Annotated in this window: 46 protein-coding genes, 1 tRNA gene and 2 pseudogenes (1 of these 49 running past the window's edge); 9 read left to right on the forward strand and 40 right to left on the reverse strand. The window is 39.0% G+C overall.

Annotation, left to right across the window (positions count from 1 at the left end):
* The 6 genes from LY28_RS09845 to LY28_RS09870 form a co-directional block, all read right to left on the reverse strand.
* Positions 1-744 carry the 5' portion of a glycosyltransferase family 4 protein gene (locus LY28_RS09845; protein ID WP_110462015.1) on the reverse strand. It extends 447 nt beyond the left edge of the window, so the window shows 744 of its 1191 coding nt (coding positions 1-744); its start codon is at positions 742-744; its stop codon lies beyond the left edge, outside the window.
* A 237-nt stretch (positions 745-981) separates the two neighbouring features.
* Positions 982-1055, reverse strand: a tRNA-Gln gene (locus LY28_RS09850).
* Positions 1056-1137: 82 nt separating this feature from the next.
* Positions 1138-4959, reverse strand: coding sequence for a helicase-exonuclease AddAB subunit AddA (addA, locus tag LY28_RS09855; protein WP_110462016.1), 3822 nt, complete (start codon positions 4957-4959; stop codon positions 1138-1140).
* Positions 4960-5018: 59 nt separating this feature from the next.
* Positions 5019-8462: a helicase-exonuclease AddAB subunit AddB gene (addB, locus tag LY28_RS09860; protein WP_110462017.1), complete on the reverse strand. Its 3444-nt coding sequence runs from the start codon at positions 8460-8462 to the stop codon at positions 5019-5021.
* A gap of 32 nt (positions 8463-8494) precedes the next feature.
* Positions 8495-9445, reverse strand: coding sequence for a CPBP family intramembrane glutamic endopeptidase (locus LY28_RS09865; RefSeq protein WP_110462018.1), 951 nt, complete (start codon positions 9443-9445; stop codon positions 8495-8497).
* A gap of 132 nt (positions 9446-9577) precedes the next feature.
* Positions 9578-11275, reverse strand: coding sequence for a flavin monoamine oxidase family protein (locus tag LY28_RS09870; protein ID WP_110462019.1), 1698 nt, complete (start codon positions 11273-11275; stop codon positions 9578-9580).
* Between the two features lie 191 nt (positions 11276-11466).
* Between LY28_RS09870 and LY28_RS09875 the strand changes: the two genes are divergently transcribed.
* Both LY28_RS09875 and LY28_RS09880 read left to right on the forward strand, forming a co-directional pair.
* On the forward strand, positions 11467-11748 hold the full coding sequence (locus LY28_RS09875) for a hypothetical protein (RefSeq protein ID WP_110462020.1): 282 nt from the start codon (positions 11467-11469) through the stop codon (positions 11746-11748).
* Between the two features lie 169 nt (positions 11749-11917).
* The gene (locus LY28_RS09880) at positions 11918-12337 is read left to right on the forward strand and encodes a CBS domain-containing protein (RefSeq protein WP_110462021.1); all 420 of its coding nucleotides are present in this window, start codon (positions 11918-11920) and stop codon (positions 12335-12337) included.
* 67 nt (positions 12338-12404) lie between these two features.
* On the opposite strand, the gene LY28_RS19740 is transcribed toward LY28_RS09880, so the two are convergent.
* Positions 12405-12557 (reverse strand): hypothetical protein, encoded by a 153-nt coding sequence (locus LY28_RS19740; protein ID WP_340162540.1) that lies wholly within the window; start codon positions 12555-12557, stop codon positions 12405-12407.
* 447 nt (positions 12558-13004) lie between these two features.
* Between LY28_RS19740 and LY28_RS09890 the strand changes: the two genes are divergently transcribed.
* The 3 genes from LY28_RS09890 to LY28_RS09900 all read left to right on the forward strand — a co-directional run bounded on the left by LY28_RS09890 (position 13005) and on the right by LY28_RS09900 (position 17705).
* Positions 13005-13514: a ferritin-like domain-containing protein gene (locus tag LY28_RS09890; RefSeq protein WP_110462022.1), complete on the forward strand. Its 510-nt coding sequence runs from the start codon at positions 13005-13007 to the stop codon at positions 13512-13514.
* 446 nt (positions 13515-13960) lie between these two features.
* Positions 13961-15670 (forward strand): putative bifunctional diguanylate cyclase/phosphodiesterase, encoded by a 1710-nt coding sequence (locus tag LY28_RS09895; RefSeq protein ID WP_165835544.1) that lies wholly within the window; start codon positions 13961-13963, stop codon positions 15668-15670.
* A gap of 274 nt (positions 15671-15944) precedes the next feature.
* Complete coding sequence (locus tag LY28_RS09900; protein WP_110462024.1) at positions 15945-17705, forward strand: putative bifunctional diguanylate cyclase/phosphodiesterase; 1761 nt, start codon at positions 15945-15947, stop codon at positions 17703-17705.
* Between the two features lie 49 nt (positions 17706-17754).
* Here the strand turns inward: LY28_RS09900 and LY28_RS09905 are convergent, their stop codons facing one another.
* Positions 17755-18261 carry a flavin reductase gene (locus LY28_RS09905; RefSeq protein WP_110462025.1) on the reverse strand — a complete coding sequence of 169 codons (507 nt, stop codon included), beginning with the start codon at positions 18259-18261 and terminating at the stop codon, positions 17755-17757.
* A 285-nt stretch (positions 18262-18546) separates the two neighbouring features.
* Here LY28_RS09905 and LY28_RS09910 point away from each other — a divergent pair, with 285 nt between their 5' ends.
* The gene (locus LY28_RS09910; RefSeq protein ID WP_165835545.1) at positions 18547-20265 is read left to right on the forward strand and encodes a putative bifunctional diguanylate cyclase/phosphodiesterase; all 1719 of its coding nucleotides are present in this window, start codon (positions 18547-18549) and stop codon (positions 20263-20265) included.
* A gap of 49 nt (positions 20266-20314) precedes the next feature.
* Here the strand turns inward: LY28_RS09910 and vanT are convergent, their stop codons facing one another.
* The 29 genes and pseudogenes from vanT to LY28_RS10055 form a co-directional block, all read right to left on the reverse strand.
* A complete protein-coding gene (gene vanT / locus LY28_RS09915) occupies positions 20315-22453 on the reverse strand; it encodes a serine racemase VanT catalytic subunit (protein WP_110462027.1) in 2139 nt (712 codons plus the stop codon).
* Positions 22450-23214, reverse strand: coding sequence for a M15 family metallopeptidase (locus LY28_RS09920; RefSeq protein ID WP_340162541.1), 765 nt, complete (start codon positions 23212-23214; stop codon positions 22450-22452). Before LY28_RS09920 ends, vanT begins: the two co-directional genes overlap by 4 nt.
* Complete coding sequence (gene vanG / locus LY28_RS09925) at positions 23211-24254, reverse strand: D-alanine--D-serine ligase VanG (protein ID WP_110462065.1); 1044 nt, start codon at positions 24252-24254, stop codon at positions 23211-23213. Before vanG ends, LY28_RS09920 begins: the two co-directional genes overlap by 4 nt.
* A 211-nt stretch (positions 24255-24465) precedes the next feature.
* Positions 24466-25560 (reverse strand): sensor histidine kinase, encoded by a 1095-nt coding sequence (locus LY28_RS09930; protein WP_479692081.1) that lies wholly within the window; start codon positions 25558-25560, stop codon positions 24466-24468.
* Positions 25553-26251, reverse strand: a complete 699-nt coding sequence (vanR, locus tag LY28_RS09935) for a VanR-ABDEGLN family response regulator transcription factor (protein ID WP_110462028.1) — start codon at positions 26249-26251, stop codon at positions 25553-25555. The genes LY28_RS09930 and vanR overlap by 8 nt, the downstream gene beginning before the upstream one ends.
* Positions 26252-26478: 227 nt before the next feature.
* Positions 26479-29142 carry a pyruvate, phosphate dikinase gene (gene ppdK / locus LY28_RS09940; RefSeq protein ID WP_110462029.1) on the reverse strand — a complete coding sequence of 888 codons (2664 nt, stop codon included), beginning with the start codon at positions 29140-29142 and terminating at the stop codon, positions 26479-26481.
* A 460-nt stretch (positions 29143-29602) separates the two neighbouring features.
* Positions 29603-29806 (reverse strand): annotated as a pseudogene (rpoZ, locus tag LY28_RS09945) (DNA-directed RNA polymerase subunit omega); the annotation flags it as partial.
* Between the two features lie 70 nt (positions 29807-29876).
* The gene (gmk, locus tag LY28_RS09950; RefSeq protein WP_110462031.1) at positions 29877-30485 is read right to left on the reverse strand and encodes a guanylate kinase; all 609 of its coding nucleotides are present in this window, start codon (positions 30483-30485) and stop codon (positions 29877-29879) included.
* A gap of 8 nt (positions 30486-30493) precedes the next feature.
* Positions 30494-30772 carry an extracellular matrix/biofilm regulator RemA gene (remA, locus tag LY28_RS09955; RefSeq protein ID WP_110462032.1) on the reverse strand — a complete coding sequence of 93 codons (279 nt, stop codon included), beginning with the start codon at positions 30770-30772 and terminating at the stop codon, positions 30494-30496.
* A 120-nt stretch (positions 30773-30892) separates the two neighbouring features.
* Positions 30893-31774: a YicC/YloC family endoribonuclease gene (locus tag LY28_RS09960; protein WP_110462033.1), complete on the reverse strand. Its 882-nt coding sequence runs from the start codon at positions 31772-31774 to the stop codon at positions 30893-30895.
* A 260-nt stretch (positions 31775-32034) separates the two neighbouring features.
* Positions 32035-32409 (reverse strand): response regulator, encoded by a 375-nt coding sequence (locus LY28_RS09965; RefSeq protein ID WP_110462034.1) that lies wholly within the window; start codon positions 32407-32409, stop codon positions 32035-32037.
* Positions 32381-33148, reverse strand: a complete 768-nt coding sequence (locus LY28_RS09970) for a 16S rRNA (uracil(1498)-N(3))-methyltransferase (protein WP_110462035.1) — start codon at positions 33146-33148, stop codon at positions 32381-32383. Before LY28_RS09970 ends, LY28_RS09965 begins: the two co-directional genes overlap by 29 nt.
* A complete protein-coding gene (prmA, locus tag LY28_RS09975; RefSeq protein ID WP_479692082.1) occupies positions 33130-34095 on the reverse strand; it encodes a 50S ribosomal protein L11 methyltransferase in 966 nt (321 codons plus the stop codon). The genes LY28_RS09970 and prmA overlap by 19 nt, the downstream gene beginning before the upstream one ends.
* A 145-nt stretch (positions 34096-34240) precedes the next feature.
* A complete protein-coding gene (gene dnaJ / locus LY28_RS09980) occupies positions 34241-35383 on the reverse strand; it encodes a molecular chaperone DnaJ (RefSeq protein WP_110462036.1) in 1143 nt (380 codons plus the stop codon).
* 297 nt (positions 35384-35680) lie between these two features.
* Entirely contained in the window at positions 35681-37531 is a 1851-nt protein-coding gene (dnaK, locus tag LY28_RS09985) for a molecular chaperone DnaK (protein ID WP_110462037.1), read from the reverse strand.
* 64 nt (positions 37532-37595) lie between these two features.
* Positions 37596-38210, reverse strand: coding sequence for a nucleotide exchange factor GrpE (gene grpE, locus LY28_RS09990; protein WP_110462038.1), 615 nt, complete (start codon positions 38208-38210; stop codon positions 37596-37598).
* A 30-nt stretch (positions 38211-38240) separates the two neighbouring features.
* Complete coding sequence (gene hrcA, locus LY28_RS09995; RefSeq protein ID WP_110462039.1) at positions 38241-39287, reverse strand: heat-inducible transcriptional repressor HrcA; 1047 nt, start codon at positions 39285-39287, stop codon at positions 38241-38243.
* 267 nt (positions 39288-39554) lie between these two features.
* Positions 39555-40415, reverse strand: coding sequence for a hypothetical protein (locus LY28_RS10000; RefSeq protein ID WP_110462040.1), 861 nt, complete (start codon positions 40413-40415; stop codon positions 39555-39557).
* A 25-nt stretch (positions 40416-40440) separates the two neighbouring features.
* Entirely contained in the window at positions 40441-41268 is an 828-nt protein-coding gene (locus LY28_RS10005) for an aminotransferase class IV (protein WP_110462041.1), read from the reverse strand.
* A gap of 94 nt (positions 41269-41362) precedes the next feature.
* A complete protein-coding gene (yfbR, locus tag LY28_RS10010; protein WP_110462042.1) occupies positions 41363-41953 on the reverse strand; it encodes a 5'-deoxynucleotidase in 591 nt (196 codons plus the stop codon).
* Between the two features lie 36 nt (positions 41954-41989).
* On the reverse strand, positions 41990-43132 hold the full coding sequence (locus LY28_RS10015) for an HD domain-containing protein (RefSeq protein WP_110462043.1): 1143 nt from the start codon (positions 43130-43132) through the stop codon (positions 41990-41992).
* 227 nt (positions 43133-43359) lie between these two features.
* A complete protein-coding gene (locus LY28_RS10020) occupies positions 43360-43872 on the reverse strand; it encodes a hypothetical protein (protein WP_110462044.1) in 513 nt (170 codons plus the stop codon).
* Positions 43873-44420: 548 nt separating this feature from the next.
* Entirely contained in the window at positions 44421-45185 is a 765-nt protein-coding gene (locus LY28_RS10025) for an energy-coupling factor transporter transmembrane component T family protein (protein WP_110462045.1), read from the reverse strand.
* On the reverse strand, positions 45182-45982 hold the full coding sequence (locus tag LY28_RS10030) for an energy-coupling factor ABC transporter ATP-binding protein (RefSeq protein WP_110462046.1): 801 nt from the start codon (positions 45980-45982) through the stop codon (positions 45182-45184). Before LY28_RS10030 ends, LY28_RS10025 begins: the two co-directional genes overlap by 4 nt.
* A 102-nt stretch (positions 45983-46084) precedes the next feature.
* Positions 46085-46924, reverse strand: coding sequence for an energy-coupling factor ABC transporter ATP-binding protein (locus LY28_RS10035; protein ID WP_110462047.1), 840 nt, complete (start codon positions 46922-46924; stop codon positions 46085-46087).
* Between the two features lie 58 nt (positions 46925-46982).
* On the reverse strand, positions 46983-47543 hold the full coding sequence (locus LY28_RS10040) for a tryptophan transporter (protein ID WP_110462048.1): 561 nt from the start codon (positions 47541-47543) through the stop codon (positions 46983-46985).
* Positions 47544-47857: 314 nt separating this feature from the next.
* Positions 47858-48457 carry an HD domain-containing protein gene (locus LY28_RS10045; RefSeq protein WP_110462049.1) on the reverse strand — a complete coding sequence of 200 codons (600 nt, stop codon included), beginning with the start codon at positions 48455-48457 and terminating at the stop codon, positions 47858-47860.
* A 78-nt stretch (positions 48458-48535) separates the two neighbouring features.
* Positions 48536-49786, reverse strand: a complete 1251-nt coding sequence (locus LY28_RS10050; RefSeq protein WP_110462050.1) for a coproporphyrinogen-III oxidase family protein — start codon at positions 49784-49786, stop codon at positions 48536-48538.
* A gap of 26 nt (positions 49787-49812) precedes the next feature.
* A complete protein-coding gene (locus LY28_RS10055; RefSeq protein WP_110462051.1) occupies positions 49813-50691 on the reverse strand; it encodes a helix-turn-helix domain-containing protein in 879 nt (292 codons plus the stop codon).
* A gap of 127 nt (positions 50692-50818) precedes the next feature.
* Between LY28_RS10055 and LY28_RS10060 the strand changes: the two genes are divergently transcribed.
* Genes LY28_RS10060 through LY28_RS10070 form a run of 3 tightly spaced genes read left to right on the forward strand, consistent with a single transcriptional unit; the run spans position 50819 to position 53762 of the window.
* Positions 50819-51988, forward strand: coding sequence for an iron-containing alcohol dehydrogenase (locus tag LY28_RS10060; RefSeq protein WP_110462052.1), 1170 nt, complete (start codon positions 50819-50821; stop codon positions 51986-51988).
* Between the two features lie 12 nt (positions 51989-52000).
* The gene (locus LY28_RS10065) at positions 52001-53041 is read left to right on the forward strand and encodes an SDR family oxidoreductase (protein WP_110462053.1); all 1041 of its coding nucleotides are present in this window, start codon (positions 52001-52003) and stop codon (positions 53039-53041) included.
* Complete coding sequence (locus tag LY28_RS10070) at positions 53004-53762, forward strand: SDR family NAD(P)-dependent oxidoreductase (RefSeq protein WP_242981209.1); 759 nt, start codon at positions 53004-53006, stop codon at positions 53760-53762. Before LY28_RS10065 ends, LY28_RS10070 begins: the two co-directional genes overlap by 38 nt.
* A 238-nt stretch (positions 53763-54000) precedes the next feature.
* Here LY28_RS10070 and LY28_RS19530 read toward each other — a convergent pair.
* The 3 genes and pseudogenes from LY28_RS19530 to LY28_RS19535 all read right to left on the reverse strand — a co-directional run.
* A pseudogene (locus LY28_RS19530) lies at positions 54001-54204 on the reverse strand (dockerin type I domain-containing protein); the annotation flags it as partial.
* An 819-nt stretch (positions 54205-55023) separates the two neighbouring features.
* Positions 55024-56148 (reverse strand): AraC family transcriptional regulator, encoded by a 1125-nt coding sequence (locus LY28_RS10080; RefSeq protein ID WP_110462054.1) that lies wholly within the window; start codon positions 56146-56148, stop codon positions 55024-55026.
* Between the two features lie 141 nt (positions 56149-56289).
* Positions 56290-57348, reverse strand: a complete 1059-nt coding sequence (locus LY28_RS19535; protein ID WP_110462055.1) for an alpha/beta hydrolase-fold protein — start codon at positions 57346-57348, stop codon at positions 56290-56292.
* Positions 57349-57573: the final 225 nt, after the last annotated feature.

A 57573-nucleotide genomic window follows, 5' to 3' on the forward strand; every position in this document is an offset into this window, starting at 1 on the left:
TCCTTTGCCCGCAATTACAAACTTTACATCCTTAAAATCATTTAATATTTTAGGAATTGCATTTAATAAAACATGAACTCCCTTTTCATTAACAAGTCTTCCCACATAAAATACTATTTTTTCATTCGGGGAAGCATAATTTTTTCTGAATTCATTATCTTTATATATATTATCAAATTTGCTTAAATCAACCCCATTACTGATAACACTGATTTTATCAGGCTGAATGCCAAATACAGAAGCCAGCTCATCCCGCATATAATTGCTGTTGACGATTATATAGTCCGACTCGTTCATCAGCCATTTTTCTATATTATTTATCGTTCTCGATAAATCAGTATGTATTCCGTTGTTTCTTCCATACTCGGTAGCATGAATAGTTGTAATTACAGGAATATTATTTGTATGCTTAATAACTCTGGCAGCATAGGCCACAAGCCAATCATGAGCATGTATAATATCGAACTCATGCTCCCGGACAAGCTTTACGGCATATTCAACCATAGCAAAATTAAGCTGCATTACCCATTCCACAAAAGTGCTGGAGGGGTTATTATATACATGCACACGATGTACTGTTACATTTTTGTCAAGCTCATACTCCTTTGTATACGGCTCCCAGCAAGTTAAAACATGCACCTCGTTTTCAGACTCGCCAAGGTTTTGTGCCAAATCATAAACCACTCGGGAAATACCTCCTATTATCCTTGGCGGATACTCCCAAGACAGCATTAATATTTTCATAAATATTTCCTCTTTTAACGAAATATCTAAGTATTATCCACAATTATAAGTTATCTACACTATTCTATCATATTAAAGCATATATTACAAAATACATTTTTACATCATTATTACTTTTCAGAGATAATACGTAGAATATTACTTATCTTTTTATTAATTTTATATATTAATTTCAATTATAATTCATTATAATGCCCATAAAAAAAAGTATTTCAATATAAATAATTGAAATACTTTTGGCTGCGGGTCAAGGATTTGAACCCTGACGAACTGAGCCAGAGTCAGTCGTGCTGCCATTACACAAACCCGCAACGTCTTCAACAAGAAGTATTTTAGCATGATAACTTGAATGTGTCAACACTTTTATTGTATATTTTTATTTTTTATCACTGCTTACATTTCAAGCAGCTCTCCTGTATAAAATAAATAAACATATCTTTCACTAACCTGTAAACCTGTCAGCATTTCAAGGGCTCTTGAATAGTATGAAAGCTGTATGCCGTATTTTTTCTTTATTTCTTCAAGACTGCTTCCTTTAGAAATATAGTCTGTTTTATAGTCAATAAGAATTATTTTGTCCTCTTCCTCAAAATAGCAGTCAACAACCCCCTGAAGCAAAATATTTTCCTCGGTGATATTGACCTCAGCAGCAGGATAAAGCTCTTCAAAAGGCAGCTCAATGTTAAAGGGAACCTCTCTGTAAAACCTTCCCGATGCAAGCATTCTCCGGCAGATAGGCGATAGAACAAATTCACTTATCTTTCCGACCTCAACAGCCTCTGCCTGCTTCTGAGTAATCAATTCTAATTTCACCATGCCGGCAAGCTGGTTTTCAATATTTTTATTATTAAAATCAATATGCTGCATTACAAAATGCATTACCGTACCCTTTTCAGCAGAGCTAAGGCCCTTCTTCTCCTGCAGAAACAAAGGCTTTTTTATGCTTGACTGCTTATTTATGGGAGTATCCTCTCCTTCATTATTTATATTAAAAAACCTCTTTATCTCTGTAACAGATATTTTTGACGGTATACTTGCAAAGCTGCCGTATTGGTATTTCCAGTTCAATCTTCTTTTTATTTCGTTTATGCTTATCAAATCTGCCCTATTGTCGCTTTTAAGCCATTCTGCCGTGTCTATATGGTTTTCCTCCTGCCGAACTACAATGGGTGCAGCTGCCTCCCTGCCATTGTGAGCAGATAAATCCCACGGTATCTCCTCGCCGGAGCTATGCAGCCTTACCCCAGATAAAACCTCCGGAACAGCCGCTTCCTTAAAGAAAAACCCCTCTCCCTTCAGGCTGTCATAAGAGCAGTGCCTCATTATGGAAGGGCATAGCCAGTCCAGATAATTCTGTGCTTTTAAAATATCATAAGCCGGAAATTTTTCCTGCTTGGCCCGCGACAAATCCAGCCACTTTTTTGCGGACTTTTCAAGGCTATTGACCGCTCCGGTAATAATAAGCTTTTCTCTGGCTCTGGTCATTCCTACATAAAGAATCCTCATTTCTTCAGAGAGTGTTTCTGTTTTCAGCCTTTGTCCTATAGCCAGCTTAGGAGCCGAAGGATATTTTATCCTCCTCTTATAGTCAACAAAGTCAGGGCCGAAGCCCAACTCCTGATGAAGTAAGATTCCTTTATACATATCCTGAAAATTGAATTTTTTACCGCAGCCGCATAAAAATACCACTGGAAACTCCAGCCCCTTGCTTTTATGTATACTCATGAGCCTTACCACATTATCATTCTCACCAAGTATTTTGGCACTTCCCATATCACCCTTATTTGTTTTCAGCTTATCAATAAAGCTTATAAAATTGAACAATCCTTTGTAGCTGGTGCTCTCAAATTGAAGCGCCCTTTCAAAAAGCACGCGAAGGTTGGCCTGCTTCCTTTCACCGTCGTGCATTGCTCCTGCAATACTAAAATATCCGGTATCATTGTATAGCTGCCAAATCAGTTTATGAGTGGACATATACATAGACATATCCCTCCACTCCTTCAATTTTCCCAAAAAGTTTCTGGCCTTCAGGCTGCTTTCCTTTTCGCCGGATGCCAGTACATTTAAAGCTTCAAATAATGATGACTTGCGGTCGGCAAGACGCAGCTCCGCTAAATCACCTGTGCTGAATCCGGCTATGGGTGATCTTAGCACCGACAGCAGAGGTATATCCTGATAAGGATTATCAATTATTTGTAAAAGAGATAAAATCACCTGTATCTCCGGGGTTTTAAAAAAACCGTTTCCGGTATCTGCAAATGTAGGTATGCCCGATTTCATAAGCTCTTCTGTGAATACATCTGTCCAATTTTTGGTGGTCCTGAGCAGAATAACAATGTCTTTAAATTGCAAATCCCGGTACTTATTTGTTTTTTTATCCAGAACACTGAATTTTCTCCCTTTCCCATCAGGCCGAAGGAGCTCGGCTATCCTGTCTGCGACTACTCTTGCCTCCTTCTGGAGATTATCCAATATTTCGGCCTCATCGTTATTTTCAGACATATCCGTTTCCTCTTCATACCCGCCATTTTCCAAGGCTTCGCCGGCACTGTCATTTGAAGAGGCTGTTTCTATTAAATGCAGCTCAACCTTGCCTCCCGTTTTCCTGCCTTCCTCATTGTTCGCAGGAAAAACAGCAGCCGGATTCAGTTTTTCGGAATCCGTATAATCAAGCTCGCTTACACCTTCTGACATTATCTGCTTAAAAATAAGATTTACCCCGTCAATAACCTCCTTTCTGCTTCTAAAGTTCTTGAACAGCAGTATCTTTCTATAAAGCCCTTTTTCCTGACCCGAATAGCTGTTATATTTATCAAGGAAAAGCTCCGGCCTTGCCTGCCTGAATCTATAGATACTCTGCTTAACATCACCGACCATAAATACATTGGGAGTTCCGGCATCTTCCTTTGAAATCATGTTAATAATAATCTCCTGTACCGAATTGCTGTCCTGATATTCATCAACCAGAATTTCAGAATATTTTTCCTTATAGGCTTTTGCAGCCTCAGTAGGACAAAGATTGCCTTCTTCGTCAGTCCCGGAAAGAATTTTCAGGCAGAAGTGCTCCAAATCATTAAAATCAACAGAGGCTCTCTGATTTTTTTTGACTGCATATTTATTTTCGAAAGCTGAAACAAGTCTGGTCAGGCACTTAAGAACGGGATACATTTTGCTTAAATCAGAAATTATCTCCTGTGATCTAAATAAAAAAACCTCCTCCTTCAGATTTCTTATATATGCCTTTAACTCATCTCTTATTTTCCTTACTTCTTCCTGAACCTGCTTGTCCGCCTCCTTTGCGCATCGCGGCAGCGTACCGAACTCAATATTAACCAGACAGTCATGTATTCTGTCCCATGCTGAACTTATAGCCCCTTCATTTCCATGAATATCTTTTCTTACTGCGGCATCAAAAATATTAAGCAGACTGCAAAGGGCATCTGCATCCTCTTCAAATACAGGCAGGTACTTTTCCAGTCCCAAAGCAAATTTCAGCCTGCTGCATGCCTGCTCCATAATATCCCGCAAACCCTCAAGCCTCATTTTTACAGCTTCAAGCAATATTTTTCCCCATACGGTATCTGCAAAATCCATTTCTAAATCAAGCTTATAGCTTTCAATCTGCTTGTCTAACCATTTCTGCGGCCACGGACAGCTCTGGACAAAACCGTATATATTAAGAACCAGCTCTTGTATTCTTCGGTCATCCCTGTTGCTTCCATAGGATTCAAGCAATTCAAAAAAATCCTCATTATTTTCTTCATTTTCGTATATTTCCTCAAACAGCTCGTCCAGAGCCTCCGACTTCAGCAGAGCTGCCTCTGTCTCATCAAGAATTCTGAACTTGGGGTCAATATCAATACTCTGAAAATTGTTTCTGATAACCTCAAGACAAAAGGAGTGGATTGTGGTTATAGAGGCCTTGCTCAAAAGCGCAAGCTGTCTCTGCATGCTTTTTACCGCCTTATTTCCCTCAATGGCCTTTGATATTGCCGCCCCGATTCGCTCTCTCATTTCTGTTGCAGCTGCATTGGTAAATGTCACTACAAGCAGCGAGTCAATATCAACCGGTGTTTTTTCATCTATTATTTTTTGGATTATTCTCTCAACCAATACGGCTGTTTTTCCAGCACCTGCCGCTGCTGCAACCAGCAGATTGCAGTTGTTTTCGGTTATAGCGGCATACTGCTCTTTTGTCCATTTCATTTCAGGCATTTATTACTCCCCTTCTTTTCTCCTTATAGCCTTTTAAGTATAAGTACTTCCGTACAGAATTATTTTTCCTCTGATTGAGTCATCAGCTTCCAGACAGCTTCATCCTCCTTGTCATGCAGCACGATAAAGCTATTTTCCTTCTGTGCAAGGTCAAATTGACACACAGATGAATAGCTGCAAAATTGGCATGAGGTTATTTTTTTCTTTTTATATGGCTTAATCGGAACCTGTCCTTTCATCAATTCGGAGCAGATGTCCTTAAGCAGCTTTTTCACGTATGTCCTCAGCACTATAAACTGATCAAGGGATGCTGCCGACGATCTTCCCAAGACATTGTCCTTGTTTATTCTTGCAGGAATAATCCTTGAGCTTCCTTCAATTGTATTGTCCATATACTTTATCAGCTGTACGTCTGCCAGCAGCAGTCCTTTCATTTTAAGCTTTTTTATTATGGCTGCTTCAATTTCCTCTGGAGTGGATATTCCGCTGCAGCTTATTATAGGGTCATCAATTTTAAAATAAAGCATTCCTGCCGGATAAAACTTGCTGTTCTCCTGCTTTTCAGCATTCTCCCACAAAGCGTCCAGATAAGTTATCAGCTGCATCTGAAGCCCGTAATACACATCGGAAAGCTTGAAGTCCTTATTTCCCGATTTATAGTCAACTATTCTCAAATATGTTCCGTCCTCTGTTTTCAAGGCATCTACCCTGTCAATTCTGCCTGTCAGAGTAACCTTGTGTCCAGATTCAAGCTCAATAACAACCGGCGGATAGCTTCCTCCTTCACCGAAATCAAGCTCATAGCCCACAGGTTCAAAGCTGCACATTCGTATATGCTCTGAAATAAGCCATACAGACCTTGTTACAACTCTTTTAAGCCTCAGGGCCAAGGCCTTGAATCTTTTTGAGCCTCCCAGAATCGTATTTTTCATCCCCTTAAGAAGCTCATCCACTATTATGGATATCTGTTCCGCACACCAGTCCTTATCAAAAGCTCTCCACGAGATATTCTGCTCCTCAAGCATTTTTGAAAATTTTTCAATCACCGTATGCATAAAGGTTCCTACATCCGGAGGACTCATCTGATATATTTTTCTCTCTTTGGCACCCAAGCCGTACTGTATATAATAGGCAAAGGGACAGGAGATATATTTTTCAAGCCTTGATACACTTGAGTAAGCATTGCTTCCATACAATTCCCTGATTTTTTCAGTATCTACAGGCAAGGCTATGTTTCTGTATTTCAAGGCGTTGAGCATCATGGCACATCTTTCCTTCCAGTCCGGCTGACCGGAAAACCATGAAAATACATCAATCCACATCCCGCTGATGTCCATCCCGTCATTTTTCTGTCTCAAGGCCGAAACCAATTGGTTGAATACAGGAGCGGGTGCTGAGACAGCTTCGATTTGCCGGCGCATTGTCACCGGCTTCTGGAGATTACTTTTTTCGGAAATTTGGGGGAACAGCTTTTTCATTTTTGAAATGATTGAGGAAGGCCTCATGGTTTTCCCTTCATGATCTGCAATAGGCCAGCTCAGGCGCAGAAACCTCCCGGGTGTTGTCAAAACCCTGTAAATAAGCTGCTGCTCATCAAACACACGGGATTTTGTATCATTAGCCAGTTCAATACCCTTTTTACTTAGGGCCGCTCTGTCTCCATCAGTCAAAATTCCTTCGCTCATTCCGGAGGAAGGAAATATTCCGTCATTTGTTCCAAGTACGTATAGTGCCTTGATTTCATGACTCTTTGAATGTTCGGCGCTTCCTACGAGAACCTGATCAAGAGATGCCGGTATGGAAGAAATCTTATATTCCTCCAGCCCTATCTTTAAAGTATTTGTAAATCTTTCAAGTCCGAAGGCTTCCTCCCCCATCACTTCAACTGCCTGATCAAAAACATCCATTAATATATTCCAGACCTGTTCATATTCATTAGCCAGCCTTAGCAAGCCATCACGCGTGAACTGCCGTATCTGCTCTTCAATTCTGCCTTGAACACCTATTTCAACCAAATAATCATACAGGCAGGCGCAAATGTCCGAAGCCTTGTTTCTGCCCTTTATTCTTCTTCTGAAACGTAAAAGCGGCTCACATATTTCTTTGCGCGTTTCATTTATCTCTGTTAGCAGCCGGTCATTTTCAGCACTCTGCCTTTCCTCGGATACAAGCTCCGGGCTTATTGTCCAGTCTGTATTCTGAGTCCAGCGCTTGCCTCTTATACCGCAGGCCAGAACATAATTTTCAATTCTGTCTATTTTTGTCTCATCAATTCCGGTCAGCCCTGATTTTAAATAGCGAAAAACCGTTTCATAGGACCAATTTTCTATAAAGATATCAAGCATGGCTAAAACCAATCTTACCAGAGGATTACCGGTTATTTCTTCTTTTGAGTCAATAAAGCATGGTATTCCGTATTCTTCAAAGATTACCTCTATCAGACTTTCGTAGCCCTCAAGCTTTCTGGTTACCACCGTTATATCCTTATACCTGAGACCGTTGTCACGGCACTGCCTGATAATATCCCCGGCGCATTCCTCAATCTCCGAATATATATTTACCGCTTCAAAGAGCTCAATATCTTGTGTGGGCTTGCGATAACAGCTGTATGGATATGTATAGAAATTTGCCTCAAGAAAGCCTAGCTCTTCACTTTCTATAAATCTGGGAGGCTTTGTGCCATTAAGTCCGATTGGCGGAGCAACTGAAACTGAATTGTTCCGGGCTATATTCATAAACTTCCTGTAGGACCTTTTGGCAGATGAAAATACATCTGCCTGATCGGTAAAGCCCTCATCCTCCAAAACATCAGTGCCTATTGTAATGGTAAGCCTGTCCGCTTTTTGCATAAGTCTTGAAATTACGGCATATTCCTGCGGAGTAAAGCCTGAAAACCCGTCAATCCAGATATCTGCATTGTCATACATATCCGTTGCATCCAGCTTATTTGCCAGAATAGTCAGTTCATCATCGGCATCTCTGTATCTTTTTGAAAGCATATTTTCAAACTGGGAATAAATTAATTTGATTTCACCCAGCTTCCGGCTTAAATAGCTATCCCCATTGAGCTCTTTCAAAGCAGTATCAAGATTATCGGGATGAACATCGTATCTTTTCAGCTCTGTAATCAGTGCTGAAACAGTGCTTACAAAGCCCTTGCAATTTGCCGGCTTATGGAAAACAGCAAATTCATCCTTATTTTTATTCAATATCTGATATATAATCATGCTTTTGCCGGCAGGATGAATATGAGGATATGTTATTCCCCCCACTTCGTTAAGAACTCTGTATGCCATTCTTCGAAAGCTGAGGACCTCTGTTTTAAGGATTCCTCCCGTTTTCAGAACATTTATCAGATCTCGCTCTGCCTGCAGGGTATATTGCTCCGGGACAAGCAGCACTAACTTTTTGGAATTATCTTCAATAAGCTTTGATTTTATCTGATTCAAGCAATGAAAGGATTTTCCGGAGCCGGCTCTTCCATATATAAATTGAAGGCTCATAATTTACTCCTTTATATTTGGCATTTGTTACATCAGCTTACTGTCTTATCAAGCAGCTTCCTTTTTTCGGATATAAATGCCGCGGTAATTACATAAAACAGAGCACCGGTAATTATTGCCGATAAAAGCGAACTGCCCGGCTCAAATCTCGATGTATAGAATATGGTATTTGTAGGCAGCGCACCGTCAGGATACCCTACAATCAAAAAGCATATCAGATTATTGACTGTGTGGGCTCCCATAGCTGCTTCAAGCGAATTTGTTTTTATTGTTATTAAAGCCAGCATTGCCCCTACCGCAAAATAGTTCAGTAGCATGCATATTGTACTGGGTACCCCCAATTTGTTTGATGCGTATACCTCAGGGTTTGCCAGATGCGGCAATGTGAATAAAAATCCGGATATCAATGAAAGAACAACCCCATTTTTTATTTTAAGTCCAAAGCTTTGAATTACATAGCCTCTGAACACCAGCTCCTCAGTACAGGCTTGAAGCGGAGTCATTATTAGGATTACAGGCAGAGCAATCCAGAATCTTGAAGAATCAAAGGTCATTGAATATGTTTCCGGATAAATAAGGTAATCCAAAGCTGTTCCTGCTAAAAGAAGGGCTCCATACACAAAAAAGCCTGTAAAAAACCTGCTCCTCTTTACCTTGGGCATCGTTGTTATAAGCGTGATAAAAGGTCTGTAATGAATATACCTTACTGCAATAAACACACCCAAAAGCATTAAATATATGGATAAATTAGTAAGTATATATGTTGGCAAGGGTGACAGATATTTTTCCAAAAAAGCCATTGAATCCGTCATAGAAACGGCATCAAACAAAGCCTCCCTATTAGTAAGAAAAACATAAACCAACGGAACAGAAATTATTATTGAACCGATAAACAAATAAAAATATAATATTACAGATACAGAAGCCACAAATCTGGAAGGTTTGATATTCCCCAGCTCAGCCATTTGTTCATATTTTGTCATCTTCAGGAAAACCTCCAAAAAAATATCTTTTAAAAATAACAGCTCCTTTTATTATAGCATTCTCTGAAAAAATTTAAAATCCCTTTGGAGGTCAAAAACATTAGTATAATTAATCTTGCTTACAGCAGCAAACTAGAAAGCTGTGTGTCTCCTGTTCAAGAAAGCCAGAGCATTTGCAGCCTCCATACCGCTTTTCAAGGCACCCTGCTGCCAGCGGTGCAGTGCCGACACATGCTCTCCCGCAAAGAAAACCCGGTTATTGTATTCAGGAAGTGTCATTTCCCATGAAAACAGCTTTTTCTGCCCGGGTGTAAAGTAGCAGAAAGCTCCTCTGAACAAAGGATCATTATCCCATACCTGAGACTTGGAAGCCGTTACAACGGAATCAAGAGTTCCTTTTCTCAGGCCATGCACCTCTTCAACATTTTGCTTTATTTTTTCAATTCTGTCGTTCTCGGTCATATTCCCCAACCGTACCGCATCCATATTAAAATTATATGATGCCAGAAGCACTCCGGGTTCTGCTTCAGAAGGCTGTTTGTTATTATCGGAGGGATACCAAATAGTAGTTATCGGCAAATCCGTATAAGAGCCTCCTCCGAATATACCCTGTTCCTCCCAGAATTTTCTGCTGCAATTTAAAATTGTCTTCTGGGCATTGCCATAAGTCACTTCTTTAATCGCCTGCATTTTTCGGCTGCTGAACATAGGCATTATATCCATTGTCCTCAATACCGAAAACGGAACTGTGCATACAACATAGTCAAAATTTTCATACTGAGTGCTATTTTTCTGATTGTCTTCAAATGCCAATGTGACACTTTCCCCATCTGCCTCATTATAAATGCCCTTCACGTAATTTCCGGCTTTCCACCTGATATCGCCAAGCAGCTCCTCAGGAATACCGGGATAGTATTCTGCCGGCTGCTTACTTATGAAGGATTTATAAAATGCCTGCGGCAGATTTACCATTCCGCCTTTTATCTGATACAAGAACCAGAAATTTACCGGAAAATATTCCTGAACCATATCCACAAAGCTATGATATAAAAATTCTCCTCCGATGGGAAAGAGATTTGCCAAAAGATTTATTGCACCCTGACTCAGCTTCATCCATTCAAACATCTGCCTTGTGCTCAGACTGTCCCAGAATAATAATTGCCTGCTGTAGGACGGTTTGACCTGAAGGATTTCTTTTCTGACCTTCGAAGGAGCCTTCAGTACAGGTGCTTCAATTCCGTAATAGCCCAGCTCCTGCCATGGAGTCCCGGACTCCCAGGGCGAGAGGTTATAACCGGGGTATATATACTTCATAACATTTTCCCCATAAGGATCATTGCGTACTCCCGTTTGGTGCAAATATATAAAGGCCTTGGGGTCTGTCTGGATAAAAGGCTCTGTGGCAAGCTTAAAAAGCTTGATATAATGCCATACCGTCTCATGATTTACCGGAATACGCATAGCTCCAAGCTCACCGTACAGCTTCCTTTCCCTATCAAAATAATATGTATATACCCTGCCTCCTATCCTGTCTCCTGAAGCCTCAAAGATTGTTATATCAAAGCCCAGCTTTCTCAGCTCAAACGCAGCAGACAAACCCGCCAGACCTCCTCCTATAACTCCTACACGCTTGCCCTTGAAGCTGCCGGGGGAAGAAACAGAGGTTATTTCCTCCGGAGGCGACATTGCTTTAAAAATATTTTCATAGTCCTCCGTATGACAGGTTCTGTAAAGTGCGTAATAAGCCATTATATTTCTTTCTTCATCTGTGGGATTATCCGGCTGCGAAGGTCTCGGCGCATTGGAATAAAGAAGCTTAGGACAGATCATTATTTCTCCACCTCATAAATCTCGGTCATTCTAATCATATATTATGAGCTGCGAGTTAAAAATGTTATTTTTTCCGTTTATCACCTTTGGCTTGTTGATTTTTTAATTAACGCATATTTTCGGGAATAATTTTTTAACATCAGGCTATTATAAAGATGAATATAATAAACGGTTTATTGGAGGAATTCCATATGAGTGAATCAGGCTTAGTCTGTCCCTTATGCGCAAGCACAAGCTTCTGTGTAAAATATGAGGCTACCTATGTTTATTCTTATCTTATTGATTCTGATGCTCCGGGCATAAAGAACACAGAGGAATTTCTTCCGTTTCTGTTTGACAGCCGGGAGCAAAAAGAAACAAAGCAATTTATAGAATGCGGAAAATGCGGTGCTAAATTTAATTGTTACTTTAATCAATGGGACAATAAAATAGATATAACAGATTTACAGTCCGCCTTGAAAAAACAGCCGTAATAATATCCTTCCGATATTTTATCATGCGGGGCCTTGAACCATAATTGATTTTGAGTACAGCTCTTCTTCACAAAAGTATATGTACGGATTTTTCCACGTGTCATTTTTACTTATATGGGAAGTATAATATTGTATTTCTAAAAATAATTACGAAAGAGGTTGATGCATAATGAAAGTAAAAGATATTATGACTAAAAATGTGACTTATGTCAATCCGGCCACAACTGTTACAGAAACAGCACACCTTATGCAGATGCATAATATAGGAGCCATTCCTGTATGTGACCAAAGCGGCGTAGTAGGGATAGTAACCGACAGAGATATTGTTGTCAGATCTGTTGCCCCCGGCAAAAATCCTCAGATGACTGCCGTTAAAGACGTTATGACAGCAGGCGTATCCACTGTATCCCCTGAAATGGATATGAAAGAGGTTGCAAAGCAAATGGCCAGCAGTCAGATAAGAAGAGTTCCGGTAATAGACAATAACACCTTGGTTGGTATAGTAGCTCTTGGAGATGTGGCAGTCGATGCCAAATATGATACCGAAGTGGCAGATACTCTGGTTAATATTTCAAAGCCCACAAAATAATAGCATTCAGCTTAGCTCCCGTAGAAATAAGGCCGGATAATATACTATCCGGCTTCAATATACCATGCTATTCCTCTTCAAATAAAGGTGTTGAAAAATATCTTTCCGCTGTGTAGGGAAGCACCGTTACAACCGTTTTCCCTTTACCGAGCTTTTTAATCATATTGAACGCAGCTCTTGTTTTTATTGAGCTGCCGACGTTCAGCCCTTCAAATTTCACCAGTACTTCCGCACTCTCCGGCTATTCATATGATTCAGGCGAATAATAGGCGTATGTCCTATTGCTTCCAGCACGTTATTGCATATCATAAAACATTGCCCTTTCATGTTATGTAATAATACATATTATTTATAATTTGTAAAAAATGATATTTCAAAATACATACTGCTTATAACATTTCTTTAATCATTAAGCAAGTGCTTAAAAATATTTTATATGCGGCTCTTACCGGCTGGAAGCTCTGTTTAAAACCGGCTGTATCAATATGAGCATACAAATAACTATAAAAAAATCATACTCAAATATTAATAAGCATAATATTTAATAACAGCTTAATATTTCCACAATTCTTTGCCCAAATTGGCGTGGAGTCCGCTTGAAAAGCTCAAATAACAGAGTTTGTAAAAACATCCATGCTTTGAGCACAACGAAAGGAATGTTGTCAGTATGAGTTATACAAATCCATCAGGTCTGCCTCAGGGTACGGCAGATAAAATAACAAATAAGCTCAGACAGATTATTATTGCAGAAATAATAGCTATCAATGGATATCAAAGTCATATCGCCAACTCTAATATGTCGGATATCAATAAGGTTTGGCATCACATCCTTCTGGATGAGAAAAGACACTATTGTCAGGTTCTTGATTTGCTCAGAAAATATGACCCTGTCGAGTTCAAATATTCTGTAAACCAGCACGAAAGCACCTCCGGCCGTATTTCACAAATGCAGCTTTACAAGCCTGCCTATGATAAGCAAATTATTTTGAATAATCTTAGAGAAGACATAAAGGGTGAATTGGAAGCTGTTATACTTTATGAGGCGGAGTTATCCAATTTTTCCCAGAAAGACATCCGCACTGCTATCAAAATAATCATAGATGATGAAAAAGAACATACTGAGCACCTGTCAAAAACTCTTTTAAAATATGACAATGATTTAGCAGGCCTAAAATAGAAAAAAGGAAATTCAGGCAATATCAAATACAGTCCAAGAATGTCTTGAACTGTATTTTTTGTGCATAAAAAGTCAAATTATACGTAAAAATTCCTTACTTTTTTAACATTTTAATACACATTTGTATGTTTAGTGTTGAAGTTTATAGTCACTTTATGGTATTTTATAAGTATCAATAATTTTATTTGTTATATTTACAGAGGATAAATATAATTTTTAAATTTTTGCTTTCTTCATAAAGTCAATTACGTTTGAAACCTTCGCACGATAAAATATCTGAACGATATGCTTTCAATGCAATTTTGCGAAGGTTTCAATGCTTGGTTTTAAGAAGTTCTTGCTTCAGGAGGCTTCAGCCTCAAAACCGGGCTATCGTCCGATATTATTGAGATGATAGTAATTGACTATTTTAAGTTTGCATAATACAAATGCGGAGGACACATCTCATGAAAAAAAGCGAGTCAGCTCAAAAAAGGGTTAATAGAACAATATGTCTGGCAAATTGGACACTGGTTTTTCCTGTTTTACTATATTTATTTTTCCTTCTGGTTGCTTACCAGATAAATAATTTTCAGGTAACTATAAGAATAGGTGATGCTGTTATCCCTTATATTTCTCTGGGAGGAATAGTCTCTCAGTTTCAAATGCTTATTTTCATACTGATGGTAGTTTTTTACCGTAAACGCGGGTTAATTTCTTTACTGGCACTTTGCACTATTCAGGGCATCCTGCTTATAATCCCCATAATTACCGGCAAAGTTTATACTTCTATAGCGGGAATTGCCATATTAATATCAAGCACTGCTGTTTCAATATTGATTTATTTATATCTGGAAAAGTTGGATTGCAATCAGAATACAATTGTCAAATACGCATTTACAGACACTCTGACAGGACTGCCAAACCGAAGGGCATTTAATGACTATTTGAATCAGCTCATTTCAGATTACAATGATGAGGAAGATAAATTTGCTCTGGTAATGATTGATTTAGATGACTTTAAAAATATCAACGATTCAGTGGGACATGATTCAGGTGACGAAATATTAAGTGAAGTTGTCAGGCGGTGGAAAATTGTTCAGGGTGAAAATGATTTTATCGCAAGAATCGGCGGTGATGAATTTACAATAATAATGAAAAATTACAGTTCTGAAGAGGAATTGCAGCAAAGAATAAGAAAATACTCAACCGCGATATCAAGCAGATTCACTGTCAATATTAATTATTTCTATATTTCGGCAAGCTTTGGTGTGGCATTGTATCCCGAAGATTCAAAGGATTCTTCAGAAATATTCCGATATGCCGATGTGGCAATGTATCACTCAAAGAATAACAATAACGTTAATATCAGTATGTACAACCGTTCCATGACCGATACAATTGAAAATAATGTCACACTTGAACAGAAAATAAGAACGGCAATAGAAGAAAATAATCTATATTTTGTTCTGCAGCCGCAATACAATACTAAAACTAAAAAAATAAGAGGTTTTGAAGCTCTTGCCAGAATGAAAGACGAATTCGGAAACTATATCAGTCCCTCGTCTTTTATCCCCGTTGCAGAAAAAACCGGACTTATTATCAGTATTGATAACTGGGTTATTCGCAGCTCCATGATTTTTTTCAAAAAGATTCTTGAAATAACCAAGGAAAATTTAATGCTCTCGGTAAACATTTCTGTTTTGCATTTGTTAAATAAAGGTTTTTTAGACGAAATACAGCAGATGCTTGATGAAACAGGATTTCCTCCAAGCCAGCTTGAAATAGAAATTACAGAGTCAGTATTTATTTCATCAATGACAAAAGCCATAGAAACTCTGAATGATTTAAAAGAAATAGGTGTCTGCATTGCACTGGATGACTTTGGAACCGGTTATTCATCGCTGAGCTATCTGTCAAAGCTTCCCATAGATTTGCTTAAGATTGATAAATCTTTTATTGACGAGCTTCTTCTTAGTGAATCCGGAAGAAATTATGTTGCAGCAATAATTTCTATAGGCCATATTATGAATTTTTCAGTAATTTCAGAAGGTGTTGAAAGTCAAAAGCAGCTGGATATTCTGGCCAGCTTGGGCAGCGATTATATGCAAGGCTACCTATGGGGCAAGCCCATGCTTCCTAAAGATGTCGTGAAGCTTCTAGGAATATCTGCCTAATTGACAAAACCGGCTTTTTTCGCCTATACTTAAAATATCAATTTAAAACAATTTCATATTATTTATATTATAATACTTAAATTTACTGCAATATTACATACAGTCAGCATACCATACCTGCTACTACTTCTGAATTGTGCCACATTTGCTTATCCTGTCGTTATTACATATTTACTCTTTTTCTGCATTAAAAATTAAATATTTGATATGCCGGTATACCGCCACGAAAGCTTTACCAAATTTTTGTGCCGAGAACTCGGCGTCGGGGGTAAATATGAAACAAGATAATTCCGTTCATAAAGAATTTTGCAAAACAGTCCAATTTCCAATATGGACAATAGCTATTCCTATTAGTCTATATATACTGATAATCATATTTACAAATGTAATCAACCGTTATCAGATAAATATAAATATCGGCAATGTTAATATTCATTATATGTCGGTAAGCGGAATGCTGACCCAGCTGCAGATGTTCATACTCATTGTACTGATTATCTTTTACCGTAAAAAAGGGATATACACAGTCTTTACACTTTGCAGTGTACATTCTGTTACTTTAGTCTTTCCCATGATATTTGCCCATGCATATTCTTCCATAGCAGGATTAGCCGCAATGATTACAAGTATTGTTGTTACCCTTTTAATCTATTTGTACTTGAATAAACTGGACTGCAATCAAAATACAATAGCAGAATTTGCACTGACAGATACCCTTACCGGTCTTCCAAACCGGCGGAGCTTCAATGATTGCTTATTCGGACTGATATCGGAGCAAAACAATGAGCCCTGTAAATTTGCTTTAGTTATGATTGATATAGATGATTTTAAGAATATAAATGATTCGGTCGGCCATGATTCGGGTGATGAGCTTTTATGTCAGGTTGCCGAAAGGTGGAAAGTCGTTCAGAATAAGAATGATTTTATTGCAAGGCTTGGAGGCGATGAATTTACAATAATAATCGAGAATTATGGCTCTGATAACGAGCTGAAGCAAAATATATTAAAATATTCCAATGTGCTGTCAGATAGATTCATTGTCAAGGATAACTACTTTTACGTTTCGGCAAGCTTCGGTGTTGCCTTGTTCCCCGAACATTCAAAAGACTCGTCGGAAATCCTTCGTTTTGCAGATGCCGCCATGTACTATGCGAAAAATATCAGCGGCATGGATATAAGTGTATATGACCCGTCAATGACTGAAACAATTGAAAGCAATGTAAATCTTGAACAGAAAATCAGAACGGCTCTGGAAGAAAACAAGCTATACTTTGCATTACAGCCGCAATATGACACTAAAGCAAAAAAGCTGAGAGGCTTCGAGGCCTTAGCACGTATGAAGGATGAATACGGCAATCAGATTAGCCCTGCTTTGTTCATACCTGTGGCTGAAAAAACCGGCCTTATCACCGGCGTCGATAACTGGGTTATTCGTAATTCCATGCTTTTTTTCAAAAAAAAATTAATCAGAGCATATGATAATATCCTGCTCTCCGTAAATATATCCGTTCTGCACTTACTGAACAAAGGCTTTTTGGATGAAATACTGCAGATTCTTGATGAAACAGGCTTTCCTCCGGATAATCTTGAAATTGAGATCACAGAGTCAGTATTTATATCTTCCATATCAAAAGCAGTAGATATTCTGAAGGAATTAAAAAAGCTTGGCATCCGTATAGCACTTGATGATTTCGGAACGGGATATTCCTCACTTAGTTATCTGACAAAGCTTCCTATAGATATTCTTAAAATTGACAAATCCTTTATAGATGAACTTCTTGTAAGTGATTCCGGTAGAAATTACGTTGCTGCTATTATCTCTATCGGCCATATTATGAATTTTTCCGTCCTGTCAGAAGGTGTGGAAGTACAGGAACAGATAGATATCCTGACCAGCTTGGGCAGCGATTATATACAGGGCTATGTATGGGGTAAGCCTATGCCCCCCGCCGAGGCACTAAAGCTTGTAAGGCTGATTGAAAAGAGTCAATTACTACAGGCCGATGCAATCGGTTTTTCAGCCGGGAGTAATTGACTTATGGTATGTTGATTTTGCGCTAAGGCAGGAAAGCTGATTGAATTAATTATTCCTTCACAAGAACTTTTATTATCTCGGAAATATACATAGCATGATAATCCTTGTTAGGATACCACTTTTTATCATTTTCTTTTTCAATAAAATTTTCAGGTACCATTTCCCCGTGATATTGTTTTTTGCAGATAAAAATCATATCAGCTTCTTCAAAAGCAGCAGTTCCCTCCACAAAATATGGTGTTAAGCCGGCCTGCTTTACTTTGTCCCCTTCCCTGCCTGATACAGACCCGCATATATTTAATGCCTTTCTATAGGCTTCGTCATAAAAGGAAATGGTAAACAACTCATTTGAATCCACAAATTCTTTTGTATACCTTTGAGGACGTAAATATGTCGTTACAACATTTTTGCCCCACATAATTCCAACACCGCCCCAGCTGGCTGTCATTGTGTTGAATTTGTCCTCATTTCCCGCGGTGATCAGCATCCATTCCTTGCCTATCTTTGTAAACGGGTTAAATAATAATTCATCTGTCTTAACTTCCTTAAAGCTCATAATTTATCCTGCCTTTCCAAATATTATTCGTTTTAGTATATTTCATTTTATCATTAATATTACCATGCATCAAATTGTTTTATAAAATTAAGGCTAAAAATAAAAACATTTAAAATTTACCAATTTTAGTAATTTAATATTGAAATTTATTTGCATTTTTGTTATTGTATATTAAGGATGTATTTTGTCATTTTGTGTATTATTTTGCACAAGCAGAATTCATCGGATTATTTAAAGTGTTCCTTGTATTTTTCCGCCTCATTGAATATTATAGGAGTGTACCTTATGAAACAAAGTATTAAAAATAATAAAAGCTTTTCAGGAACGAAACAATTGCCAAAATGGACGATAGTAGTCTCAATACTTTTTTACTTTATCATATTATTTACAAATTTTCAAATTAATAAATTTGAGATATCATTAACAATAGGTGAATTTTCTATAAATTCTTTGTCCATAAGTGATATCTTAGGACAGCTGCAAATGTTTATTCTCATTGTAATGGTTATATTTTACCGAAAGCAGGGATTTATTACTGCTTTTATACTTTCTATCGTGCAAGAGCTCCTTCTTATCTTAACAATAATCATGTTTAATACATATTCGCCTGTTTCCGGTCTGGCTGCACAGATTACAAGTATCAGCGTTATAATTATAATCTATCTTTATTTAAAGAAGCTGGACATGAATTCAAAAATAATATCTGAATACGCAGTCACAGATGCACTGACAGGCCTGCCTAATCGACGTGCCTTCAATGATTATTTGTCCCTGCTTATTGAAAACTACGATTCCAAGGAGGATAACTTTGCAGTAGTCATGGTTGATCTGGATAATTTTAAAAATATTAATGATTCAGTGGGACATGATTCCGGTGACAATGTCCTTTGTGAGGTTGCCCAAAGATTAAAAATCCTACAGGACAAAAATGATTTTATTGCAAGAATAGGTGGAGACGAATTTATTATAATAATAAAAAATTATGGTACCATAGATAATCTGACCTATATTGTTAAAAGGTATTCGGATATAATTTCCAATAGGTTCATTGTCAGCAACAATTACTTTTATATCTCCGCAAGTATAGGCATTTCACTATTTCCCAAGGACTCGCAGGATCCTTCTGAAATATTCCGCTATGCGGATGCTGCAATGTATTACTCCAAAAATCATAATGATGTGGCCATAAGCATGTATAACCGCTCTATGACAGAAAAAATCGAAAATAATGTGGCAATGGAGCAGAAAATCAGGACAGCCTTGGATGAGGATTATTTATACTTTGTATTACAGCCGCAATACGATACTAAAACAAAGAAGCTGAGAGGCTTTGAGGCCTTGGTTCGTATGAAGGACGAGCAGGGCAATCACATCAGCCCGAATTTGTTTATTCCGATAGCAGAGAAAACAGGGCTTATTACCCGGATAGATATCTGGGTAATTCGCAATGCCATGCTTTTCTTTAAAAACATTTTGGCTGTATCTGATACGAAAGCAACCCTTTCCGTAAACATTTCTGTCCTGCATTTATTAAGTGCAAATTTTTTAGATGAAATAAAGCAGCTGCTTGATGAAACAGGCTTTCCCCCCAATCAGCTTGAAATTGAGATAACAGAATCAGTGTTTATCTTTTCAATGTCAAAAGCAATTGAAACCCTGACAGAATTAAAAAAGATGGGATTACATGTATCACTGGATGATTTCGGAACCGGCTACTCATCGCTCAGTTATTTGTCAAAGCTTCCTATAGATATGATTAAAATTGACAAATGCTTTATAGATGAACTTCTTCCGGGTGAAGCCGGGAAAAAATATGTTGCTGCAATTATTTCAATAGGACATATTTTGAATTTTTCCGTAATATCCGAAGGAGTTGAAAGTCAGGAGCAGCTTGATATTTTAACCAGTCTCGGAAGCGACTATATACAAGGGTACATATGGGGAAAGCCCATGCTTCCCAGTGATGCCGCAAAGCTTTTGGGAATAACCGAAGAGGTTTGTTGATTTCTATATTCAGAATACACCAGGCCTCTTTCAGATATATATTTATTTTTTACTGTCTTTCTACAATTTTTAATCTTGCGCCCATCCGGCTCAGCAGCTCATTTGTTATGGTAGCTGAATTGTCCGCGGCTTCAGGAGCAGACAATTCCTCCTGACCGTCTTTCCCGATTAATGTTGCAATATCTCCTACAGCAGCACCGGGAATATCTGTTATATCAACGGCAAGCTGATCCATACAAATTCGTCCCGCTGTGGGTGCCCTGCAGCCTCGTATAATTACTTCACCGTTCCCGCAGGACAAATTTCTCGGAAACCCGTCTGCATAGCCAACAGGAAGTATTGCAAGCAGGCTATCCCTGTTTGCAGTAAAGGCTCTGCCATATCCCATGCTCTCGCCGCTTTTTATTTTTCTTATAAGAATTATTTTTGACTTCAGAGACAAAACGGGCCTCAAATCAAGCTGTAATCTGGTTTCGCTGTTTGGAGTGCTCAGTACGCCATAAAGCGAAACTCCTGCTCTTATATAATTGCATTTAAGTTCAGGGTAGTTTAACAGCCCATATGTGCTCTGAATATGAATCTTTGGCAGCTCTGCGCCGTTGTTCTTCAGCAATTCAAGCAATTCATAAAATTTCTCAATCTGTCTGCGGGTAAAGTCAGCAGCATCCTCCGAGAGACTGTCAGAAGAGCATAGATGAGTATATATCCCGTAAATTTTTAATTTATCAAGGCTGAACACCTCCAGAATATGTGCGGTTTCATATACATCAAATCCCAGCCGGTGCATTCCTGTGTCAATTTTTATATGTGCTTTTACATTAAAGCCCTGACTATTCAGACAAACAGCATAATTAAAATCAATCAGCGTCTGTGTAAGGTTATATTTACAGAGCTCTTTTGCCCGTTCAGGGTCTGTGTACCCGAGAATCAGTATTTCCCCCACAATTCCGAAGCGGCGTAATTCTATTCCTTCCTCTATTGTGGCTACGGCAAATACCTTGACACCAAGCCTGTTTACATATGAGGATACTTCAAACAAGCCGTGTCCGTACGCTCCTGCTTTAACCACAGCCATTAACTCACAGTCATGGGGCATGGCTTTACTGAGAGCTTCAACATTATGCTTCAAATTATTCATATCAAGCTCAAGCCATGCCCTGTCCATACTTTTATGAAAGGCAGGCTTCTTTTTTTTTACTTTGCGATACAGCAGTGAAGCCAGCATAGAAACTGAAATTGTCACAGCGCTTACTGCCAGATAATGGATAATGCTGTTTTCTATTAAAAGCACCTGCAGCCCGAGTATCTTCGCAAGAAGCCGGACAACCACAATCACCATTGGATGAATAATATAAATAATCATTGCGGAGGTTTTCAAAAGTAAAAGCCGCGGACCCCTCCAGAAAGTCAAAGCCGAAAACAAAAAATACAGGCACGGCAAAAGCATAATATACATACTGTCGTGCCGCTGTATGCCAATACCATGTAAAGCCATCCCCTCTATAAGCATAAGTGAAAAGGAAGCTGCAAAGCCGATAATACAGCCTTTCAGGGAAATACGAATTGCTTTGCCGGCAATAATTCCTCCAAGCACAAAAAATACAGGCGCAAAGAAAATACCGTTTCTTGTGTAATCCGATATTTCAAAAATGCAGGCATATATTTTTTCAGCTACAGGCAGCTTTTCAGCAATTCCATAATAGCTGTCTCCAAACAAGCCGATAGCATAAAGCAAGGCAGCAATAACAAAAGCCTTCCTGAGCCCCAGCCTTTCTGTAAGCAGCCATGCAGCGGCAGCCCCTGTGATAGCCGCAGGAAGATACCACAAGTGGTACATCGTTCCGTCAAATACAATATCCTTGATTATATTCGGCAAAAGGTTATCCATGGCAAAATAACCGTTATAAATATTAAGAGGAATATAGCCTGCAATTGCAATACCATATATAAGCGCCGTATTTTTTATAAAGGCTTTGAGCTTGCCATAATTACGGCTATAGCCCGAAATAAGGAAAAAGCCGGATACCATGAAAAAAAACGGCACGGCAATACGTCCTGTTATACGTGTAAGAATAAAGTCTCCTGTTTCGCTGTATGAGGATAAGGGAGAGGTGTGTATCGCAATTATCAGAAGAGCCGCGGCAATTCTGAAAACATCGATTCCTGTATATGCCTTGCCGTTATTCATTTTACATGCCTCCAAAGTGTGACAATGAAGCCGTCAATATTATTGCCCGAAACCTGATAAACCGCCTGCTCAGGTATTGAAACGGAAACTGCCTCAGAGGCATCAAAAGGCACATAATAGATCTCTATCCTCTTCCCGTCTTTTTGTATCTGCAAAGGCTTCCTGTCGTGCTGGAAATCCCTGATATATTCAATGTATTCTTCAAGGGAGAGGTTATTTTCGCTTATTATTTCTGAATGAGGATATCCAACATAGCGGAAATGCCACGGCTCATGGGCAATACCGGTTATTTTCTCCTTGTTTTTCCGATACCTTTCAATAAAACCGTATTGAACGGCAGCCTTGCGAAATTCATCGCATATGCCGTAGTAAGGAAAATCCGGACAGATAAAATCCACCGTATCCTTTTTCAGCCCCAAATCAATGGCAAGTCCCGTATGGTGCTCGCTGTGCTTAGGAAGTGCTACAAATTTCTCCGTAAAGCTTTTTCCGTTTTCATTAAGGGAATTTGAATAAATATTACTCTGTTCACCGGCAGACCGGTATCCGCTTACGGGAATTATTTCATCCAAGCAGCCGATTTTTTTTATAACCTGCTGCAAAACATTTGCCGCCTCACGTCTTATGAGGATATGGGGGAATCTTGTATCGGCAGGAACCAACCCCTCCTCGCAAAGATATCTGACAGGAAATCCGGCATTTACAAGAAGGAGATTTCCGGTATAAAGCTTTTCTTTTTGTAAAATAATTGTGTTCATCATAAATATAAACCAATCAGCCTGTCCAATATATCAGCAAAGGACATACCGATGCCTTTCATCATATTAGGATAACGGCTGTGTATTGTAAAGCCCGGTATTGTATTGACCTCATTAAAAACTATATTTCCTGCCGGAGTCAGAAACATGTCTACTCTGGCAAATCCCGAGCAGCCAAGCAGCCGATAAATAACCTTTGCCGTTTCCTGTATTCTCCTTTCGCAGGCGGCATCAATCCTCGCAGGCATATAAATTCTGGAGCTTTTCAAGGTATACTTTTCGCTGTAATCGAAAAAACCGTCCTTCAGCTCTATTTCATCGACTCTGCCGACAATTAAAGTGTTATTGCCTAAAACCGCACAGCCAACTTCAAAGCCGTCTATATTTTCTTCAGCAATAACTTCATCATCATGTTCAAAAGCCAGATTGACTGCCTCTTGCAGCTCCTCCTCCCTGTATACTTTGGTTATGCCGAAGGAGGAGCCCGCCCTTACAGGCTTTATAAACAGCGGATAAGCCAGATGACCGGTTAAGGCAGCCGGACTGCTTTTCACCGGATGCCTGAGCAATACCGATTGAGGTACAGCTATACCCTCCGAGTGAACAAGCTTATGTGCTCTGTCCTTGTCCATACACAAGGCAGAGGAAAGAGTATTGCAGCCTATGACCTGTATTCCCGCCAGCTCAAACAGGCCTTGTACTCTTCCGTCTTCACCGTTTTTCCCGTGTAATACGGGAAATGCAAAATCAATTTTTGTAATTTTGCTCTTGTCCTTATAAAACTCAATAATACCTTTTACAGAGCAGTTCTGAGATACAGCCACAGGAACAAGCCGAGCTGAATCCTCAAGCCATGTATTATCGGAAATATGTCCAAAAGCACCGGTATAACGATACCAGTCTCCCTTTCTTGTAATCCCTACAGGTATAACATCATATTTGTCCTTATTTAAATTTTCAAGGATTGAAAAGGCTGATTGCAATGATACGGCGTACTCTGTTGAATTTCCTCCAAATATAACAGCAATTTTTTTCTTTTCCATCTCTCCACCTCTTTCTCTCATATACCAGACCTCATGTGTCCGTATTAATTAAAAAATATAGACGCTTTATTTTTGCGGGATGCAATAATCAGCAAATATACAAAAAGCACCCCCGGATTGACACAATTATTGTATCAATGCCGGAAGTGCTTTATATCCGTTTGCTATAAAGGATTTTCTTTTTTTTTATGCCGAAATTCTTACGAATTTCCTACAAAACAGGAAGGACTACCTCAAATTCAATCAGCTCATTTTCGCTTCGTGCCGTTATTCTTCCTTTATGCAGCTCAACAATTTCTTTTGCAATAGCAAGGCCAAGCCCCGCTCCTCCGTTTTTTGAGCCACGAGCAGTGTCCAGCCGGTAAAACTGTTCAAAAATTCGCTCAAGCTTCTCCTTTGGAATAGTATTTCCATGATTTGAAATCCTTAATTTGATTTCTATTTCATTCTGAACAGCCGAAATCTCCACAGCACTATTTTCAAAGCTGTAAAAAACAGCATTGCGCAGCAGATTATCAAGCACACGCTGCATTTTATCGGCATCACACCTCATCATTATATCTGACGCTGCCTTCAGCATACAATTCAGATTTTTATTCATTAACATTGGTTTAAATTCAAAAATAAGCTGCTCAAGCATGCGGGTAAGATTCACCCTGCTGTATTCAAGTGTTATATTCGAAAGGTTAAACCTTGTAATTTCAAAAAACTCATTAATTAAATCTTCAAGCCGCTCTGCCTTATCTAACGAAATAGACATATATTTCTGCCTCAGCTCTTCCGAAATCCGGTTTTCATCCCGAAGCAGGGTAAGATATCCGATAACAGATGTCAACGGAGTTTTTAAATCATGGGCAAGATAAACAACAAGGTCATTTTTTCGCTGCTCTGCCTCCTTGGCAATTCTTTCATTTTCATGAAGGCTTATTTTAGTATTATTCATACTGAATTGAAGCTCCTTTAAAGGCTCGGAAAGCTCAATCAAGGCACTGTCACTTTGATACATCTGCTCCGCAGCGTCCGCCACCTCTTGAAGATATGAAAAAGGCCTGTTCCAGAAATACAAAAAAATTGCTGTATACCCGACCATAACATATGCCATTGCAAAAAGCTCTATCCGCAATTTAAACCATTGGGCTATCCTGTAAAGCAGCTCCTGTCCGAACCATATTCTCGTATCATATAAATTGACAGCAATAAAAAAAGCACCGATACCCAGAACGGTATATATAATTAACGAGAATACCAGCTTTAAAACAAGATTATTTCTCAATTTGCGGGAAATAGTTTTTCCTTTTTTATTCAACTTTGTAGCCCACCCCCCATACAGTTTTTATAAACTTAGGATTTTTCGCAGGCTCATGCAGCTTTTCGCGCAGCCTGCCGATATGAGCCATAACTGTGTTATTATTATCAAGGTATTTCTCACCCCATACCGCTTCAAATAATTCCTCTGAAGAAACCACCCTGCCCCGGCATTCGCATAAGTACCAAAGTATTGAAAACTCCGTCGGTGTCAAGGATATCTCTTTTCCGAACAGACTGCACCTGTGTGTGAATTTATTAATAAGCAATCCTTTTATGTCGTATTCGTAAGCAGATATCTCCTGCTGCTCCGATATGTTATTATATCTCACATAACGCCTTAATTGAGTTTTAACCCTCGCAACGACCTCCAAAGGATTAAAAGGCTTTGTTATATAATCATCAGCTCCTATGGTAAGCCCCATAATTTTATCCGAATCCTCAACCTTTGCAGTCAGCATAATAATCGGGAAAAAATAATTTTCTCTGATTTTCTGGCAAATGCGGAAGCCGTCAATATCGGGAAGCATTACATCTAAAATTGCCATATCCAGCTTTGTGGATTCAATACATTTCAGGGCTTCCATACCGCTGTAAAACTTGTATACCGTATAGCCGTCATTTTTCAGATAGACCTCAATCAAATCGGCTATTTCCTTTTCGTCATCGACAATTAAAATACTTTCACTCATAACCGGATAACTTCTCCTTTATTGTCTTTAATTAGTGCTGTTACTCATAATAAAAACAGCCATTACAATATATTCTATACTCTATTATTATTTTATCAATATACATTTTTTCTTGATATCTGTCATACTCTTCAGAAAAAGGGTATTATCCCTTAAAGCTATCAAGAGATAATACCCTTACTTTATTTTAATCCTAAGTCCTCAAACCCTTGATATGCAAAGGTTTACTACCTCTGACCAGCCGAACCGGCACCACCCTGAGATTGGTCTTTGCTGCTAATAGCCGCCTGGGCTGCCGCAAGTCTGGCAATCGGCACACGGAAGGGTGAACATGATACGTAGTTCAGCCCTGCCTTATGGCAGAACTCCACTGAGGAAGGATCTCCTCCGTGCTCTCCGCAGATTCCAAGCTTGATATCAGGTCTTGCCTGTCTTCCAAGCTTTGCAGCCATTTCAACAAGCCTGCCTACACCGGTCTGGTCAAGCTTTGCAAAGGGGTCATTCTCATAGACCTTCTTTGCATAATAGTCCTCAAGGAACTTACCTGCATCATCACGGCTGAAACCAAAGGTCATCTGTGTAAGATCGTTTGTGCCAAAGGAGAAGAATTCAGCCTCCTTCGCAATCTCATCAGCAGTCAAAGCTGCTCTTGGAATTTCTATCATAGTTCCGACCTTATACTGCAAACTGACACAGGATTTTTCAATAACCTCGTTTGCAGTTTTTACTACTATGTCCTTAACAAATTTTAGCTCCTTAATGTCTCCTACCAACGGAATCATTATTTCAGGAATTACTGACATTCCGTTTTTATTCACATTTATTGCCGCCTCTATTACAGCTCTTGTCTGCATTTCTGCAATCTCAGGATATGAAACCGCCAGACGGCAGCCTCTGTGTCCCATCATAGGATTAAACTCATGAAGGCTTGAAACTATTCCCTTCAGTTCCTCAAAGGACATTCCCATTTCCTTTGAAAGTGCAGCGATATCTTCGTCCTCCTGGGGTAAAAATTCATGAAGAGGAGGATCCAAAAACCTTATGGTTACAGGATGTCCCTTCATTGCAGTAAATAATCCTTCGAAATCACTTCTTTGCATCGGCAGCAGCTTATTGAGAGCCTTTCTTCTCTGCTCTTCTGTTCTGGCAACAATCATTTCTCTCATTGCGGAAATTCTGTCGGCATTAAAGAACATATGCTCTGTCCGGCACAGTCCTATGCCTTCCGCTCCGAATTTCACTGCCTGTTCGGCATCTGCCGGAGTATCGGCATTTGTTCTTACCTTCAAGGTTCTTGCTTCATCAGCCCACTTCATAAGCGTGGAAAAATCTCCCGTCATTTCAGGCTCCACTGTTGGAAGCTGTTCGCCGTATACGTTTCCTGTCGATCCGTCTAATGAAATCCAGTCCCCTTCAATATATTTCTTTCCGTTCTTATCTATAAAATATTTTTCTTCCTCATTTATCTTAATCTCACTGCAGCCCGCAACACAGCATGTTCCCATACCACGTGCAACAACTGCGGCATGGGAAGTCATTCCTCCCCGTCCCGTCAGAATACCCTGAGAAACATGCATACCTTCTATATCCTCGGGCGAAGTTTCAAGTCTGACAAGTACAAGCTTTTTTTCACCCTTTTTTGCAGCTTCAGTGGCTTCATCAGCGGTGAAATAAATTTTACCGGTTGCGGCTCCCGGTGAAGCCGGAAGGCCCTTGGCAATAACTGCCGCTGCTTTTAATGCCTTTAAATCAAAATTCGGATGCAAAACCGCATCTAACTGTCTGGGGTCAACCTTCATAATTGCTTCTTCCTTAGAAATCATATTCTCAGCAACCAAATCAACAGCAATCTTTAATGCAGCCGCTGCTGTTCTTTTGCCGTTTCTGGTCTGAAGCATAAAAAGCCTGCCTTTTTCAATCGTGAACTCCATATCCTGCATATCTCTGTAATGATTTTCCAGTATACCTGCAATTTTAACAAACTGGTCATATGCCTCAGGATTAACTTCCTTCATGCTTTCCATAGGCTTAGGAGTTCTGATGCCTGCAACAACATCCTCTCCCTGAGCATTCATTAAAAACTCACCATAAAGCTTCTTTTCTCCGGTTGACGGATTTCGTGTAAAGGCAACACCTGTTCCTGAATCATTACCCATGTTTCCATAAACCATTTCCTGAACATTTACTGCCGTTCCCCAGTCACCCGGTATATCGTTTAATCTTCTGTAAACAATGGCACGTGGGTTGTCCCATGAACGGAATACAGCCTTTATCGCTTCCATAAGCTGTATCTTTGGATCTTGAGGGAAATCAAAACCCTTTTCCTTTTTAAACAGAGCCTTGTATCGCTTGACAATTTCCTTTAAATTTTCTGCGCACAAATCAGTATCGTATTTAGCGTTATTTTCTTCCTTTATATCATCAAGAATTTTTTCGAATTTAGGTTTTTCAACCTCCATTACTACGTCGGAAAACATCTGGATAAATCTCCTGTAGCTGTCAAACGCAAATCTTTCATTATTAGTCAGCTTTGCAAGACCCTCCACAACTGAATCATTTAACCCAAGGTTTAATATTGTATCCATCATACCCGGCATTGAAGCCCTCGCACCAGATCTGACAGAAACCAAAAAAGGATTTTGGGGATCACCGAAATTCTTGCCAACAATTTTTTCTGTCTTAGACAACATTTCATAAATCTCATCTTCAATTTCTTTTGCAATAGTTTTTCCATCATTATAATATCTTGTGCAAGCTTCAGTGGTTACGGTAAAACCCTTTGGTACCGGGAGTCCTAAGCCGGTCATTTCAGCCAGATTAGCTCCCTTGCCGCCAAGAAGATTTTTCATCTTGGCATTACCCTCATTGAAAAGATAAACATATTTTGACATAAAAGCCCCCCTGCAAAAAAATTATATTATAACAAAATCGTACTTACGATTGTTATTTTCACTTTATATTGTCCGAGTCTGATATAAATAATGCATAATATTGAATATTTTATATATATAAGGAAATGCAGGCAAAATTATGCCTGCATCAAAATTTTAAAATATTATTACCAGCAAAATATGTAGTTAAGTAATTCAGCTTAACTCTAATCTGTTTCATTTTATCCCCTTATCTATTATATTAATAGTAAAAGCCATTCGATAAAAAGTTAATTACGGCTGAATAACCAATGAAATCAAATAATTTCATTGGTTAGCTCACAAGGCACAAAATCTTGAAGCGGTAATTTAACTTCAATAAGGAGGCTTACTTATATTCTAAAGTATTTTATTCAATAAGTAAATCTTCATCAAGAGCTTCCTCAACAGATGTCTCTTCAATAAGTGCATCCTCAACCTGTACCTTTTCTTTGTTTGTTCTTACATAGGTTATTTTCCCTTCTGCTATTTCATTTATGGCGATAGTAACTTCTTTTTCAGAATTTACCTTAGAAAGCTTAGGTGAACCATCTACGAGCTGCCTTGCCCTCTTGGCAGCCTCAACTACCAATGTATATCTGCTGTCTGCAGTTTTCATCAAGTCATTTATCGAAGGATAAATCATTTTAAATACCTCCTGTTTTTGTAAAACTTTTGTAGAATCGTTTTTATTAACTATTATTCAAGCATGAAGCTCACGCTTTTAGCAAGGAACTTAACAAGTCCTCATTTCTTGACGGCTTTAACCTTTCCGAATCCAGTATCCTTTCAATATCTGATACAGCATTGTCAACACTATCGTTTAAAACCAAATAATCATACTTTGAAGCATACTTCATTTCTCTGGAAGCCTGCTCCAGCCTTTTTCCGATAACATCACAGCCTTCAGTCCCCCTGCATACAATTCTTCTTTCAAGCTCCTCGAATGACGGCGGAATAATGAAAACAAGAACACAATCAGGGTACTTCTGTTTTATCTCAAGAGCACCTGCCACCGTTATCTCTAATATAACATCAAGACCTTCCTTGATACATGCCTCTACATATGACTTCGGTGTCCCGTAATAATTATCGCAGTACTTATCCCATTCAATAAGGTCATTATTATCTATCATATCCAAAAATTTACTTTCCGACACGAAAAAATAATTTTTCCCTTCAACCTCACCCTCACGCGGCTTTCTGGTTGTTGCAGACACAGAATATTTTGCAGTGCTTCTCTTTGATAAAAGCCTCTGACAAACTGTCCCCTTACCTGTACCGGACGGACCCGACACTACAACTAACAACCCCTTTTGTTGCATAGCGCCTCCTAATCTTCTATTGTTTCTTCATCATTATCATTTGTATCGGTATCCTTCGTATTCAGTCTGTGAGCCACAGTTTCAGGCTGAACTGCCGATAAAATAATATGATCGCTGTCTGTTATAATAACTGCTCTTGTCCTTCTGCCATACGTTGCATCTATAAGCATTCCCCTGTCTCTTGCCTCTTGTATAATCCTTTTTATAGGGGCAGATTCCGGACTGACTATAGCAACCAATCTATTAGCAGAAACAATATTCCCAAATCCGATATTTATAAGCTTCATATTTTCCTCCTACGCCGAGTTTTCGGCACAAAAATTTGGTAAAGCTTTTGTGCAGGTATGCTATCTGATTTCTAAACCTCCACATTCTTTCAAGCTATCCTCTAAAATCACCTGATCAGGTTATTCAATATTTTGAATTTGTTCTCTGATTTTTTCAGTCTCACTTTTAAGCTCAAGAACGTTTTTCGTTATCAAGATATCATTCGACTTTGATCCGATAGTATTAATCTCTCTGTTTATTTCCTGAACTAAAAAGTCAAGCTTTCTGCCAACAGGCTGCTTTTGAATGCCCAGTATTTCTCTCAGCTGTATCAAATGACTTCCCAGCCTTACCAATTCTTCATCAATACTGCATTTATCTGCAAAAATAGCAACTTCCATTGCAATTCTATTTTCATCAATAGTTTGTTGATTTAAAAGATCCCGAATTCTGCTTTCAAGCTTTTGCTTGTACTCTAAAACAACCTCCGGACTTCTGTCAGATATCTTAGAGATAATATCCTGCATAATATCCGCTTTTTGTAACAGGCTTGCCCTTAATTCGTTTCCTTCCTTTTCACGCATTTGAATCAATGAAGAAACAGCAGTCTCCAAAGCACAGCTTAAAACCTTCCAAAGCTGTTCTTCATCATCTTCAGTCTTTTCAATACGTAAAACATCCGGAAATCTGGATACCAATGCTACACTTATATCATCAACTAAATTGTACTTGTCTCTAAGCTTCTCAACAGCCTGTATGTATGCATCGGCTAAGGCCTCATCAAGTGTAACACTCTTAGAATCCTCTGACCGGTCTTCTAAGGATATGAATATATCAACCTTTCCTCTATACAGACTTTTAGATACTATTTCCCTTACCCGTTCCTCTAAAAATGCAATTTGTCTTGGCAGCTTAATATAGAAATCTATATATCTGTGATTCACACTTTTTATTTCCACAGTAAATTCCTTACCCTGCTCACTGTAGGTTCCTCTTCCGAAACCTGTCATGCTCCTAACCATAAAATCCTCCAGTAGACGAGCTAATTAAAAACAATAATCCCGCTTAGTATTATAACACAATTTTGCATTATTAAAAGAATTATTTGCTACTTTTTCTTTATTTTTTATCAGTATGCTTCAAATTACTAATTATTATAAATTTATAAGCATAATTCTTCTTAAAAATCTAATTCATGAAAAATTCACAGCGGGAAATTATTTCCCCTGTGAGACACAAAATGGAGGACTTTATCCTCCATTAAATATAGATACAAACAGCTTTATACTGTTTTTAACACATTTTCTATGGCCTGCTGAACTCTTGATTTATCGAAGGGCTTGACAACAAAGTCCTTTGCCCCCATTTTGATTGCGTCAATAACCATTGATTGCTGTCCCATAGCAGAAACCATAAGTATTTTTGTCTTTGGACTTGCCTCGGCTATTCCCTTAATTGCCATTATGCCATCCATTTCCGGCATAGTTATGTCAAGTGTTATTATATCCGGCTGATACTTCTTTGCCTGTTCGATAGCTTCGTATCCATTGGAGCCTTCGCCCACAACCACATAATCCGAATTTTCTTCTATCATTCTCTTTATTAATGTCCTCATAAATACAGCATCATCAACAACTACAAACTTTATTTCTCCCATTAGATACATCTCCTAATTCATACATCATTAGTGATAAAGCAACAATCCCAGCTGTTTCCGTTCTAAGGATTCTAGGTCCGAGAGTTAATTTCTTTATACCTTTAGACTCAGCCAGTTGTATTTCCTGTTCAGTATAACCGCCTTCTGGGCCAATAAAAATTGAAGCTGTTTCAACAGCAAAGCACTTTGACACTATAGCTTTAAAACCAGTTGAACTCTCTTTTTCATAAGGTATTACTGATAAATTTGATTTTGAAGCCAATTCAACAGCCTCACTGAACCTGACCGGCATAAATATTTTAGGAACAATCCCTCTGTCAGACTGCTTTGCTGCTTCCAAAGCAATTTTTTGCCACCTTGAAACTTTATTCTTGGCATCTTTATCAGTATTTATTTTAGATATACATCTTTCAGTTATAACAGGTACTATCGCATTTACTCCAAGCTCAACACATTTCTGAATAATTAAATCCATCTTGTCTGCCTTAGGCAATCCCTGATACAATGTGACCTTAAGTTCAGACTCGGTTAAATTTGTTTCTTTATTTATAATATCAGCAAGGATACAATCATTGGCAACTTCATATATCTCCGACTCGTAATCAAATCCGTCGCAGCATACTGTAATAACATCGCCCTTTTCACATCTCAGAACCTTTTTAAGATGCTGATAATCCTCACCGATTATAGTAATCCTATTTCCCAGTATTTGTGTACTGCTTACAAAGTATCTTGACATTTGAACACCATTGCCACCCATTCGCCCATTTCCAGAGTTTCTATACAGGACATCCCGCTTTTCAGGCAAGCATTTACAACCTCCTGCCTTCTCTCTTTAATTATACCAGATGTAATAAATAAAGAAGCTTTTCTTTTTAAATAATAAGGTATAACTTCCGCTAAGTCAATAATTACATTTGCTATAATGTTTGCAACTATGATATCATATTTTTTCTCATCCTGCGCCAAGTCAGTCAAAACACCCTTGAAAACATTTATTCTTGAGCTTTCCTTATTTAAGGAAATATTTTCAGCGGCAACCCTTACTGCCACCTCATCAATATCAATTGCCTCAACCTTTCTTGCTCCAAGCTTTCCCGCAATTATTGACAATATTCCTGTACCGCAGCCAACGTCAAGAACCTCATACTCGTCTTTCATATAATTATCAAGTAGCCTTGAGCACATTTGTGTTGTCTCGTGTGTTCCTGTTCCAAAAGCCATTCCCGGGTCCATCTCAACAGCTATATCGTTGGGATTAACCTCATACTCTTCCCATGTAGGTTTAATAACAATTCTGTCTGTAAGTCTGAAGGGCTTGTAATATTTTTTCCATGATGTGGACCAATCCTCATCATCTATTTCACCATAACCGTCCAAGCCTTTGCCTATATCAAGAAATTGGGAAATATTTTTCAAGCCCTCATTTATTTGCTTTAAAACATCATTTATATCTAATCCGTTCTGAAAATATGCCTTGATAATAACATCCTCGCCTAAGGATTCAAGAAACTCATCATCAGCATAATCTAAAGTATTTGGATTTAATATTTCCTTTCTTATATCAAAGGGATCCATTATTGCAACACCACCGGCTCCCATAGATGTAAGCATTTCAGAGACTGCGTCGCTTGCTTCCTCTGTTGTATTTACCCGTATTTCATACCATTTCATAGCTATGTCCATGTCCCGCCTCTGCATGAAAAAGTCAATGCTGCCGCCTAAAAAGCCATATAAATATCGTCCCGCTATTTATCGCCCGAAGGCTTCACCCATAATTGACTTTATGACACGGACTCGGCACCCCCTTTCAAACTTTTCCTCCGAAACCTTACTTAAACGCATCCTTCATTTTATCAAAAAAGCCTTTTCTCTGCTCATGAGTTTCATCTCCGCTGATTTCTGCAAACTCTCTTAATAATTCCTTCTGCTTTTCACTCAATTTTTTAGGAACTTCAATATTGACTTTCACATACTGGTCTCCGCGGCCATTACCCCGCAAAAAGGGTATCCCTTTTCCCCTGAGCCTGAAAACAGAGCCTGTCTGAGTTCCCTCGGGAACAGTGTATTTAACCTTTCCGTCTAAAGTCGGCACTTCAATTTCTGCGCCAAGAGCTGCCTGCACAAACGTAATAGGCTCTTCACACACAACATCATTTCCCTGTCTTTTAAACAGCAGATGCGGCTTTACTCTGACATTTATAAGCAAATCGCCGCTTGGGCCTCCTTTTGAGCCGGGATCGCCCTCACCTCTCAATGAAATAGTTTGCCCGTCATCTATGCCAGCCGGAATATTTACTTTTATTTTTACATTGTTTCTGAGCTTGCCTTTTCCATTACATGCAGGACATGGGTCAGCGATAACTTTACCTTCCCCCCGGCATACGTCACAGGTCTTTGAATTCACAAACTGGCCAAATGGAGTATTCTGCTTTACCTGAACCTGCCCTGTTCCATTGCAGTGCTTGCAGGTAGTGGCTTCTGTCCCCGGCTTTGCACCGCTGCCGGTACACTTCAGGCACACTTCCATTCTTCCAATTGTTAATTCCTTGTCAATACCAAAGGCTGCTTCCTCAAAAGAAATTTCCACCGCATATTTAAGATCCGCTCCCTTTTGAGGGCCTCTTTTTGATCTTGATCTTCCGCCGCCAAAGCCTGATCCCCCAAAGAACGTTTCAAAAATATCACCTATTCCTCCGAAATCAAAATCAGCCGAAAAGCCTCCTGCTCCGCCAAAACCATTAGGGTCTACACCGGCATGACCATATTGGTCATATCTGCTTTTCTTTTGAGAATCACTTAACACCTCATATGCTTCGTTAACCTCTTTGAACTTGGCTTCTGCGCTTTTATCTCCCGGGTTTACATCCGGATGATATTTTTTTGCCAAATTTCTGTATGCTTTTTTTAACTCCGCATCAGACGCACCTTTACTAACCCCTAACACTTCGTAATAGTCTCTTTTTTCTGCCATCAAATTCAACTCCCGTCTAATTACAAAACATTCAAATACCTTACTTACGCCAAAGCATAATCTGCCCTAAAGGCGATAGAACAGCATACCGGTATTTTATCGCCAAGAGGCTTGAAACCGGCTTAAAAGCTTATGTTAACACCCAGCCTTTTTGATTCTATAGCATAAAACAAGCCAGAGCCTTGTATTACCAGCTTTGGCATGAATTTTTAAAATAACCTTGTACAAAAACTCAAGTAATTATTCAATACTTCAATGCTATAGGGGCTATAAAAGCCCCTATACATTATTATATATTTATTTATCATCGTCAACTACTTTGTAGTCTGCATCTACAACATTATCCTCCGCAGACTGAGCCTGCTGTCCGCCAAAGCCGGCACTATTCGGATCGGCACCGGGTGCACCCTGCGCTCCCGTTTGCTGATAAATTTTTGAGGAGATATCATAGAAAGCTTGCTGCAATTCATCTGTAGCCTTCTTTATAGCTTCTGTATCAGTTCCTTTAAGTGCTTCCTTAACCTTATTTACACCGGATTCAATTTTTTCCTTATCCTCACCCGATATTTTATCCCCAAGATCCTTCAAGGATTTCTCTGATTGATAAACTAATGAATCTGCATTATTTCTGACATCAATTTCTTCCTTGTTCTTTTTATCCTCGGCCGCAAACTTCTCAGCTTCTTTAACAGCCTTGTCAATATCATCATCTGAAAGATTTGTTGATGCTGTAATTGTAATTTTTTGTTCGTTTCCTGTTCCCAGATCCTTGGCAGATACATGTACAATACCGTTAGCATCTATATCAAAGGTAACCTCTATTTGAGGAACTCCTCTAGGTGCGGAAGGAATGCCTGTAAGCTGGAATCTTCCCAAGCTCTTATTGTACTGAGCCATTTCTCTTTCACCTTGAAGGACATGAATTTCAACACTTGTCTGGCCATCTGCCGCAGTTGAGAATACCTGACTCTTTTTTGTAGGAATGGTAGTATTTCTATCAATTAACTTGGTAAATACTCCTCCTAAAGTCTCAAGTCCCAATGACAGCGGAGTAACATCCAGAAGAAGAAGTCCTGTTACATCTCCGGTTAATACGCCGGCTTGAATGGCAGCTCCGACAGCAACACATTCATCAGGATTAATTCCCTTAAACGGGTCTTTGCCCAAGTACTTTTTAACTGCTTCCTGAACCGCTGGTATTCTTGTAGAACCACCAACCAATAAAATCTTGTCTATTTTTTCAGGGGACAAACCGGCATCCTGCATGGCCTGTCTTGTGGGCCCCATTGTTTTTTCCACCAAATCGGCTGTTATCTCATCAAACTTTGCTCTTGTAAGTGTTACATCCAAGTGCTTTGGTCCTGAAGCATCAGCTGTGATAAACGGTAAGTTTATATTTGAGGTGGTTACTCCTGAAAGCTCTATTTTAGCCTTTTCAGCAGCTTCCTTCAATCTTTGCATTGCCATTTTGTCATTTCTCAAGTCAATTCCATTTTCCTTCTTGAAGGAGTCTGCAAGGAAATCAATGACTCTATCATCGAAATCATCTCCTCCAAGTTTGTTATTTCCGTTTGTGGCTAAAACCTCGAATACACCGTCTCCGATTTCCAGTATTGATACATCAAAGGTACCTCCACCTAAATCATAAACCATTATCTTCTGGTCCTTTTCTTTATCAAGACCATATGCAAGCGCAGCAGCCGTAGGCTCATTTATTATTCTAAGCACTTCCAGCCCTGCTATTTTACCTGCATCCTTAGTTGCCTGTCTTTGAGCATCACTGAAATATGCAGGAACTGTGATAACTGCTTGAGAAACTGTTTCTCCCAGATATGCCTCGGCATCTGCCTTTAATTTTTGAAGTATCATAGATGATATCTCTTGAGGTGAGTACTTTTTGCCATCTATTTCAACCTTTTTGTCTGTTCCCATTTCTCTTTTGATTGAACTGATTGTTCTTTCAGGGTTTGTAACAGATTGTCTTTTTGCAACCTGACCAATCATACGTTCTCCTGTCTTTGAGAAAGCCACGACTGACGGTGTGGTTCTGTTTCCTTCAGGATTTGCAATAACAACCGGCTCGCCGCCTTCCATTACCGCAACACATGAATTTGTAGTACCCAAATCTATACCAATTACCTTTGCCATAATCAAACATCCTCCCTTAATGTAATAACTTATATATTAATATTTAAAATTTGCAAAATTATTATTAGTTTGCTACCTTAACCATACTGTGTCTTACTACCTTTCCCTTCATAACATAGCCTTTCTGAAATTCCTCTATGACTGTGTTCTCACCCTTTTCCCCATCTGTCACATGCATTACGGCATTGTGCAGTTCAGGGTCAAATGTATTATTTAATGCTTCTATAGGTTCAACACCCAGCTTTTTCATACAATCATTCAGCTGTCTCATAACCATTTCAACACCATCTTTTAAGGGATTGCTCTCCGTATCCTCTGCAGCCTTCAAAGCTCTTTCAAGATTATCGACTACCGGAAGAATAGCATTTACAGTATCAATGGCAACATCAAGACTGAGAGCATCCTTTTCCTTTACAGTCCTCTTCTTGTAATTGTCAAATTCGGCAGCAGTGCGTTGAACAACATTTTTGTACTCCTCACACTGAAGTGTCTTCTCTTCAAGTTCTGCTTTCAAAGCCTCAATTTCAGCACAGACTGAATCCTCCTCCTGCACATTACTGCAATTGCAAGATGAATCAGAATCGGTTTCAGAATTACAATTACATTCTGCGGAACTGCTGTTATTATTTATCTTATCAACTATTTCTTCTTCATCTTTTGAATTCTTTTCTTTTTTCATTGCTCAGTATTTACCTCCTTAAATTTTTTTCTATCCATCACCCAGAAGTTTAATTATCTCCTGATTAATTTTATTTCTGATATAATTCATCGATGAAACAACTTTTGAATACTCCATTCTTGTGGGGCCTATAATGCCAATAGTACCTATTATACGGTTTCCAATGCTATAGGACGCCGTAACCAGACTGCATTCCTTTATTCCTTCAATATTATTTTCATTTCCGATTTGGATTACTATATCATTATTATTGTACAAGGTATTTACAAGAAGCTCTGAAAGGAATTTCTTTTCGTCAAGAATATTCAGGAACTCCTTTGCCTTCTCAACCTCTCTGAATTCAGGAAAATTCAATATATTTGTAGTCCCCTCAAGATAAACCTCAGGCTGGTCGATTGTTTTAATCAAATCCTCAATACCTTCAAGAATCGGTCTTATAATATTGTGAGGAAGAGATATAAAGCTTTCAATTTCACTCTTAACATCACTTGATGCCAGCATTTCCAAGGTATATCCCCTAAGCTTTTCATTCAGCAGGTTTGAAATCTGAATTAATGAATCTGGAGTAATCTGTTCATTTACCCTGACTAAATTGTTACGAACTACACTTGTATCTGTAACTATAATAACAAGCGCCTTTCCCGGCTCGATAGGAACTACCTGCACCGCTTTTAAAGCAGATTTCTTTGAATGAGGTGTCACAGCCATGGTAGTATACTTGGTAAACTTTGACATTACAACAGAAGCATTTCTGATAAGCTGGCTAAGTTCATTAATTCTAATGTCCATGGCATTTTTTATGTTATCTATGTCAGACTGGGAAAGCTCATTAATCTGCATCAGTTTGTCTACGTATAATCTGTAGCCTTTATCTGACGGAACTCTGCCTGCAGAAGTATGAGGCTGCTCCAAAAAGCCCATCTCCTCAAGATCAGCCATTTCATTTCTTATAGTAGCCGAGCTAAGGCCAAGTTCATGCTTTTTGGCAATAGTTCTCGAACCAACAGGCTCTGCAGAAGAAATATAATCATCAATTATTGCTTGCAGTATTCTGAGTTTTCTATCGTCAAGCAGCACTTTCGTCACTCCCTTGTCTAAAGTATTTTTTCTTTGTTAGCACTCTAAGGTATTGAGTGCTAAATCATATAATAAAAATACCATTAGCACTTATTTTTGTCAAGTACTTTTCAAATAATTATTCCTATTTGCCTGTATAAAAAATAACCTTAATCTGCCCGAAATACAGAATAAGGTTATTTTATAAAAACAAATTTAAAAGTCCCCCGCTATCGCCTGTAGCACCGGTTATACCTGATGATATCTTAGGTTTGAGGACATCAGCATTCACTGAATCGTATCATTTATTTGACGGAAGCCCTCAGGATTGTAAAACCTTCCGGTTTTCCCACGATAAACCTCGAAATAGTAAACAGTTGTAATTATCCATGCCAGCGTAGAAGCAACAGATGATACAACAGCTCCTACAAATGGGAAGATACCTAAAATAGAGCTTATGATGCTTCCGCATATTGAAATTAAAATAGTAATGCCTAGTAACGGCCAAAAGCTTCCATTCACTGTTTTAAACGAGAGCTTCAATCCGTCTGTAACACCGCAGCCCTCAGTACAAATTGCCGGAAACCACAAGCACATATATACTCTGAGAGCAATTACCGCCACAATAAACGCTAAGTAAAAAAGTATCATAAGTATTATTCCAAAAGCATTTGAGGCAAATGCCATAATAATGCCTGACACAGCTATAAGAATGGCAAGCACTATTCCCATACCCAGACCTATCGCTATACGTAATAAAATATACAGCACATATCTTCCTATATATTTCGACATACAGGCTGTAAAATCACTCAAGGTGGCATTTCCCGTATCATACTGCCTGCTGATAAAGCCATATGTGGCGGGATAAGCCAAAAGGGAAAATACCAGCGTCAAAAGGCCGCCGATAACGACACTCACTATCATAGGGGCAGTAATCATTCCGTCAAAAAAATTAGCGTCAAAACCATAATACTGACCTTGAATCATATCCTGAAGCATTCCCATATACTTGTGAGTAAGCTGGGTCACAAAGCCTGCAGTACCTATATTAATAATAAGTGCAGGAATTGCCAATGAAATTAAAAGCGGTAATGTCAATAAAAAATTTTTAAATGTAAATTTAAAAGCATTTTCAAGGTATCTCATAAACGGCCTCCTATTTTTATTTTTGTTAATTATCATTTATATATGAACTGATAATACTGTTATATCCAACCATCACATGCTGAGTCGTGGCATTCTTTGCGGAATCAATTTCAAAATCATCAATAACTCTAACAGGTAAAACATTTATTGATGTCCCGGTTATGAACACAGCATCAAAGCTGGTTAACGAATCTATGCCAATGAGCGTTTCAATCACTTCGTAGCCGAGCTTTTTGCAGACATCAACTACATATTTTCTGGTTATCCCTACCAGAACATAATCTTCCGGTGAAGTATAGATTTTATTTCCTTTTACAAAAAATGCATTTGACTTCCCGCCCTCGGTTATTTTTCCGCTGTCATTTACAAGCAGGACCTCAAAAACATTTTTTTCCTCAGATACACGTTTTATTTCTTCTTTGTAGCCGGTGTTAATCATCTTTATATTTGGATTGCTCCTCATCAGATTGACCGTACAGCATTCCACACCATTATCATATTCCTGCTTTGCAGGATAATAGAACTTGTTTATAAAGGCTATTGTTATCTGCTCTGCTCCATATTGCAGAACTATTACCTTAACATTGCAGTCAGAAAGGTAATTGAGTTTACAAACCTCTTGAAGCTGATCTCTAAGGTCTTTTTTAGATATGACCAACTCATAGCTTGCCTTGTTCATTGAGCTTTTAAGCCTGCTAAAGTGATCATCATAGAAAAGAGGTATTCCTTTTATTATCCTTATAACCTCGTAGAAAGCCTTATATTTTTCTGATTTGTAAATATCCAGCCTTTCTTTTTCAACTGTTTCTCCGTTTATTATGCATATATTGCCAATATTCTCTTCGAATGTCATTTTAATGCCCCTTTTTTTCTTGGTTTGATTAGGTAAATATCCTATTTAATTTTAATAACATATACTTTTTTTGTCAATTATAATAATAAAAACACTAATCAATTTCATCAAGGGATAGATTAAAACTCGGAAGAAACTTATCCATAAAGTATGAGACCTCTTCAAGCTTTATCTCCTGTATTGTCTGCAATATTGTTTCACTGGCTTTTTTAAATTCATTATTTCCTGCCTTTACCTCTTCAATACATTTCACATATGCCGCAATTCTGTCAGCGGCCTTAACAAGCTTCCAGCAGTCTATATCATCCGGATTCTTAAAAAACAATGAGTAATATTCATCTGCCATTTCTTCGGGCAGCATGGAAATAATCTTTTGCTTTGAGATATCCTCAATATCCTTATATATTTTATTGATTTGCGGATTATAATATTTTATCGGTGTGGGCATATCGCCTGTTATAATTTCATTACAGTCATGAAACATTGCAAGTATGGCAACTCTTTCCGGATTAATCTCGCCGTTAAAATAAGTATTTCTTATTACAGCCAGCCCATGGGCAATAATGGCTACCTGCAGGCTATGCTCCTGAATATTTTCCGTATAAGTATTTCTCATAAGTCCCCATCTGTTTATGTATTTCATTCTAGACAGGAATGCATAAAAATGATATTTCTCTTCGCCCATTTTAGCCTCCAAGCCGAATATCGGCAGTATACATGTTTACATCCAATAAATTTCTTCAAAACAGTTTTGAGCAAAGGAATCCGTCATTCCTGCAACAAAGTCAATTACCTTTTGCGCGTTGCTTACAGATTCATCATATCCTTTGTCTACTATATAATTATAAAACATCCTGTAAACCTTGTTATCCTTGAATTGAAGCTTTTCAAAATCCTCCGTGCTTTCAAGAAGATTGTCAAACAACCCCTCCAGTGTATTCTCAGCTATTTTCTCATATCTGGTGATTTTTTCCGCCTTGTATATAAGACGTACATTTTCATTAATAAGCTTTTCAAGAGCCTCCCCTTTTGCTTCGCTGAGCTGTATGCAATCTTTTCCGTAGCTGTTTTCTATCATGTCGCATACCAATGTGTTAATTATTTCTCCATTAGTATTTCCAAGTTCATTCCGGATATCCTTTGGAATATCCTGCATATCCATAAGCTTTACCCTGACTGCATCTTCAATATCTCTTCCCACATAGGCAATCTTGTCAACCAGTCTTACAATACAAGCCTCAAGAGTATACGGTGAATCAGTGCGCTTGACATTTTTAAGAGAATCGGGTGTTTTTGTCAAATCCCTGTGCATAACAAATTCATCATAGTTTTCTCCGCAATGGCAAACTATGCCGTCCTTAACCTCAAAAGTCAGATTAAGCCCGCAGCGTTCAAAAATCTTCTCTTTTGAAATCCTTGTTGCAAGCTTTTCAACTACTCTCAAGCTATGTATTTCATGCTTAAAGCCTTTACCGGGATATATTCTTTTCATACATTTGTCAAGTACACGCTCTCCGCTGTGTCCAAAAGGAGCATGTCCCAAATCGTGTCCAAGTGCAATTGCATAAGTCAAGTCCTGATTCATATTCAGGGTTCTTGCTATCGTATTGGCTATTGAACCGACATTAAGGACATGCTCCATACGGGTACAAATGTGATCATTTTTTGCATTAAAAAACACCTGCGTTTTATGTCTTAATCTTCTGAAGTCCACAGAATATAATATTCTGTTTCCGTCACGCTCGTAATCTGTTCTTATAGTGCACTTTTCCTCACAAAGCAATCTGCCGAAAGACTCGATGCTTTTTGCCGCAAAAGGGCTCAATGCTTCCTCCTGCTGCTCTCTCAACTTTCTCCACTCCATATGCTCACCTCCAGCTTAGTTATAATATACCATAAATCTATCGGTAAGTATGCAGGAAACAACAATCTTCTCAAGGTGTTTTTTGCAGAGACCTGCCGGTGCTGAAACTTATCACTGCTTTGCTGCCGGAATAGTCGACCAAAATTCAGAACAAATTCGAACCCAACTTTCCATTGATAAGAAGTTTTCAGCACCTACAATTCAGCTGAGAAACCTGATTTAATATATTAGTATCGTGAGCCCTTACCTGAACTGCTGCATACCAAAGCAATTCCGCCCGCAACCAGAGATATCGGTATTAATACCCCCAGAAGATTTGATGACACCGAACTGGTTATCATCATTAGTTCAAAAACAGCTCCAATACCTCCTACAATCAAGCCTGCTATAAGCAAGCCCCTTTCTCTTTTTGAGAACAGGTACATCTGCAGCAGACCGACAGCAACAGAAATAATATACACAGGCCATGTGAATCTTGCGAAATGCCAATCTGTCGATACTTCAAACATAAGAAGCAGGCCGATTGTTGTTATTATCCCTCCGGGCACAAGCAAGCCGGGCTTTGACCCTGTAAGAAAAAATCCCAGCTCAAAGGCCAAGCCTACAAGCAATATAATAAATACCCAAAAATCATAAAAATCAAACTTAAAAAGCCTGACATCAAACACCGTATTCAGTATCAGTGCAACAGCACCGAAAGCAATAAGTATTAAGCCGATAAAATAATTACCTTTTTTCATAATAACCTCCACGCCCAATTTGGGCACAAAAATTTAGTAAAGCAACGTGGCGGTACGCTGTCTATTTTGCGACCACATTTTGTTTCTTTCAAGCTAACCTCCACGCCCAATTTGGGCACAAAAATTTAGTAAAGCAACGTGGCGGTACGCTGTCTATTTTGCAACCACATTTTGTTTCTTTCAAGCTAACCTCCACGCCCAATTTGGGCACAAAATTTTAGTAAAGCAACGTGGCGGTACGCTGTCTATTTTGCGACCGCATTTTGTTTCTTTCAAGCTAACCTCCACGCCTAATATTGGCACAAAACAAATAATGAAACTACCAATGGCAAACCTATGCTTCGCAGCGGTTTGCTGTTTTTTACTATACCGTCCATTTCGCCGGCGACACAAACAGTAAGGAAAAAGTATATAATAATTGCTTGATTGCTCAAAATACAAATTTCGCATTTATTATATACGCATATTATACATAGACTATCAGGTTTTTGTCTGAGAACTGCTGAAAAAAGGTTTTAAATTTTAAAGGCTGTCTGCCCCATAAGAAATTATACAATAGAAGCACTGAAAATAAGCACCAGTACAGTCACCAGCACAGCCGAATAATCCAGAAGGCTGAAAGAGTATTTTTTATATCCGCTGTTCTTTTTCCTGACATTAAATCCTCTTAGCTCAGCTGATATTGCACTGCCTTCAATACGCTTAACAGAAGAAATTAACAGAGGAACGCAAAGAGGCAATACAAGCTTCAATTTTTTCACAGGATTTTTCGTGTCAAACTCAACGCCTCTCGCTGTCTGAGCCTCAATTATTCCATTCATTTCGTGCTCAAATATGGGAATGAAACGTAAAGCTGTTATAAATGCGAAAGCATATTTATAAGGTATATGCAGTTTTTGTACCAACACATTTGTCAAATCACTCATTTTTGTAACGGTAAGCATAATTACCAAAGGCATTGTAGCACCCACAAGCCTTAATACCAGCAGCAAGGAAAATTTAAGCCCTGTATTTGTTATATAAAGATTCAACGGCAAGTCCAAGACCTTATCCCCTGTTCTTATCAGTAAAACCTGAATCAAAAACAAGACGGCACCTAATTTCAGTAATGTCGCCATTATAGAAAGGGCCTTTTTCCCAATACCAGCCAAGTGTCCTATGATAACATTCAAAGCTATAATCGCAGCTGCCGCCAATAAATTATTGCTTAAAAAGCTGCTCATGCAAAGCAATAAGGCAATGAGCATTTTGGTTAACGGATTCAACCTGTGTATGACGGTATCGCCCTGAGAATACTCTAAAATTCCTTTCATTGCAAGCACCTGCTCTCTATTTTGTCAGTCATTTCATCAATTGTTAATATACCGCCGAAATCATCTCCCAGCCTGATTGCCAGCTCAGCAATCTGAGGCGGCGCCAGTGATGCCCTTGCCAATACGGCGGAATTAAGCATAACCTTCTTGCACATATCATCTGCAAGAATACCTCCATCACCTATAACAATAACCCTGCGGGCAAAATCAGAAACAAGCTCCATATCATGGCAAACCATTATTACCGTAGTGCCGCTCCTGTTCAGCTCCTTTATTATATTCATTATATGCATGCATTCCTTATAATCCAGCCCCGTAGTAGGCTCATCAAGCACAAGTATTTCGGGAGAAAGTGCAATTATTGAAGCCAGAGCCACCTTCTGCCGTTCTCCCCTGCTCAAAGAAAAGGGATCCTTCTGCCCTGAAAAGCCAAAGCTTTCAATTGTCTCCCTGCATCTCTTCTCTATTTCACTTTTGTTGTCCAAAACACAGTTTAATCCGAAAGCAATTTCGTCCTTAACAGTATTCCGGCAAATCTGCCTGTCTGGATTCTGAAACAAAAATCCAACATGCCTTGCCAGCTCACTTGTTTTTGACAATCTTGTATCCAGATTTGACACAGAAACATTACCGGAGGTTGGTTTCAGCAGTCCGTTAAAAAGCTTCATCAGTGTTGTTTTACCGGCACCGTTTCTGCCCACTATTGCAACAAATTCACCCTTTTCTATTGTGAAGCTGACATTTTCAAGAATATTGGCTTTATCGTATGCAAAGCAAACATTACTAAACTTAATCACCCTATAACCTCCATTTTAACTGTCATTTCTTTCACTGACCAAAAAAGCCTATAAATATATTCCCATAGCTTTTATCGTACTATGGCTTGACGTAATAGCCCATTAATAAATTATCCTTTTTACCATGATTTCAGCCTCGCCTATATTAACGGGCACATCGCCTTTGTACAAATTCTTCTCAATGAGCCTGCCTGCCAAGGTTGCAACTCTGGGACAATTTACTCCTATATTCCTCAAAAGACCGGTATCCTTCAATACCTCCTGCGGAGTTCCATCTAAAAATATCCGGCCTTCGTTTATTATCATTAAGCGCTTTGAAAATTCACTGAGCAGCATAATTTTTTGTTCTACAACTATAATGGTAATTCCCATTTTTTCATTAAGCATACGAAGCATATTAAAAATCTGGAGACTGCTTTGAGGATCAAGCTCGGCCGTAGGCTCATCAAGGACCAATATATCAGGCATAAGCGCAGCCACTGCCGCTATTGCTACCTTTTGCTTCTGCCCTCCGCTCAAGGTGCTTATATTCCTGTATCGCAAATCTTCTATACCCACCATTGCAAGCATTTCAACCATCCTGCTCTCAATCCTGTCATGGGGGACACCAAAGTTTTCAAGTCCAAAAAGCAATTCATCCTCAACCACTGACGATACCATTTGTCCGTCAATATCCTGAAAAACGCTCCCGACTGTCAGTGCAAGCTGTGACGGCGACGCTTCAACAGTATCTAAGCCGTTTACATTTACTTCTCCGTAAAAATCCCCCTCAAAATGATGCGGGATAATACCGTTCAGCGCATATGTAAAGGTAGATTTACCTGCTCCGCTGTTACCTATAATTCCTACAAAATCACCTTTTTGTATGGATAGGCTTACTCCGCTCAAAGCAAAATTTTCACTTTCCTTATACTTAAATGAAAAATCCTTAAACTCAATCATATTTTCACCGTTTCTGATAACATATAGAGTATCCGTATAAATACCGGAGCTTCAAAACTTAGCCTGCTTTAGCTTCACCTCTGCCTAACGCCAGCTTTAGCGGTATATATAATATCTGAACAATTATTGAATTTAATACGGCTGTACCAAAAATAATTGTAATAAATACTCCTATAGGAATGGTTGCCACACTTGCTCCCGCATAAAATGCCGCATAAAGTACGCTTATAAATGTAAAGCCGCTGGCTAATGTGCTTATAAAAGTGCAGATTACAGGTTTTAAAGAAAACCTTCCTATTTCCATCGGAACATACATAAGCAACGCCATAACTATTGCTCCCACAGGCTCACTAATCAGGTTTATATAAGGTGTCCCCGGGAAAACCTGACATAAGGCACCCGCTAAAATACCGATAATTACTGCTTCAATAAATTTAGGCCTTATTAAAAGTATGGCTAAGCAATACATGGCAATTATAAAATTAGGCTTCATTACCGTAAACATTGAGCCCACAAAGAATTTTAGCACCGCCCCTACTGCCAGTAATACTCCGACCAAAATAACATCTGAAATTGAAAGACCTGATTTTTTCTCTTTAAGGACAACTCTTTTTTCCATAAAAAAACCTCCACAAATAAATTAGCAGAGGTTGGAAGTTCTGTAGTTTAAGTAGCAATGCAAGCCGATAATGGCAGCACAGCTATTTTAGTTTTTAAATTCAAGCAATAAAGCTTGAACTGCGGCAGGCATTAAACCACAAGCCTTGCCTCTTCTCGTCTCGTCCAGTCTCATCTCTTCTCATCTCTACTTATAAAGAATATAGCATTTCAGACAGGTTTTTGTCAATATATAAAAAATAACAATACTGCTTTCGTTTACCTGCTTCTGTGCTTCTCTTTCTTCTTTTTGCTTTTCAAGCTCCTATCCTCCTGCTATCTGCTTTTTCCCTCACTCAGATATGTAGCCTGCAAATCGGCTATATGCAGCAGGACTGCAAACGGAAACTGTTCGTAAGCATGGCTCAGGCTGTAGGAGCCCCCCCTGACGGCGTCATCGAAGCCTCCCATGTGCCACCTTATTGCTATTGACTCCTCTCTTGTCAATCTCATAAAGCCGGATATAATATATACCGATTTTTCACCATGCCCATAAGGTAGCTTATCATTAATTATATAGGCAGGTACTTTCTGCCATACTCCGTTTTCATCTTTTTTATTTCTTAACTCCACATCATAGAAATCGACTTTACACAAATCATGCAGCAGGCCGCATACTGCAACCTTTTCCTTTTCCTCCGCTGCTGCGGTTTCAAAATCGGGAAGGCCGGTCTCGGCACAATATACAGCTGCAAGCCGCTTGAACACATTAATGCTGTGAGAGCAAAGACCTCCCTCACATGCCATATGGTATCTTGTAGAAGCAGGTGCGGCAAAAAAATCCGACCCTTCCAGCCACAATAACAGTTTTTGAGAGCCTTCCCGCTTTATATATTTATTAAACAGTCCTATAAATTCATTCTTAAACTCATTCATTTTTATGTATTCTCCCTTCTTATACCTGTAGCCTCATATGATTTATGATAATTACCGTCCGAGATTAAGCCAATCTCATCATTTTAATATCATCTCTTCCGGAAAAGCAATTTTCCCTGATACATTCCACATTTTATCAATATATGCCGTAGTATATGTCTGCTCTATGTAATGGTACAAATAAGCTGCCCTTTCAGAAAGAGCGTAATAATCCTCCTTTTTATGAATAAGCCCCAAAAGCTCCAGCAAACGAAACTCAAAGCCATACATCTCATGCAGAGGCTTTCCGATAATTTCTTCAAATTTGTCAGGGTAAATCCTCATTGAATATGCACTCCAGAACAAATAGTATACAGCACGCTGCCTCCTTGTAAAATTCAATGTGAGAGATGTGGGAAGGCAATCTTCCTCGGTTCTGCTTATGTAATCTTCAATTGAGAAGGTATTAATTTTAAAGCTGTCCTTTAAAAGTGTTGCCGCCGAAACTCCAAGCCCTAAAAAATTATCCCTTGTTACCGATGAGTATTTTTTTGTATTATGCTTTGCAAAGGTCCATACAGAGGTTCTGACGGCATCTATGCTTTCACAATATTCAGTTATTTCTTTAAGCATATCCTTTTTTACCCTTTCAGGCATAGGCTTGTACCTGTTATCGGCAAAGGTAAAATCAATAAACGGATAGGTTGATATCTGGGTTGCACCATTGTCAAATGCAGTTTTTATATCATCTGTTATTATTTCACCGGTTTGACCGGGTATCGCAAAAATCAGGTCAACATCAACTGCATCAAAGCCCGCCTTTTTGACAAGCCGAAGTCTTTCAACAAAGGAGTCTCCGCTTCTTCCCAGCTTTCTAAGACACTTTTCCTCAAAAGATTGAAAGCCTATGCTTACCATTGATACCCCTGCTTGTTTCAGTCTGTTCAGATTATCCTGCGTAATATCCTCAGGATGAAGCTCAACACCAATCCCTTCCTGAATGATGAAATATGTCCTGAGCTTTGCGATTATTTCCTCTAAATGCTCAAGCATCAAAACAGGTGTGCCTCCGCCAAAATATAAGCTTGTAATTCTTTTCTTCTTGAGCCTTGTTCCCACTAAATCAATTTCCTTCAGTAACGCTGTCTTGTAAGCGGCAGCCGTTTCCGGACAGAAAATCACCTTGCAGTAAGGACAAAAGCCGCATAGGGATCTGCAAAAGGGAATATGCACATACAGCCCCATTGTTTGCAGGTCTTCTAACTCCAACCGGTCTGAATACCTATTTGTAAAATGAAATGGTTTAAAAGAACGCGTCAGCCAGATTCTCATTAATGAAGTAAGTAACATGATCTCTCCTATATCCGATAAATTTTTCAGGTCCTTATCCTGTTATTTTTTCTGAACTGCTTCGGCGTTACCCCCTTACATGCTTTAAACACCTTAATCAAATGACTGCAATCGGAAAATCCCGTTTCCTGACTGATATAATTCAGGTCGCAGTCAGTAAATATAAGAAAATCCTCTGCCTTGCTGACACGGATATATTCAATAAAATCTTTACAGGACTGACCATACAGCTCTTTAAATCTTTTTGCAAAGTATGAATAGCTCATGCCGCATTTTTCGGCTATTTTTTCAACCTTCAGCGGCTCTGCGGAATGCATATCAATGTATTCGCTGATTGTATGTATAGATTCATTCTCATTTTGGACCTTTTTTATCTTTGTTGTATCAAAGCCTCTATTTCTCCAGTATCTCAATATTTTCATGAGCAATATATACAGCAGCGCATTAAGCAGCATGTCATACCCGTAGTCCTTTCGGTGCATTTCCGATAAACAGCTTTTGAATATATTTTTTACATCAAGTACTTTTGTATCTTCTGACGGAATATAAATATTGGCCTTCTCAGAATTTCTCGCTGTATTGAAAAGCAGACTCATTTTAGGTGAATACTCGGTTGTAAGTCTTAGTCTGTTAATATCAAATTTGATTACCGCATACAAGGGAGGCTCACCGCTATCCGCATAAATTGAATGGATGGCTTTTGAATGAATTACTATTATATCATCTGTATTAAGGTAATAAACATTATTGTCAGAATAAATCTTCAATCTCCCCTTGAGCATATATATTATTTCCATAAAATAATGCCAATGGGGCTTAACCGGGAAAACCTCTTTTTGTGAATCAAATACAAAGCACTCAATAGGAGAAACCAGCGTATTACTTTCTTCGAATAATTTTTTCATATGTACTCCCAGAATAGATTTTTACAATTTTCATATAATTTTTATTATAGCATTTTTTTTGTAAACTGTTATGCTATATTTGTATTTTATAGAATTAATACATTATTTTGTTTCAAGGAGGCATATTATGAATAATTTCAGTTTTTATAGTCCTACTAAATTTGTCTTCGGAACCGATTCAGAATCAAGGTGTGGCTACCTTGTCAAGGAATTTGGCGGCACAAAGGTTTTAATTGTTTATGGCGGCGGATCAGTAGTACGTTCAGGACTTATGGACAAGATTAAGCTTTCTCTTGCAGCTGCGGGTGTCCACTTTTCCGAACTTGGAGGAATAGTACCTAATCCCAAGGATGATAAGGTATATGAAGGAATTGACCTTTGCAGAAAAGAAGGGGTGGATTTCCTTCTTGCCTTAGGCGGCGGCTCTGCAATTGATACTGCAAAGGCTATAGCTGCGGGAGTTCCTTACGGCAGCGACTTTTGGGATTTTTACAGCGGAAAAGCCATCATACAAAAGGCACTTCCCGTTGCTACCGTTCTGACAATTGCGGCTGCCGGCAGCGAAGGCTCAGGCGACACTGTAATTACAAGAACAGATGGCAATTTAAAAAGAGGAGCAGGAAGCGACCTTCTTCGTCCTGTTTTTTCAATACTGAACCCGCAGCTTACAGCAACACTTCCTGCCTATCAGACAGCTTGCGGAGCCGCAGACATTATGGCTCATGTTTTTGAAAGATATTTTACAAACACAAAGGATGTTGAAATCACAGACCGCCTTTGTGAAGCAGTATTGCTAACCATGATTAACGAAGTGCCTAAGGTCATGAAAAATCCTGATGATTATCAGGCAAGAGCAAATATTATGTGGGCAGGCATGGTTGCACATAACAACTCGGTTGGAGTGGGAAGAAGCCATGATTGGAACAGTCATGGCATCGAGCACGAGCTTTCAGCCATGTATGATTGTGCACACGGTGCCGGATTGGCGGTTATAATGCCGGCCTGGATGGCTTATGTCATGAAGCATGATGTTATGCGTTTTGCACAGGCAGCCGTAAGGGTATGGGGCTGTGAAATGGATTTTGGAAATCCTGAACGTACTGCTATGGAGGGCATTACGAGATTTAAGAATTTCCTGCATTCCATTGGGCTTCCTGTCTCGTTCGGTGAGCTTGGTGCAAAGGAGGAAGATATTCCTCTGATGGTACAAAGCTTTGGTATAGGAGAGGGAAAAACCGGAGGCTTTGTGGCTCTCGGAAAAGATGATATTGACGCAATATACAGATTGGCACTTTAAGGAGGCACAGAAATGAAGATACTACTGATTGGCGGTACAGGAACCATCAGCACTGCAATATCAGAAAAACTTATCGAAGAAAAGCATGAGCTCTATCTCCTAAACAGATGTCAGAAAAATATTTCTCTGCCTCAAGGCTTCCGTTCAATTTGTGCTGATATCAATAACGAAGTAGATGTGGCTGAAAAGCTTTCAGAAATGGAATTTGACTGTGTTGCTGACTTTATTGCCTTTGTACCGTCACAGCTGGAAAGGGATTACCGGCTCTTTAACGGCAAAACAAAGCAGTTTATTTTTATCAGCTCCGCATCAGCATACCAGAAGCCGTCTTCCAACTATGTTATAAATGAAGGAACGCCTCTTGCAAATCCTTACTGGGAATATTCACGCAGCAAGATTGCCTGCGAAGACTATCTGATGAAAATGTACCGTGAATACGGATTCCCTGTGACAATTGTAAGACCCAGCCATACTTACTGTAAGGCATCAATCCCTCTTGGCGTTCATGGTAAAAACGGAAGCTATCAGGTCATAAAAAGGATGCTGGAAGGCAAGCCTGTTATACTTCACGGGGATGGTACTTCACTTTGGACAATGACCCACAGCCTTGATTTTGCGAAAGCATTCTCAGGCCTGATAGGAAACCTTCATGCCATTGGAGAAGCTGTTCAAATTACTTCGGATGAGACGCTCAGCTGGAATCAGATTTACAAATCAATTGCCAATGCGCTGGGAGTTGATTTTAAGCCTTTTTATGTGGCGTCTGATTTTCTGGCAAAGGCAGGAGCTTTCGATTTTGAAGGAAGTTTGATTGGTGACAAGGCTAATAGTGTTGTTTTTGACAATAGCAAGCTAAAAAAGCTTGTCCCCGGATTTCAGGCAGCTATAAGGTTTGACACAGGAATAAAAGAATGTGTCGATTATATTATGAGTCACAGAGACTGCCAGCGGGAAGATCCCGAATTTGACGGATGGTGTGACAAAGTAATAAATGCCTTGGAGGCTGCTCTGAATTTTGTTAAGGAAAGCGGTGAACAGAATGACGGATGTTAAAGGAAAATGGGCTTTTATCACAGGTGCCTCAAGAGGGATAGGCTACCTGACAGCCCTTTTTATGGCCTCAAAGGGCTGTAATCTTATTCTTCATGCAAGAAAAAAAGAAATTTTAGAAAGACTGTCCAAAAAGGTTGAAATCTTTGGTGTCAGGACTTATCTTATAGAAGCTGAACTATCTGATCCTGATGCTGTTGAAGCAATGCTGGCGGAAATTGACGATACAGGGCTACAAGTGGATTTTGTTCTGAATAACGCGGGTATTCAGGTTGCACACAGTACAGAGTGGTTTGAAACTCCTTCTGAGGACTATGACCTGAGCTTTCGTGTCAATACCATCGCACCGATTATGATTTGCTATCACTTTATGCCCAAAATGATTAAGCATGGTTTTGGCCGTATTGTGAATACCAGCAGCGGTATCAGCAAAGAACCTCAGCAGGGACCTTATTCAGCTTCAAAAGCTGCGCTGGACAAAGCAACCAAGGACTTGGCAACAATAGTTGAAGGTACAGAGGTTATGATTAATCTCGCTGATCCGGGCTGGTGCCGCACAGATATGGGCGGATCGAATGCGCCGAACAGTCCGGAAAGCGTAATCCCAGGAATCTGCGCAGGTGTATTTTTAGACGACCGAAAAAGCGGACGTTGGCTCAGTGCACAGGACTACTGTGGTCTTACAATAGAAGAAGCTGTTGAAAAGGCCATGAGATTAACATGATGTCTCTTATATCTTTAAAAAGCAGTTTATTAAAATTATAGAAACTCCTTGCGTGAGATATGTATACTATTCTATAGGATATATCCTTGAGAAAGGTAGAGCTGCACTTGAAGCATACAGCTTTACCCTATAAAGGGTTTAAAAGCCAATAACTGCATTTGTGCAGTTATTGGCTTTTATATATTATATAAGCTTTTGTCCCTCAGGCAATTCCGCTTTTAGCCTGACATTAACAGTATTAATTACTGGGCAGCTTGTCTATAATGCCAAGCAAGTACTTCTTCATAATTGCAAAGTCAATAGCATCTACCGCATTGTCAGCGTTTAAATCCAGAACCTTATTATAGCTGCCTCCCGCATTAATCAAATATTGCTTTAAGCCTGCAAAATCCAATGCATCAATATTTCCGTCATTATTATAGTCACCATATTTTATTGTTGGAGAATCAGAGCCGAAAAAGTTAACCTTCTGCATTTCTGCCCATATAGCATCAGCCGCTGCAACACTTCCGGCTGTAGTGGGATGTATGCCGTCCGATAATATGTATTGTGAATATTTTCCATCGAAAGCAGGTCTTAAATCAAGGAAATATCCTTTTGGTGATGTCGAATTTGTCACAGTCTCCTGAATTATAGGTCTCAATCGGGTAAGGTTTGGATTCAGAGTACCTGCGAGGCTTCCCTGCGCATCAGGATAAAACAAGTAAAACAACTTAACTATACCGTCACTTTCCATTTGCTTAATTAAGGTTTTGAAAGAACTGGCAGCTCCGTCAACACTGCCCATCATACAGTCATTTCCGCCTCCGTCCATGATAACGTACTTTATCGTGCCTGCATTCACACCATTTTTGTACTGTGTGGGAATTGTCGGTGATATCCCTCCATTGAGCATGGTTCCGCTTACGGAATTATCCTTGAAATGGTCATTAGCATCCAATATGCCCGCTTTTTTTGCATTTTCCTCCAACCTTTTTGTTATTTCCTTTGATAATGCCAGAAAAGAATCTCCTATTACAAGAACCTCGCTCCCCTTAATTTTGTCCGCAGCTGAAACCTGTACAGGTGCTGCAATCCCCCCGGTTATGGCACATACAATTGCTGCTGCCGCAAACTTAACAAACATGTTTTTCAACTTCATTGCAAATCTCCCCCTCGTAAAATTTAGAAAATATAGCCTTATTTTCTAATATATTTATACCATAATGATTTTTCATTATCTTGACATATTGGGTGGAATAAATTGATAAAAAAAGCTATTTTATTTAGCCATATAATTTAAAGCCATATTTTGTTTTTCCTTCCTATACTTGCGAGGCGACATTCCAACCTCCTTTCTAAAGCTATGGGAAAAATAATCCGAGCTGCTATACCCTGACAGAACAGCAATTTCCTCTATCCTAAGGTTTGTTTCCGTCAAATATGTTTTCGCCTTATCAAGCTTTATACAAGAAACAATTTCACTGAAGGTCTTTCCCGTAACCTCGCTGAGACACTTTCCAAGATATGACCGTTCATAATGAAATTCCTGTGCCAATTGCTCTAAGGTCAATGAATTCCAGTAAATCTGTATATACTTGTATATTTCTGGAAATATACCATAAAAGGGCTTTTTCTTCTTGGGCAAAACACAATCAGAGCTTTCAATGCCCCTGATAATATATGTACAGAGAATTTGAATATAGCTGCAAAAAACATCCTCCGAATATGTATCTCCCGATATAAACTCATGAAACAAATGCTGAAAAATAAAGCGCAGATCTCTGTCCTTCTGAACACTGCACATAAGATAGTTCTGTTCCTTATTATCAAAGCTTTTATGAAGAAATAACGACAATACACTGTTATGCTTTAACAGGCCGAAAAAGGCTTTCTGAAAAAGGCTTTCATCTATTGACACCATTAATATCACATCGGCATCCGTATGATAAGAGCAGTAATTTCTGCCGGGCAAGGTTAAAAGCAGATGCCGTTCTTTCAATTCATATTGCTCATCATCTATTGTTAATTTAACACTGCCTTTTAACACATAAGTAATTGCATATACGTTTCCGGTATAATATTTTTCAGAATGATAGCAGTTTTCTCTGAAAACCATAGCCGAAAACTGCATTGGCACATGATATATATTTTTTTTTGCTTCCGGCGGCAGCAGATACGTGATATTTACCGGAATGTCATCTATAAGGCGGCAAAGTTCCTCAATATCATCAAGATTCCAGCCTAAAAAGTCAGGAGGCGGCATGTATGCTGAAGTTCTCCCATTTTCCTTCAAAATCAGGACAGCTTCGAATAATGTCAGCTCACGGTGCTTTTCATCATAATATTTTTTTATTATTTGATTTATATCTTTGATTTTTACATAATCACAATTATCCTTTTCCATATAATTCTCCCTGCATTATAATGGCTGACGCAGATATAACCCTTATAGAACCAAGCAATAATCCTTTTATGCTATCAAGGATATACCTGCATGTATATCCTTGATGGCAATTATAAATCTTGCTTATCCTGTTAATAATTTTCAGCTTGCCGGAAATACAGCAATTGTCCCCAGCAGGTATTGCTTCATAAGGGCAAAATCTATTGCGTCAATAGTACCGCTGGCATCTACATCCGCCAATTTTGTGCTTGTGATGGTCTCCTGCCCCAGAAGGTGTTTTTTAATTGCTACAAAATCCAGAGCATCTATCTGCCCGTCTGAATTTATATCACCTAACTTGTATTCCGGATTATCGATATCTTTAAAAATCAACTGGGAGTATTGATACAGGCTGTCCTTCCAGAAAGTAAAATCGTGATTGCCGGAAGCACTATACCATGTATGCGGAACATTCTTCTGAGCCAAATAATTATGTACTCCCTGTGCGGTACTATATAAGCCATCCTGTTCACCGCAGCCTATCCATATTACTTTCATTTTTGAGGCAGCCTCGGAAGGATTGGGGACCATTATGCCTGGAGAATATGTATTGGGTGCCGGAGAAAAACCTCCTGCATAAGCAAAATAATCCATATACTTCAGTCCAAAATTCAAGGCTTGGCCTCCTCCCATTGACAATCCGCCAATAGCTCTGTTGACACGGTTGGTAAGTACCGGATAATGGGCTTCGACATATGGAATTAGGTCATTTAACAAATCATATTGAAAGTTCTCAAAAGCGGCTACCTTGTCAGCCGAATAAATATCGCCAACCGCTCTGTCATCTGCCATGGCACGGCCGTTAGGCATTATTACAATCATCGGGCTAAGCTTTTTTTCTGCATAGAGGTTGTCCAGTATTACATTGGGGCTTCCTCCGTTGTACCATTCGGTATGATCTCCTCCTATGCCATGCAGCAGATATAATACATTATACTTTTGGCCGGTTGAATACCCCGGAGGAGTATACACCATTGCCTTACGGTCAGTACCTGTTGTTTTTGAATGATAGGTTATTGTTGTAACATTGCCATGGGGAATATTGCTTTTGTAGCTGTCAAATCCTGATGGCGGTGCGGCAAAGGATACTGTGGCTGCAGCAAAAAAAACTGTCAGAAATGTCATTGCCGTTCTTAGTAAGCGGCGAAACTTCCTTGTCATTACTATACCTCCTCTTAATTGGTAAATTATAAAAAATACATATCAAAATGTACTTTTCCATTGTTTAACTTATATTATAATATATGTTTTCATAATTTGCGCTATTTTTTTAAGTATTATCTGCGGGTACAGTCATGACCACCCGTAAAACGGGTGGCTTGTGCTAGCCCTATAAGGGCTTGTTACCGGCTAGCGCCTAAAGACGCTGGCTTTCACTTTGTTCAA

It is taken from the genome of Ruminiclostridium sufflavum DSM 19573, from assembly GCF_003208175.1.
Classification (GTDB): Bacteria; Bacillota; Clostridia; order Acetivibrionales; family DSM-1351; genus Ruminiclostridium; species Ruminiclostridium sufflavum.

Bases quoted from the DNA above. Each gene is read 5' to 3' on its own strand.
- addA (WP_110462016.1), bottom strand. From the start codon at position 4,959: ATGCCTGAAATGAAATGGACAAAAGAGCAGTATGCCGCTATAACCGAA.
- addB (WP_110462017.1), bottom strand. From the start codon at position 8,462: ATGAGCCTTCAATTTATATATGGAAGAGCCGGCTCCGGAAAATCCTTT.
- LY28_RS09865 (WP_110462018.1), bottom strand. From the start codon at position 9,445: ATGACAAAATATGAACAAATGGCTGAGCTGGGGAATATCAAACCTTCC.
- LY28_RS09870 (WP_110462019.1), bottom strand. From the start codon at position 11,275: ATGATCTGTCCTAAGCTTCTTTATTCCAATGCGCCGAGACCTTCGCAG.
- LY28_RS09875 (WP_110462020.1), top strand. From the start codon at position 11,467: ATGAGTGAATCAGGCTTAGTCTGTCCCTTATGCGCAAGCACAAGCTTC.
- LY28_RS09880 (WP_110462021.1), top strand. From the start codon at position 11,918: ATGAAAGTAAAAGATATTATGACTAAAAATGTGACTTATGTCAATCCG.
- LY28_RS09890 (WP_110462022.1), top strand. From the start codon at position 13,005: ATGAGTTATACAAATCCATCAGGTCTGCCTCAGGGTACGGCAGATAAA.
- LY28_RS09895 (WP_165835544.1), top strand. From the start codon at position 13,961: ATGAAAAAAAGCGAGTCAGCTCAAAAAAGGGTTAATAGAACAATATGT.
- LY28_RS09900 (WP_110462024.1), top strand. From the start codon at position 15,945: ATGAAACAAGATAATTCCGTTCATAAAGAATTTTGCAAAACAGTCCAA.
- LY28_RS09905 (WP_110462025.1), bottom strand. From the start codon at position 18,261: ATGAGCTTTAAGGAAGTTAAGACAGATGAATTATTATTTAACCCGTTT.
- LY28_RS09910 (WP_165835545.1), top strand. From the start codon at position 18,547: ATGAAACAAAGTATTAAAAATAATAAAAGCTTTTCAGGAACGAAACAA.
- vanT (WP_110462027.1), bottom strand. From the start codon at position 22,453: ATGAATAACGGCAAGGCATATACAGGAATCGATGTTTTCAGAATTGCC.
- LY28_RS09920 (WP_340162541.1), bottom strand. From the start codon at position 23,214: ATGATGAACACAATTATTTTACAAAAAGAAAAGCTTTATACCGGAAAT.
- vanG (WP_110462065.1), bottom strand. From the start codon at position 24,254: ATGGAAAAGAAAAAAATTGCTGTTATATTTGGAGGAAATTCAACAGAG.
- vanR (WP_110462028.1), bottom strand. From the start codon at position 26,251: ATGAGTGAAAGTATTTTAATTGTCGATGACGAAAAGGAAATAGCCGAT.
- ppdK (WP_110462029.1), bottom strand. From the start codon at position 29,142: ATGTCAAAATATGTTTATCTTTTCAATGAGGGTAATGCCAAGATGAAA.
- gmk (WP_110462031.1), bottom strand. From the start codon at position 30,485: ATGCAACAAAAGGGGTTGTTAGTTGTAGTGTCGGGTCCGTCCGGTACA.
- remA (WP_110462032.1), bottom strand. From the start codon at position 30,772: ATGAAGCTTATAAATATCGGATTTGGGAATATTGTTTCTGCTAATAGA.
- LY28_RS09960 (WP_110462033.1), bottom strand. From the start codon at position 31,774: ATGGTTAGGAGCATGACAGGTTTCGGAAGAGGAACCTACAGTGAGCAG.
- LY28_RS09965 (WP_110462034.1), bottom strand. From the start codon at position 32,409: ATGGGAGAAATAAAGTTTGTAGTTGTTGATGATGCTGTATTTATGAGG.
- LY28_RS09970 (WP_110462035.1), bottom strand. From the start codon at position 33,148: ATGTCAAGATACTTTGTAAGCAGTACACAAATACTGGGAAATAGGATT.
- prmA (WP_479692082.1), bottom strand. From the start codon at position 34,095: ATGGACATAGCTATGAAATGGTATGAAATACGGGTAAATACAACAGAG.
- dnaJ (WP_110462036.1), bottom strand. From the start codon at position 35,383: ATGGCAGAAAAAAGAGACTATTACGAAGTGTTAGGGGTTAGTAAAGGT.
- dnaK (WP_110462037.1), bottom strand. From the start codon at position 37,531: ATGGCAAAGGTAATTGGTATAGATTTGGGTACTACAAATTCATGTGTT.
- grpE (WP_110462038.1), bottom strand. From the start codon at position 38,210: ATGAAAAAAGAAAAGAATTCAAAAGATGAAGAAGAAATAGTTGATAAG.
- LY28_RS10000 (WP_110462040.1), bottom strand. From the start codon at position 40,415: ATGAGATACCTTGAAAATGCTTTTAAATTTACATTTAAAAATTTTTTA.
- LY28_RS10005 (WP_110462041.1), bottom strand. From the start codon at position 41,268: ATGACATTCGAAGAGAATATTGGCAATATATGCATAATAAACGGAGAA.
- yfbR (WP_110462042.1), bottom strand. From the start codon at position 41,953: ATGGGCGAAGAGAAATATCATTTTTATGCATTCCTGTCTAGAATGAAA.
- LY28_RS10015 (WP_110462043.1), bottom strand. From the start codon at position 43,132: ATGGAGTGGAGAAAGTTGAGAGAGCAGCAGGAGGAAGCATTGAGCCCT.
- LY28_RS10020 (WP_110462044.1), bottom strand. From the start codon at position 43,872: ATGAAAAAAGGTAATTATTTTATCGGCTTAATACTTATTGCTTTCGGT.
- LY28_RS10025 (WP_110462045.1), bottom strand. From the start codon at position 45,185: ATGAAAGGAATTTTAGAGTATTCTCAGGGCGATACCGTCATACACAGG.
- LY28_RS10035 (WP_110462047.1), bottom strand. From the start codon at position 46,924: ATGATTGAGTTTAAGGATTTTTCATTTAAGTATAAGGAAAGTGAAAAT.
- LY28_RS10040 (WP_110462048.1), bottom strand. From the start codon at position 47,543: ATGGAAAAAAGAGTTGTCCTTAAAGAGAAAAAATCAGGTCTTTCAATT.
- LY28_RS10045 (WP_110462049.1), bottom strand. From the start codon at position 48,457: ATGAATGAGTTTAAGAATGAATTTATAGGACTGTTTAATAAATATATA.
- LY28_RS10050 (WP_110462050.1), bottom strand. From the start codon at position 49,786: ATGTTACTTACTTCATTAATGAGAATCTGGCTGACGCGTTCTTTTAAA.
- LY28_RS10055 (WP_110462051.1), bottom strand. From the start codon at position 50,691: ATGAAAAAATTATTCGAAGAAAGTAATACGCTGGTTTCTCCTATTGAG.
- LY28_RS10060 (WP_110462052.1), top strand. From the start codon at position 50,819: ATGAATAATTTCAGTTTTTATAGTCCTACTAAATTTGTCTTCGGAACC.
- LY28_RS10065 (WP_110462053.1), top strand. From the start codon at position 52,001: ATGAAGATACTACTGATTGGCGGTACAGGAACCATCAGCACTGCAATA.
- LY28_RS10080 (WP_110462054.1), bottom strand. From the start codon at position 56,148: ATGGAAAAGGATAATTGTGATTATGTAAAAATCAAAGATATAAATCAA.
- LY28_RS19535 (WP_110462055.1), bottom strand. From the start codon at position 57,348: ATGACAAGGAAGTTTCGCCGCTTACTAAGAACGGCAATGACATTTCTG.